General features: G+C 69.3%; 48 protein-coding genes, 2 pseudogenes and 2 riboswitches (1 of these 52 only partly in view). Of the genes and pseudogenes, 22 read left to right on the plus strand and 28 right to left on the minus strand.

Translation table 11 applies throughout. The annotated features are described in order from the left end of the window. The 6 genes and pseudogenes from MQH10_RS08405 to glyA all read left to right on the plus strand — a co-directional run. Nucleotides 1-3,246 (plus strand): cellulose biosynthesis protein BcsC (locus MQH10_RS08405; protein WP_242563618.1); only part of this gene is annotated, 3,246 nt, incomplete at its 5' end. Further along, nucleotides 3,243-3,716 carry a cellulose biosynthesis protein BcsD gene (gene bcsD / locus MQH10_RS08410; RefSeq protein WP_242563619.1) on the plus strand — a complete coding sequence of 158 codons (474 nt, stop codon included), beginning with the start codon at nucleotides 3,243-3,245 and terminating at the stop codon, nucleotides 3,714-3,716. The genes MQH10_RS08405 and bcsD, both read left to right, overlap by 4 nt. Before the next feature lie 81 nt (nucleotides 3,717-3,797). Then, complete coding sequence (locus MQH10_RS08415) at nucleotides 3,798-4,049, plus strand: hypothetical protein (RefSeq protein WP_242563620.1); 252 nt, start codon at nucleotides 3,798-3,800, stop codon at nucleotides 4,047-4,049. 90 nt (nucleotides 4,050-4,139) lie between these two features. After that, a riboswitch (glycine riboswitch) is annotated at nucleotides 4,140-4,227 on the plus strand. Between the two features lie 2 nt (nucleotides 4,228-4,229). After that, nucleotides 4,230-4,294: riboswitch (glycine riboswitch) on the plus strand. A 158-nt stretch (nucleotides 4,295-4,452) separates the two neighbouring features. Further along, nucleotides 4,453-5,526 (plus strand): annotated as a pseudogene (locus tag MQH10_RS08420) (L-serine ammonia-lyase); the annotation flags it as partial. A gap of 118 nt (nucleotides 5,527-5,644) precedes the next feature. After that, entirely contained in the window at nucleotides 5,645-5,728 is an 84-nt protein-coding gene (locus MQH10_RS27245) for a hypothetical protein (protein ID WP_336605066.1), read from the plus strand. A gap of 16 nt (nucleotides 5,729-5,744) precedes the next feature. After that, nucleotides 5,745-7,037, plus strand: coding sequence for a serine hydroxymethyltransferase (glyA, locus tag MQH10_RS08425; RefSeq protein ID WP_242563621.1), 1,293 nt, complete (start codon nucleotides 5,745-5,747; stop codon nucleotides 7,035-7,037). Nucleotides 7,038-7,053: 16 nt separating this feature from the next. On the opposite strand, the gene MQH10_RS08430 is transcribed toward glyA, so the two are convergent. Continuing rightward, on the minus strand, nucleotides 7,054-8,916 hold the full coding sequence (locus MQH10_RS08430) for an FAD-dependent oxidoreductase (protein WP_242563622.1): 1,863 nt from the start codon (nucleotides 8,914-8,916) through the stop codon (nucleotides 7,054-7,056). Between the two features lie 58 nt (nucleotides 8,917-8,974). On the opposite strand from MQH10_RS08430, the gene MQH10_RS08435 reads away from it, so the two are divergent. Continuing rightward, nucleotides 8,975-9,565, plus strand: coding sequence for a winged helix-turn-helix transcriptional regulator (locus MQH10_RS08435; RefSeq protein WP_242563623.1), 591 nt, complete (start codon nucleotides 8,975-8,977; stop codon nucleotides 9,563-9,565). Here MQH10_RS08435 and MQH10_RS08440 read toward each other — a convergent pair. Both MQH10_RS08440 and MQH10_RS08445 read right to left on the minus strand, forming a co-directional pair. Then, nucleotides 9,505-12,087, minus strand: coding sequence for a zinc-dependent metalloprotease (locus MQH10_RS08440; protein ID WP_242563624.1), 2,583 nt, complete (start codon nucleotides 12,085-12,087; stop codon nucleotides 9,505-9,507). The two genes, MQH10_RS08435 and MQH10_RS08440, sit on opposite strands and share 61 nt — an antisense overlap. Before the next feature lie 88 nt (nucleotides 12,088-12,175). Next, nucleotides 12,176-15,010 carry a TonB-dependent receptor plug domain-containing protein gene (locus MQH10_RS08445; protein WP_242563625.1) on the minus strand — a complete coding sequence of 945 codons (2,835 nt, stop codon included), beginning with the start codon at nucleotides 15,008-15,010 and terminating at the stop codon, nucleotides 12,176-12,178. A gap of 456 nt (nucleotides 15,011-15,466) precedes the next feature. Here MQH10_RS08445 and MQH10_RS08450 point away from each other — a divergent pair, with 456 nt between their 5' ends. Continuing rightward, nucleotides 15,467-15,967, plus strand: coding sequence for an Lrp/AsnC family transcriptional regulator (locus MQH10_RS08450; RefSeq protein WP_242563626.1), 501 nt, complete (start codon nucleotides 15,467-15,469; stop codon nucleotides 15,965-15,967). A 106-nt stretch (nucleotides 15,968-16,073) separates the two neighbouring features. Here MQH10_RS08450 and MQH10_RS08455 read toward each other — a convergent pair whose 3' ends face one another. After that, complete coding sequence (locus MQH10_RS08455) at nucleotides 16,074-17,669, minus strand: amidohydrolase (protein ID WP_242563627.1); 1,596 nt, start codon at nucleotides 17,667-17,669, stop codon at nucleotides 16,074-16,076. Between the two features lie 337 nt (nucleotides 17,670-18,006). Here MQH10_RS08455 and MQH10_RS08460 point away from each other — a divergent pair, with 337 nt between their 5' ends. From MQH10_RS08460 to MQH10_RS08475, 4 genes are all read left to right on the plus strand, one after another. Beyond that, nucleotides 18,007-18,792 (plus strand): SDR family oxidoreductase, encoded by a 786-nt coding sequence (locus tag MQH10_RS08460; RefSeq protein ID WP_242563628.1) that lies wholly within the window; start codon nucleotides 18,007-18,009, stop codon nucleotides 18,790-18,792. A 17-nt stretch (nucleotides 18,793-18,809) separates the two neighbouring features. After that, nucleotides 18,810-20,420: a GMC family oxidoreductase gene (locus tag MQH10_RS08465; protein ID WP_242563629.1), complete on the plus strand. Its 1,611-nt coding sequence runs from the start codon at nucleotides 18,810-18,812 to the stop codon at nucleotides 20,418-20,420. 82 nt (nucleotides 20,421-20,502) lie between these two features. Further along, nucleotides 20,503-21,642, plus strand: a complete 1,140-nt coding sequence (locus MQH10_RS08470) for a zinc-binding dehydrogenase (RefSeq protein WP_242563630.1) — start codon at nucleotides 20,503-20,505, stop codon at nucleotides 21,640-21,642. A gap of 7 nt (nucleotides 21,643-21,649) precedes the next feature. Further along, nucleotides 21,650-22,195 carry an NTP transferase domain-containing protein gene (locus MQH10_RS08475; protein WP_242563631.1) on the plus strand — a complete coding sequence of 182 codons (546 nt, stop codon included), beginning with the start codon at nucleotides 21,650-21,652 and terminating at the stop codon, nucleotides 22,193-22,195. Here MQH10_RS08475 and MQH10_RS08480 read toward each other — a convergent pair. From MQH10_RS08480 to MQH10_RS08490, 3 genes are all read right to left on the minus strand, one after another. Further along, nucleotides 22,192-22,890, minus strand: a complete 699-nt coding sequence (locus tag MQH10_RS08480) for a sulfite exporter TauE/SafE family protein (RefSeq protein ID WP_242563632.1) — start codon at nucleotides 22,888-22,890, stop codon at nucleotides 22,192-22,194. The two genes, MQH10_RS08475 and MQH10_RS08480, sit on opposite strands and share 4 nt — an antisense overlap. 78 nt (nucleotides 22,891-22,968) lie before the next feature. After that, nucleotides 22,969-23,412, minus strand: coding sequence for a metallophosphoesterase family protein (locus MQH10_RS08485; RefSeq protein WP_242563633.1), 444 nt, complete (start codon nucleotides 23,410-23,412; stop codon nucleotides 22,969-22,971). After that, on the minus strand, nucleotides 23,385-24,005 hold the full coding sequence (locus MQH10_RS08490; protein ID WP_242563634.1) for a metallophosphoesterase family protein: 621 nt from the start codon (nucleotides 24,003-24,005) through the stop codon (nucleotides 23,385-23,387). The genes MQH10_RS08485 and MQH10_RS08490 overlap by 28 nt, the downstream gene beginning before the upstream one ends. Nucleotides 24,006-24,133: 128 nt before the next feature. Between MQH10_RS08490 and MQH10_RS08495 the strand changes: the two genes are divergently transcribed. Beyond that, a complete protein-coding gene (locus tag MQH10_RS08495) occupies nucleotides 24,134-25,042 on the plus strand; it encodes a ribokinase (RefSeq protein ID WP_242563635.1) in 909 nt (302 codons plus the stop codon). Here MQH10_RS08495 and MQH10_RS08500 read toward each other — a convergent pair. Genes MQH10_RS08500 through MQH10_RS08515 form a run of 4 tightly spaced genes read right to left on the minus strand, consistent with a single transcriptional unit; the run spans nucleotide 25,039 to nucleotide 29,086 of the window. Further along, nucleotides 25,039-25,992, minus strand: coding sequence for a helix-turn-helix domain-containing protein (locus MQH10_RS08500; RefSeq protein WP_242563636.1), 954 nt, complete (start codon nucleotides 25,990-25,992; stop codon nucleotides 25,039-25,041). The two genes, MQH10_RS08495 and MQH10_RS08500, sit on opposite strands and share 4 nt — an antisense overlap. Before the next feature lie 4 nt (nucleotides 25,993-25,996). Further along, on the minus strand, nucleotides 25,997-27,076 hold the full coding sequence (locus MQH10_RS08505) for an acetamidase/formamidase family protein (protein ID WP_242563637.1): 1,080 nt from the start codon (nucleotides 27,074-27,076) through the stop codon (nucleotides 25,997-25,999). A gap of 16 nt (nucleotides 27,077-27,092) precedes the next feature. Then, nucleotides 27,093-27,896 carry a 4,5-DOPA-extradiol-dioxygenase gene (gene ygiD, locus MQH10_RS08510; RefSeq protein ID WP_242563638.1) on the minus strand — a complete coding sequence of 268 codons (804 nt, stop codon included), beginning with the start codon at nucleotides 27,894-27,896 and terminating at the stop codon, nucleotides 27,093-27,095. Continuing rightward, on the minus strand, nucleotides 27,893-29,086 hold the full coding sequence (locus tag MQH10_RS08515) for an aromatic ring-hydroxylating oxygenase subunit alpha (protein ID WP_242563639.1): 1,194 nt from the start codon (nucleotides 29,084-29,086) through the stop codon (nucleotides 27,893-27,895). Before MQH10_RS08515 ends, ygiD begins: the two co-directional genes overlap by 4 nt. A 266-nt stretch (nucleotides 29,087-29,352) precedes the next feature. On the opposite strand from MQH10_RS08515, the gene MQH10_RS08520 reads away from it, so the two are divergent. Together MQH10_RS08520 and MQH10_RS08525 are read left to right on the plus strand one after the other, a co-directional pair. Then, nucleotides 29,353-30,207, plus strand: coding sequence for a TauD/TfdA dioxygenase family protein (locus tag MQH10_RS08520; RefSeq protein ID WP_242563640.1), 855 nt, complete (start codon nucleotides 29,353-29,355; stop codon nucleotides 30,205-30,207). After that, a complete protein-coding gene (locus MQH10_RS08525) occupies nucleotides 30,207-31,040 on the plus strand; it encodes an oxidoreductase (protein ID WP_242563641.1) in 834 nt (277 codons plus the stop codon). Before MQH10_RS08520 ends, MQH10_RS08525 begins: the two co-directional genes overlap by 1 nt. Before the next feature lie 116 nt (nucleotides 31,041-31,156). Here the strand turns inward: MQH10_RS08525 and MQH10_RS08530 are convergent, their stop codons facing one another. The 9 genes from MQH10_RS08530 to MQH10_RS08570 all read right to left on the minus strand — a co-directional run bounded on the left by MQH10_RS08530 (nucleotide 31,157) and on the right by MQH10_RS08570 (nucleotide 41,068). Next, nucleotides 31,157-31,972, minus strand: coding sequence for a TauD/TfdA dioxygenase family protein (locus MQH10_RS08530; RefSeq protein ID WP_242563642.1), 816 nt, complete (start codon nucleotides 31,970-31,972; stop codon nucleotides 31,157-31,159). A 7-nt stretch (nucleotides 31,973-31,979) separates the two neighbouring features. Beyond that, the gene (locus MQH10_RS08535; protein ID WP_242563643.1) at nucleotides 31,980-32,495 is read right to left on the minus strand and encodes a flavin reductase family protein; all 516 of its coding nucleotides are present in this window, start codon (nucleotides 32,493-32,495) and stop codon (nucleotides 31,980-31,982) included. Continuing rightward, complete coding sequence (locus MQH10_RS08540) at nucleotides 32,492-33,877, minus strand: zinc-binding metallopeptidase family protein (RefSeq protein WP_242563644.1); 1,386 nt, start codon at nucleotides 33,875-33,877, stop codon at nucleotides 32,492-32,494. Before MQH10_RS08540 ends, MQH10_RS08535 begins: the two co-directional genes overlap by 4 nt. Further along, complete coding sequence (locus tag MQH10_RS08545; RefSeq protein ID WP_242563645.1) at nucleotides 33,877-34,542, minus strand: cysteine hydrolase family protein; 666 nt, start codon at nucleotides 34,540-34,542, stop codon at nucleotides 33,877-33,879. Before MQH10_RS08545 ends, MQH10_RS08540 begins: the two co-directional genes overlap by 1 nt. Next, the gene (locus MQH10_RS08550) at nucleotides 34,539-35,603 is read right to left on the minus strand and encodes an LLM class flavin-dependent oxidoreductase (RefSeq protein WP_242563646.1); all 1,065 of its coding nucleotides are present in this window, start codon (nucleotides 35,601-35,603) and stop codon (nucleotides 34,539-34,541) included. Before MQH10_RS08550 ends, MQH10_RS08545 begins: the two co-directional genes overlap by 4 nt. An 8-nt stretch (nucleotides 35,604-35,611) precedes the next feature. After that, complete coding sequence (locus tag MQH10_RS08555; protein ID WP_242563647.1) at nucleotides 35,612-36,937, minus strand: MFS transporter; 1,326 nt, start codon at nucleotides 36,935-36,937, stop codon at nucleotides 35,612-35,614. Nucleotides 36,938-36,999: 62 nt separating this feature from the next. Continuing rightward, nucleotides 37,000-39,405, minus strand: coding sequence for a TonB-dependent siderophore receptor (locus MQH10_RS08560; RefSeq protein WP_242563648.1), 2,406 nt, complete (start codon nucleotides 39,403-39,405; stop codon nucleotides 37,000-37,002). A 206-nt stretch (nucleotides 39,406-39,611) separates the two neighbouring features. After that, nucleotides 39,612-40,322 carry a GntR family transcriptional regulator gene (locus MQH10_RS08565; RefSeq protein WP_242563744.1) on the minus strand — a complete coding sequence of 237 codons (711 nt, stop codon included), beginning with the start codon at nucleotides 40,320-40,322 and terminating at the stop codon, nucleotides 39,612-39,614. A 158-nt stretch (nucleotides 40,323-40,480) separates the two neighbouring features. Continuing rightward, nucleotides 40,481-41,068 carry a malonic semialdehyde reductase gene (locus MQH10_RS08570; protein ID WP_336605062.1) on the minus strand — a complete coding sequence of 196 codons (588 nt, stop codon included), beginning with the start codon at nucleotides 41,066-41,068 and terminating at the stop codon, nucleotides 40,481-40,483. A 209-nt stretch (nucleotides 41,069-41,277) separates the two neighbouring features. On the opposite strand from MQH10_RS08570, the gene MQH10_RS08575 reads away from it, so the two are divergent. Further along, nucleotides 41,278-41,781: a VOC family protein gene (locus tag MQH10_RS08575; RefSeq protein ID WP_242563649.1), complete on the plus strand. Its 504-nt coding sequence runs from the start codon at nucleotides 41,278-41,280 to the stop codon at nucleotides 41,779-41,781. On the opposite strand, the gene MQH10_RS08580 is transcribed toward MQH10_RS08575, so the two are convergent. Continuing rightward, on the minus strand, nucleotides 41,766-42,695 hold the full coding sequence (locus tag MQH10_RS08580) for a LysR substrate-binding domain-containing protein (RefSeq protein ID WP_242563650.1): 930 nt from the start codon (nucleotides 42,693-42,695) through the stop codon (nucleotides 41,766-41,768). The two genes, MQH10_RS08575 and MQH10_RS08580, sit on opposite strands and share 16 nt — an antisense overlap. Before the next feature lie 262 nt (nucleotides 42,696-42,957). Between MQH10_RS08580 and MQH10_RS08585 the strand changes: the two genes are divergently transcribed. Continuing rightward, nucleotides 42,958-43,713, plus strand: coding sequence for a phytanoyl-CoA dioxygenase family protein (locus MQH10_RS08585; RefSeq protein WP_242563651.1), 756 nt, complete (start codon nucleotides 42,958-42,960; stop codon nucleotides 43,711-43,713). Here MQH10_RS08585 and MQH10_RS08590 read toward each other — a convergent pair. Next, the gene (locus MQH10_RS08590) at nucleotides 43,710-45,977 is read right to left on the minus strand and encodes an NADP-dependent malic enzyme (RefSeq protein WP_242563652.1); all 2,268 of its coding nucleotides are present in this window, start codon (nucleotides 45,975-45,977) and stop codon (nucleotides 43,710-43,712) included. The genes MQH10_RS08585 and MQH10_RS08590 overlap by 4 nt on opposite strands. Before the next feature lie 173 nt (nucleotides 45,978-46,150). Between MQH10_RS08590 and MQH10_RS08595 the strand changes: the two genes are divergently transcribed. Next, the gene (locus MQH10_RS08595) at nucleotides 46,151-47,065 is read left to right on the plus strand and encodes an SDR family NAD(P)-dependent oxidoreductase (protein WP_242563653.1); all 915 of its coding nucleotides are present in this window, start codon (nucleotides 46,151-46,153) and stop codon (nucleotides 47,063-47,065) included. Between the two features lie 42 nt (nucleotides 47,066-47,107). Here the strand turns inward: MQH10_RS08595 and MQH10_RS08600 are convergent, their stop codons facing one another. Further along, nucleotides 47,108-47,563, minus strand: a complete 456-nt coding sequence (locus MQH10_RS08600; protein WP_242563654.1) for a hypothetical protein — start codon at nucleotides 47,561-47,563, stop codon at nucleotides 47,108-47,110. Nucleotides 47,564-47,636: 73 nt separating this feature from the next. Beyond that, nucleotides 47,637-49,814 carry a penicillin acylase family protein gene (locus tag MQH10_RS08605; protein WP_242563655.1) on the minus strand — a complete coding sequence of 726 codons (2,178 nt, stop codon included), beginning with the start codon at nucleotides 49,812-49,814 and terminating at the stop codon, nucleotides 47,637-47,639. Nucleotides 49,815-50,350: 536 nt separating this feature from the next. Between MQH10_RS08605 and MQH10_RS08610 the strand changes: the two genes are divergently transcribed. Further along, entirely contained in the window at nucleotides 50,351-50,773 is a 423-nt protein-coding gene (locus MQH10_RS08610; protein WP_242563656.1) for a helix-turn-helix domain-containing protein, read from the plus strand. Between the two features lie 86 nt (nucleotides 50,774-50,859). Here MQH10_RS08610 and MQH10_RS08615 read toward each other — a convergent pair whose 3' ends face one another. Continuing rightward, entirely contained in the window at nucleotides 50,860-51,063 is a 204-nt protein-coding gene (locus MQH10_RS08615; protein ID WP_242563657.1) for a cold-shock protein, read from the minus strand. 72 nt (nucleotides 51,064-51,135) lie between these two features. Next, entirely contained in the window at nucleotides 51,136-51,774 is a 639-nt protein-coding gene (locus MQH10_RS08620; protein WP_242563658.1) for a TlpA family protein disulfide reductase, read from the minus strand. Here MQH10_RS08620 and argH point away from each other — a divergent pair. From argH to lysA, 3 genes and pseudogenes are all read left to right on the plus strand, one after another. Next, nucleotides 51,775-53,201, plus strand: a pseudogene (gene argH, locus MQH10_RS08625) (argininosuccinate lyase). Beyond that, nucleotides 53,198-53,590, plus strand: a complete 393-nt coding sequence (locus MQH10_RS08630) for a hypothetical protein (RefSeq protein ID WP_242563659.1) — start codon at nucleotides 53,198-53,200, stop codon at nucleotides 53,588-53,590. Before argH ends, MQH10_RS08630 begins: the two are co-directional and overlap by 4 nt. Next, on the plus strand, nucleotides 53,478-54,761 hold the full coding sequence (gene lysA / locus MQH10_RS08635; RefSeq protein WP_242563660.1) for a diaminopimelate decarboxylase: 1,284 nt from the start codon (nucleotides 53,478-53,480) through the stop codon (nucleotides 54,759-54,761). The genes MQH10_RS08630 and lysA overlap by 113 nt, the downstream gene beginning before the upstream one ends. Before the next feature lie 7 nt (nucleotides 54,762-54,768). Here the strand turns inward: lysA and MQH10_RS08640 are convergent, their stop codons facing one another. Then, on the minus strand, nucleotides 54,769-55,299 hold the full coding sequence (locus tag MQH10_RS08640) for a phosphoribosyltransferase (protein ID WP_242563661.1): 531 nt from the start codon (nucleotides 55,297-55,299) through the stop codon (nucleotides 54,769-54,771). Then, nucleotides 55,292-55,623, minus strand: the 3' end of a protein-coding gene (locus MQH10_RS08645) for a DUF3426 domain-containing protein (protein WP_242563662.1). The gene runs 559 nt beyond the window's last position; only the last 332 of its 891 coding nucleotides appear in the window; the start codon falls outside the window, past its right edge; its stop codon occupies nucleotides 55,292-55,294. The genes MQH10_RS08640 and MQH10_RS08645 overlap by 8 nt, the downstream gene beginning before the upstream one ends.

A 55,623-nucleotide genomic window follows, 5' to 3' on the forward strand; every position in this document is an offset into this window, starting at 1 on the left:
TCCGACGCCCCGCCGCCGGTCCGCGCCGCGCCGCCGGCCCCGGCCAAGGCCGCCGACCGCAATGGCGAGCTGCGCGTGGCGGGTTTCAGCGCCCTGCAGTCGGGCGATCTTGCCCAGGCCGAGAGCCTGTTCCAGCAGGCCCTGAAGACCGTGCCCGGCGACCGGGACGCGGCCGGCGGGCTGGGCGTGGTGCGCCTGAAGCAACAGAGGTTCGCCGCCGCGCGGGGCCTACTGACCCAGGCCTCGCAAGGGTCCGGCGCCGCCAGCTGGAAGGAGGCGCGCGACGCGGCCGACTTCTTCGCCGACCTGCAGCAGGCCTCCGCCGCCCGCGACGCCGGCAAGCTCGCCCAGGCCGAGGCCCAGGCCCGCAAGCTGGCGACCCGGCCCCAGGGCTATCGCATCGAGGCCCAGCTGTTCCTGGGCGACCTGCTGTCGGCCGCGCACCGGTCGGCCGAGGCCGAGGCGCAATATCGCGCGGTGCTGGCGACCGTGCCTGGCCGCGACGAGGCGCGCATGGGCCTCGCCCTGGCCCTGATCGACCAGAACAAGGCCGACCAAGCCGAGGCCCTGATCCACGATGTCCCCGACAGCGCCGCGGCCCGGTCGCTGACCGGCCGGATCGAGCGCGCGCGGGCCGCCCGCCTGACGGAGGCCGGCGACACCTTTGGCGCGGGCTCGGCCCTCGCCTCGGCGCTCAACGCCGACCCGGACGATCCGTGGACCCGCTACGACTACGCCAAGTTCCTGGCCGCCAACGGCGACCGGGCCCAGGCCGCCGCCGTCGCCGCCCCCCTGTCGGCCCAGGACGCCAGCCTCGAGGCGCTGTCGGCCGGGGCGCTCTACGCCGCGTCGCAGAACCGGCTGACCGAGGCCGCCGCCCTGGTGCGGCGAATCCCGGAGGGCCGGCGGTCCAAGGACATCCAGGCGCTCAGCCGCCGGCTGTCGACGGACGGGACGATCCAGGAGGCCAAGCGTCTGGCCGACCAGGGCCTGTCGACCCGCGCGGTCATCCTGCTGCGCGGCCAGCTGGCCGGCGGGGGGCTCGATTTCGGGGCCCAGGCCCGCATCGCCCAGGCCCTGTACGATCTGGGCGACACCTATCAGGCCGGGGGCCTGGCGCTGGCCGCCGCCCAGGCGCCCCTGCCGGCCGGGGTTCGTCCCGGCGACGCGGCGGGCTTTGTCGAGGTGCTGGGCGCCGCCGGCCAGGACGAGGCCGCCGAACAGCTGCTCTCGGCCCTGCAAGCCAAGGCGGTCAACCCGGACGACCGCACGGCCTTCACCGGCCTGATGACCGGCTATGCGATCCGCAAGGCCGACCGCCAGCGCACCGGCGGCGACTATGCCGGCGCCTTCGACACCCTGTCGGCGGCGTTCTCGGCGGCGCCCAACGACATCGGCCTGATGTCGGCGCTCGCCCGGCTGTGCCAGGCGGGCGGGCTGTACGCCCAGGCGACCCAGGTCTATGACGCCCTGGTCGCCCGCCAGCCCAATGACGTGGGCGTGCTGCTGGACGCCGGCCGCGCGGCCATCGACGCCCAGGACTATCCCCGCGCCCAGGCCCGGCTGCAGCACGCCCTGCAGATCGCGCCGCGCAAGGCCGAGCTCTATTTCGAGCTGGGCCGGATGGAGAAGGCGCGCGGCAACGATCGGGCCGCCGAGAAGGCGTTCCGCATCGCCGCCAGCCTGGCCAATGGTCCGGCCGCGGCGCCCCAGGCCCTGCCGGGCGCGCCGTCCCTGTTCCGGGCGGGCGGCGGTCTCGGCCCCAATCCGTTCGGCGGCGCCCGAACCGGCGACAGCTTCGGCGGCTTCGCGCCCGGCCTGGGCCAGGGCTTCGCGCCGGTCGGGATCCCGCAGGCCGCGGCGACGCCGATGGGCCTGGCCTATCCCGCCCCGCTGCAGGGCCAGGCCTTCTCCACGGCCTATGTCCCACAGGGCGCGGCGCCGCCCCTGGCGGGCTTCGGCGCCTCGGCCGCGCCGCACAAGAACGCGTTCTCCACCGCGCTCGCCGCCCTGACCCCGAGCTTCCTGGCCCCGTCGGTTCCCGGGTTCGGCGGGCCGGCCATGGCGCTTCCGACCAGCACCCCGCTGAACCAGCAGATCAACCAGGAGCTCTCGCAGCTCGAGGAGGATCACGCGATCGCCGTCCAGGGCGATGTCGAGGTCCGCGCCCGCAGCGGGGACGCGGGCTCCAGCCGGCTGACCGAGGTGAAGACCGGTGTGACGCTCTCGGCCCCAGCCTTTGGCGGCCGGCTCACCGGATCGATCACCCCCACGGCCCTGCGCGCTGGGACCTCGGCCGGGCTGGTCTCGGCGGAGATCGGCACCGCGCCCCTGGCCGTCGCCGCCGGCAAGGTCCAGACCCCGCCGGTCCCCGTCACCGCCAGGTCGGTGCAGCCCCAGGCCTCGGGCGTCGGCTTCGATGTCGGCTACAGGTCCGAGCACTTCGCCGGCGATGTCGGGGTGACGCCGATCGGCTTTGGCCGGACCCAGGTGATCGGCGGGGCCCAATGGACGCCCAGCCTGGGGGCCACCACCCTGAAGTTTGGGCTGGAGCGGCGGCCGGTGACCGACAGCGTGCTGTCCTATGCCGGCATGAAGGACGCCTATACGGGCAAGACCTGGGGCGGGGTGACCCGCGACCAGGTGACGGTGGGCGCCAGCTATGACCGCGGCCACGGGGTCGGGGCCTATGCCGAGGGCTCGATGAAGCGGCTGACCGGGAACGGGGTGGCCGACAACACCGCCTATGAGATCAATCTGGGCGGCTATGTCACCGCCTATAAGGGCGAGCACAGCGAGCTGAAGCTGGGGGCCAACGTCAACACCCAGGCCTATGACAAGAACCTGCGCCACTTCAGCCTAGGCCAGGGCGGCTATTTCAGCCCGCAGCAGTATGTGAGCCTGACCTTCCCGGTCAGCTATGCGCTCTTGGGCGACAAGTGGCGGTGGGACGTGAAGGTCGCGCCGGGCTTCCAGTCCTATAGCGAGGACCCCTCGCTGGTGTTCCCGACCGACCCTGTGCTGCAGGGCCAGATCGCCGGGGCCACGACCCGCTCGGCCGAGGTGTCGGCCTTCCACCAGGGCAACAGCCGCTCGGGCTTCGGCATCTCGGGCGAAGCCAAGGGCGAATACCAGATCAGTCCCTCGGCCTCGATCGGGGGCAAGGCCTCGCTCGACACCTTCGGCCAGTACAATGAATTCAAACTCGGGGTCTTCCTGCGCAAGACCTTCGGAGGACCCCAATGACCCAGTCGAGCAATCCCGTGATCAGCTATTACGCCGAGCGTCAGGTCTCACCCCAGTGGCGGGGAACGCTGGCGGCCATGGCCGCCGAGCTGTTCGAGAATGTGGGGGTGGAGCCGGCCCGCGGCTTCCTGCGCCAGACGGGGCTCAGGCTGGCGGAGGGCTCGCCGCTCGCCGCGACCGAGACCCTGGAAAGCTTCCAGACCGCCGCCAACCAGGCCCTGGCCGCCATGGACTGGGGGCTGGTGTCTCTGAGCGACGCCGGGGACGCGGTGGTCATCCGCCACGAGGCGGGGCCCTGGCGGATCGCCGAGGACGCGGCCGGCGCCTGGCCCGCCGCCTTCGCCGCCCTGCTCGAGGGGCTCTATACCGGCTGGCTGCGCGCCCAGGGGGCGGGGGAGAGCCTGGCGGCGCGGATCGACCTGTCGGCCTCCGACGAGGCGGTGGTGCTGAGGTTCGCGCAGGCCGCCTGAACGAACTGTCCCGCTCATTAAGGTCCGGGATACCGATTCAGCGCCAACTCGGCCGTTCCACCCACCCGGTTGATTCGAGACATGCGGCGTTCCACCCCCAAGGCCTTCGACCACGGCGCCGCGCTTCGCGTGCCCGGGCCCGAGGACTCGCGCAGCTGGCGGGCCCTGCAGACCTGGCTCGGCGAGTGCGGGGCGATGATCGATCCGAGCGGCCTGGTGCAGGTCGCGACGCCGCTGGGCCAGGAGGTGGCGCGGCCGGGCGACTGGATCGTCTTGTCGGTCAGCGGGGATTTCCACGTGGCCCGGACCCGCGGCCAGACTTACGACGCCTAGGAATTGCGCAACCGGGGCTGAGGGGCCGCGCGAGTCTTTGCGACCGATGATAGGGGTTTGACAGGCCGCGCCGTCTCGCCCAAGTCTCGTCGCGCTGACACGGGAGAGCCTGGCGAAAGCCAGCGCCGAAGGAGCAACCGCCCCGGAATCTCTCAGGCAAAAGGACCGTTCAGCAACGGACTTCTGGAAAGAGGCGCCTCCGCGCCCGCCGACGGGATAACGATCTCAGGCAAGACAGACAGAAGGGGCGCAACCGGCTGAATTCCAGCCCAAGGGTTCGCGCATGCCTTCGACGTCCCTGGACGCGCCTGTCGTCCTGGAAGCCTCCCCCGCCCCGGCGCTCAGCGTCGCGGACCTGTTCACCATCGGGATCGGGCCCTCCAGCTCGCACACCGTCGGGCCGATGCGGGCGGCCAAGCGCTTCGCCGCGCTGGCGCTGACGGAAGGGACGCCGATCGCGCTCTCCTGCGACCTGTTCGGGTCTCTGGCCCTGACCGGCAAAGGCCATGCGACCGATGTCGCCGTGCTGCTCGGCCTGGCGGGCTGGACGCCGGAGGGCGTGGACCCCGACCTGATCGCGGCCCTGGTCGGCGAGATCCGCGACAGCGGCGCCCTGCGGCTCGACGGCGAGACCCTGGTCCCGTTCGGGGCGGCGGACCTGCGCTTCCGGATGGGCGAGTTCCTGCCCGGCCACGCCAACGCCCTGCGGCTGCGGGCCGAATACGGGGCGGGCCGCGCGCTGGAGCGGACCTTCTATTCGGTGGGCGGCGGGGCGATCGAGATGGAAGGGGTGGCGGCGGCGCGCGCCAATATCGCCCTGCCCCACCCCTTCAGCTCCGGGGCGGAGTTGCTGGCGCTCGGCGAGCGGACAGGGATGAGCATCGCCGAGCTGGTGCTGGCCAATGAGAGCGCCTGGCGGCCCAAGGCGGAGACCCTGGCGTTTCTGGACGAGGTGCGCGCGGCCATGCTGGCGGTGATCGCGCGGGGCTGTCGCCAGGAGGGGGTGCTGCCCGGCGGGCTGAACGTGCCGCGCAGGGCCGCCAAGCTGCACGCGACACTGTCGGCGCGGACCTGCGCGCCCGATCCCTCCGCCGTGTTCGAGTGGCTCAGCCTCTATGCCCTGGCGGTCAATGAGGAGAACGCGGCCGGCGGGCGGGTGGTGACGGCGCCGACCAATGGCGCCGCCGGCGTACTGCCCGCAGTGCTGAAATATTACGAGACCTTCGCGCCCGGCGCGACGCGGGCCGGGAGCCGGACCCTGCTGCTGAGCGCCTCGGCGATCGGGGTCCTCTACAAGCTGAACGCCTCGATCTCGGCGGCCGAGATGGGCTGCCAGGGCGAGGTGGGCGTCGCCTGCTCCATGGCCGCCGCCGGCCTCACCGCGGCCCTGGGCGGGACCAACAGCCAGGTCGAGAACGCCGCCGAGATCGGCATGGAGCACAATCTGGGCCTGACCTGCGACCCGATCGGCGGGCTGGTCCAGATCCCCTGCATCGAGCGCAACACCATGGGGGCCGTGAAGGCCGTCAACGCCGCTATCTCGCCTGCAGGGCGACGGCCGCCACGTCGTGTCCCTGGACGCGGTGATCGAGACCATGCGCCAGACCGGGCGCGACATGGGCTCGAAGTACAAGGAGACCAGCCTCGGCGGGCTGGCCGTGAATGTCGTTGAATGTTGAATGACTGGAGAGACCGATGACCGCCTTCTTTGACCGCCGGCTGGACGGCGACCCCGTCATCGCCCAGGCCCTGGCCGCGGAACTGGCCCGCCAGCAAGGCGGGATCGAGCTGATCGCCTCGGAGAACATCGTCTCGCCCGCGGTGATGGCCGCCCAGGGCTCGGTGCTGACGAACAAGTACGCCGAGGGCTATCCGGGCAAGCGCTACTATGGCGGCTGCGAGCAGGCCGATGTGGTGGAGGCGGCGGCCATCGCCCGGGCCACGGCCCTGTTCGGCTGCGGCTTCGCCAATGTGCAGCCGCACTCCGGCGCCCAGGCCAACGGGGCGGTGATGATGGCGCTGGTGAAGCCGGGCGACACGATCCTGGGCATGTCGCTGGACGCCGGCGGCCACCTGACCCACGGGGCCAAGCCGACCCTGTCGGGCAAATGGTTCAAGGCTGTACAATATGGCGTGAAGCCGGAGGACGGCCTGATCGACTATGAGGCGGTCGCCGCCCTGGCGCGCGAGCACCGGCCCAAGCTGATCATCGCTGGCGGCTCGGCCATTCCGCGCCAGATCGACTTCGCGCGCTTCCGCGCCATCGCCGACGAGGTGGGCGCGAAGCTGATGGTCGACATGGCCCATTTCGCCGGACTGGTGGCGGGCGGGGCGCATCCGAGCCCTTTCCCGCACGCCCATGTGGTGACCTCGACCACCCACAAGACCCTGCGCGGGCCGCGCGGCGGGCTGATCCTGACCGACGACGAGGCGCTGGCGAAGAAGTTGAACTCGGCGGTGTTCCCCGGCCTGCAGGGCGGCCCCTTGATGCATGTGATCGCCGCCAAGGCCGTGGCCTTCGGCGAGGCCCTGCAGCCCGACTTCAAGGCCTATGCGGCCCAGGTGGTGGCCAACGCCCAGGCTCTGGGCGAGGCCCTGATGGATCGCGGATTCAACCTGGTCACCGGCGGCACCGACACCCACCTGATCCTGCTCGACCTGCGCGGCCAGGCGATCACCGGCCGCGACGCCGAGGACGCCCTGGGGCGCGTTGGCCTGACCTGCAACAAGAACGGCGTGCCGTTCGACCCCCTGCCCCCGGCGCTCACCAGCGGCGTGCGCTTCGGCAGTCCGGCGGGGACCACGCGCGGGTTCGGGACGGCGGAGTTCCACAAGATCGGCGAGCTGATCGCCGACGTCCTGGACGGCTTCATCGCCAACCCGGCCGACAACAGCGCGGCCGAGGCGAAGGTGCGGACGGAGGTGGCCAAGCTGGCGGCGGCCTTCCCGATCTATGCCGGGGCGGCGGGGCTGGCGCAGGGGGTGTAGCGCACGCCGCCGCGACCTAGCCCGGAACGGCGACGAACTTGCGGGTCGGCGGGTGGCTGGTCATGTCGTGGTCGTGGCCGGTGAGCGCGTCGACCAGGCCGCGGAGCTTGTCCATGTGGTTGTCCAGCAGGCCCCGCGGCGTGGTGTCGTGCTCGTTGCAGAGGAAGGCCGCGGCGGCGACGGCGACGCCATGCTGGGCGCCGTTGCCCATCAGCTTGACCGCCGAGCCGGCCACATGGGTGACGCTGATGTGCTTCCCGGCCATCAGCAGATTGTCGATATTGGCCGAGTACAGACAGCGGAACGGGATGCCGTAGGGCTGCTGGTCGCGGACATCCATGATCCAGTCCTTGAGGCGGAAGTCGTATTTCCCCTCCCCCGGGTTCCAGGCGCAGTGGATGCAGAAGAACCCGTCATTGGCGACCAGCATGTCGTTGTGGCGGGTCTGGTTGCGGACGTCGTTTTCGGTCAGGACATAGTCGCCGCGGTAGCGCCGGAACTCGCCTTGCGCGGCCACGAAGGCCATCCAGTCGAACTCGAGATTGGCGTGGGCCTCGGGCTCCATCGTCTTGACGTTGGAAAAGGTCCCGTAGAGGGCCCGCATCAGATAGTCGCGGACCTGCTCGCCGGAGACATAGGGGTCCAACCATTGGCCGTATTCCCAATAGTGGGTGGCCGGAAACTGCATCATCCAGGCCTGGCTGGGGTCGGCGCTGAACTGGAAGGCCGGCGTGTCAGGATTGGCGCTGGCCGCCGGGCCGGGGCCGTTCTCCAGGCCGGGCTTCATGAGCTGGCCGCTGAGATTGGCGTAGTCCTTGGACACCTCGGTCGCCCAGGGGACCCCCGGGAACGGGACGGGGTGGTCCGCCATCCGGGTCCGGAAGAACAGGGTGTTGCCGTGGTGCATCTCGTCGGCGACCTCCGGCGCATAGGGCTCGTCGAAGTCGGCCCGCGCCTCGCGACCGAACAGGGTCTCCGCGCCGGCCAGCACGCCGAGGATCGCCACGCCGCTGGCATCGATGAAGACGCGGCCGGTGAAGCGACGTTCGAGACCGCCGCGGGCTTCGACCGCATCGATGGAGACGATCCGGTCCCCCTGGCGGTCGGCGGCGATGATGCGGTGCTCAAGGAACACCTCTGCGGTGGGCTCAGCCTGCAGCAGGGACAGGGCGGCGAGATCCCCGTCGGGGGTGCGGGTCGCGAGCTCCGCCAGGATCTTGCCCTGGGCGCCGCGCGGCATCAGGCCGATCTCCTTGCTGGCGTTGCCGCCCAGCACCGGACGGTCGTGGATGAGCGCCACCCGCTGGCCCAGACGCGCCGCGGTCAGGGCCGCCGCGCAGCCGGCGACGCCGCCGCCGACCACGATCACGTCATAGTCCCCCGCCTCGACCGGCTGATCGGGAAGCCCCCGCAGGGCCCGGCGCCAGGCGCGGCTTGACCCATCGACGGCGTTGGGCGGGACCGCGCCGTCGCGGCCAAAATAGATCGCGTCGCAGCGGCCGTCGAAGCCGGTGAGGTCGTGCAGCGCCAGGGTCGCCTCGCCGCGGGCCAGGGTCACCTCGCCGGCCGACACCCAGGACCAGTCCGGGTCATGGACGCCGAATTCGGTGTCCAGGGCTACACCGTCAATGGACAGGGCGAACCGGCCGGGCCCGTGGGGCGCCGCCCAGTCCCGGGTGCGCACCCAGACCTCATATTCGCCTGGCTCGTCGACCGTGATCACCGTGGTCGCATCGGCGACCGGCCGCCCCAGGCCATGGGCCAGCAGATAGGGCGATCCCATCTGGGTCTCGAACTGGGAGTCCAGCACCCAGCCGCCATAGCTGGCGAAGTCCTCGGCCTCGACCAGAATGCCCGAAATCCGTCCCGACCTGGTCATGGCCTGTCCTCCCCCATCGCCCGACGCGCCTTGGCGTCGTGGTCGGGAGATTGATACTATGATTTTCATAGGGTCAAGCGGCTATGATGATCATAGGCCGCAGGCTAAGGTCAGACCCCGCCGCCCGCCGGAGACACCCGCCCTGCCGTCCCAGGATCTTCCAGACACCCTCTGCCCGATCGCCCGCTCCACCAGTCGGGTGGGCGACAAGTGGTCCCTGCTCATCATCCGCGAGCTGTTCATGGGCGTGTCGCGGTTTCAGGATCTGCTGGCCCAGACGGGGGCGACGCCCCAGCTGCTGACGGCGCGGCTGAAGCAGCTGCAGGCGGATGGGCTGATCGAGCGGCGCGCCTATTCCGAGCGGCCCCTGCGGTTCGAATACCGGCTAACCGCCATGGGGCTCGACCTGATGCCGATCATCCTGGCGTTCCGGGCCTGGGGCGAAACCTGGTGCAAGACGCCCGAGGAGGGCGTGGCGGTGCGTATGTTCCACAACAGCTGCCGGACCGAACTGGAGCTGGATGGCCGCTGCCCGACCTGTGGGGTCACGGTCCCCTGGACGGAGACCCACGGTCTGCCCAACCCCGCCTATCTGGAGGAACGGATGCAACGGGCGGCGGCGGCCGCCCGGAGCGTCAGCGAGCCTTGAACGGGTTCGGCCCCGGACGAGCGGTCATCCGGGGCCGAGGTTTCCTGCCGGGAGCTTGGGGCGGGAAGTCTAGAGGTCGTCCATCCAGTCGGTCTCGGCGCCGATCGGCATGCCGGGCGGGACGGAGGGGGCGCGGGGCGCCTTGGCCAGTTCCTTTTCCAAGAGGGCGTCGTCGCCCAGCGTGCGGGCCAGGCTGCGGCTCCAGCCGCCGTCGGGCCGGCCCCGCCCTTGGCGAACTGATCGGCCAGGGCCGCCAGCCTTGAATTGAGCGCGGCGGCCACGTCCGGCGACGTATCGGGGTCGTGGGCGGCCTGGGCGATCGCCATCACCGCACGATAGGCGATGCGGCGCTGGAGGTCAGTCTTGCGGGTCTCGACGGCGGTCGTCAGTACACGGTCGATCAGCTCGTCGAGGCCGAGCGCGCTGGCGTCGCGGCGGTGCTGTTCGAACACCCGCGTCAGACGTGGGGGCGCCAGCAGCGTGTCGAGCGTCACCCGGGCCCCCACGTCAGCCGCCACCAGCGGATCGAACGCCGCGGCCCCGGCGTTGGCGAAGACTTCGATATCGGACTGGCGGTCCGGCGCGCCGTTGATGCCGGCCGACAGCAGGCCGACCAGGGCGTCGGGGACCTCCAGCTGGTCCGCCGCCAGGGTTCCCATCAGGGCGTCGAGCGCCGCGCGCTGGGTGGCGGGCGCGACCGGCTTGGCCGGGGGCGTGCCGTCGCCCTTGACCGCATAGACGTAGTCCACGCCCCCGATCATCTTGGCGGTGGCGTCGACCTGGTAGCGGTGCAGCAGCCAGATCGGCACGAAGCGGCGGCGCAGGGCGGCGACCGGCTCATTGGGCAGCAGAGCGTTCTGGCCGAAGCGGGCGATGGCGGCCTTGCGCACGCCCATCATGCGGGTGAGCTCCATGGCCGGATCGGGACCATTGTCCCACATGCTGCCCCAGGGATTGGGGGTGTCCGGCGCGCGGCCGTCGATGTCGGTGATGTAGCGGACCCCGGCCTTGACCGAGGCCTCGACCTTCTTGCGCGCCTCGGCCTCGGGATCGACGCCGGGCGCAGCCTGGCCGTAGAGCCAGTCGACGGTGAACTTGTCCCAGGCGCCGATGTCGCGGGCATAGGCGTCGGTGAGGTCCGGCGCGCCATCGACCAGGCCGATCTTGGGGCCCGGATAGTCCATGACCGAGATGCGACCCTGGGTGCTGGCGGCGAAGTTGTGCATGAAGCCCAGCGCATGGCCGACCTCGTGGGCGCCCAGCTGGCGCAGGCGGGCGAGGGTCACCTCCACCGGATCATTGGGTCCGCCCTTGCCGAGCTTGTCGGTCCCGACCAGGCCCTCGAAGATGATCATGTCCTGGCGCGAGCGCAGGGAGCCCAGGACGACGTTGCCCTTGAGGATCTCGCCCGTGCGCGGGTCGGTGATCACCTGGCCATAGGACCAGCCGCGGGTGGCGCGGTTGCTCCAGTTGACGAAGTTGTAGCGCACGTCGAGGGGATCGACGCCGGGCGGCAGCAGCTTGGCCTGGAAGCCGTCGATGAAACCGGCGGCGTCAAAGGCCTGGGACCACCAGCCCACGCCCTCGATCAGGGCGGTGCGGATCGGCTCGGGCGCGGCCGGGTCGATATAGAAGATGATCGGCTTCTTGACCTTGGAGCGCGGGGCAGTGGGGTCGACCTTCTCCAGCCGGAAGCGGTTGGCCAGCTGGTAGACGACGTTCTCGCTGAGCGGGGTCCCGAAATCCACGATCTGGGTCGAGAAGCCGCCGGTGCGCGGGTCGAAGCGGCGCGGGACGTAGCCCGGCTCCGGCAGGCGGACCAGGGAGTGGTGGACCACGAAGCTGATCTGGCGGGCGTCGGGCGCCAGGCTGTTCACCTCGCCGGTCGGGGTGTCCGACTGGTAGGTCTGCAGGGCCTCCAACTCGATATTGTCGGGGAAGACCTTGACGGCCGAAAGGTCCGGGGCGCTGAGATTGTCGGCGAGCTTGAAGCCCTTGGCGCCGCTTTCGGCCAGCTCCGGTCCGATGCCGATGACGTCGCGGGTGAGGAACGGGGCGATGTCGATGGTCACCCGGCCGTCAGCCTCGCTGGAGACGATGTCGCCCATCCAGGCCGTGGTGATCGGGAAGCTGTCGCGGGCCGAAGCCTGTTCGGCCGGCGAGCCGCCGGTGGCGCGGAACCGGGGGTTCTCGAACTGGATCGCGACCTTCTTGCCGTAGCGGCGGAAGACCATGAGGCGGCTGGGGCCCTGCATGCCGCGGTCGAGGCGCATGTTGGGCGAGCCGATGCCGGTGCGCAGGCTGGTCGCATAGATGAAGCGGCCCAGGACGCCGTCGGCGCCGGGGGCCGGCAGGGTGACGAGGATCTTGCCCGCGGTCGTGTCGATGCGGACCGGCAGGAGGCCGGTCATCAGAGGGGCGGCCGGGGCGGCGGCGGGCGGGCTGGCGGCGAGGGCCGGGGCGGAGATCAGGGCCGAAGAGGCCAGCAGGGCGCAGAGGGCTGCGCGCAATCCACGTGTCATCGAATCTCCCCGGAAACGCTTATTTCGGTACTGAATACATCCGCCCCGGCGTTCTCACACCGGGGCGGGCCGTCACTCTCCTCAGACTTTAGAATTCCATCCGGACGCCGACCCGGAAGACCCGGCCCATGACGTCGTAGAGACTGCGGTTGGTCTGCAGGTACCCGACCGTGTTTTCCGCCCCGAGATTGGCGGGGTTGGAGGTCAGGACCGGATCCTTGTTCAGGACGTTCTTGATCGAGACATAGGCCTCGCCGCTGACGTCGCGGACCGTGAAGGCGTAGGAGGCCGACAGGTCGAGATAGGCGGCGCCGTCGATGTGGTTGTCGTTGATCGTGTAGTAGGGCGAGACGCTGGCCGGGCAGTTCGAGGTGCACTCGGTATAGGCGTTGGAGACCACACCGGCGCTGACGCCGCGGACCGTCACGTCGAAGGTCCAGGGCTCGATCTTGTACATGGCCGTCAGGCGGTAGATCCAATCGGGCGTCGAGCTGGTGTTGGCGCCGGCCAGATTGATGTGGGTGACGCCGTCGTCGGTGACGTTCTCGATATAGTGGGTGCCCTGGGCGCGCAGGCTCAGATCGCCCTTCAGCGGCTCATAGAGATCCTCGAGGTGCACGCGGTAGGAGGCCTCCACGTCCAGACCGCGGGCGATCATCTTGTTGAGGTTGGCGTAGTACAGGTTGATCGTGCTGAGCGTCGTGCCGGTATAGACGAGCTGATTGCAGTAGCTGTTGATCTTGTTGATGTAGCAGTAGTCGGCGACCTGCTGGGCGGTGACGAAGCTGATCACCCCGTCGACCTGGATGTCGTAATAGTCGACCGAAGCCTGGAAGCCCGGCAGGAAGCGCGGCTTGACCACCACGCCGATCCCGTAGCCGTCGGCCACTTCCGGCTGGGCGTCGGGATTGCCCTGCAGGTTCTGGACGAAGGCGGTGGCGACGCCGTTGATGTTGACCGAGTTCGAGCGGGCCGTGCCGGTGTCGTAGAGCTCGCTCATATTGGCCGCGCGGATGTCGCGCGACTTCGACGCCCGGAAGGTGATGTCGTCGATCGGGGTGTAGGTCAGGCCGGCCTTCCAGGTGGTCACGCCGCCGGAGGTGGAATAGTCGGTGTAGCGGGCCGCGCCGTTGAAATCCAAGCCCTTGAGGATCGGGACCAGGACTTCGACATAGGCTTCCTTGACGTCGTATTCGCCCTTGGTGACCTTGAAGTTGCCGTACTTCCAGCCGCTCGCCTGGTACTCGGTGGGCACGAAGCCGCCCATCTGCTCCTTGCGGTATTCGGCGCCGACGGCCAGCGAGATCGGACCGGCCCAGCCCTGGAGGCTGTTGGTCCGCAGGTTGATCGCCGTGACGTCCTGCTTGAAGTCCTGGTCGCGATAGGGCGTGCCGAGCACATAGGCGAGCGCCGCGGCGCTGGCGACGCCGACCCCGAAGCGGTTCAGCGGCACGCAGCCATTGGTCGGATTGGTCAGGGTCGAGCGGCAGACGATCGCCCCGGTGGTCGGATTGACCACCGCGTCGGTGGCGAGCGCCAGGCGGGCGGTGTTCCAGGTCGCGGTCAGGGACTCGTGGGTCTGGGTCTCGCCGTGCTGGTAGTAGCCGTCCCAGTCAAAGGCCAGGCCGAAGGCGTCGAAGTCGCCCTTGGCGCCGACCACATAGCGCTGAGTCTCACGCTCCATGGCGCTGCCCGAGGCGGGCATGTCGGCGTTGCTGGTCCCCATGGTGAAGGACTTCAGGCCGAGCGCCGTCATCTGGGTCTTGATCGAGGTCGGCAGATAGGCGTTGTCGGCCTGGATGACGATCCCGGTCTGGGTCGGGTTGATGTAGTAGGAGAGACCCTTGTACTTGGCGTAGGACCCTTGGGCGAAGACCTGGACGTGGTCGGTCAGGTCATAGCTGACGCGGCCGAAGACGCTGTCGCGATCCTCGTCGGGCGCCAGGCTGTTGGTGCCGTTCATGCCGGAGGACGAGTACTTCCAGTCGCCGCCGATCATCCACTGGCCGGTCACCTGGCCATAGGCCAGCTGGTTCACCGAGCCGTTGACGCCGAAATAGGTGCCCTTGAGGGCGGTGTTGGTGATCAGGCCGCCGGGCGTATAGGCCGAGATCCCGACATTGTGGGAGACCACGTAATAGGGCAGGCCCGCCGTGGTGGTGTCGGGATTGCGGACGGCGAAATAGCCGGTCTTGTTCCAGTCGCGACTGTAATAGTGGACGCCTTCCTGGCGAACCCGTTCAGCGCTGAACAACACGTGGCCGCGCTTGTCGGCGAAGCCGCCGCCGGCGGTGATGTTGAACTTGGAGTTCGGGTTGTCGCCATAGGTGGTCTCGCCGTATTCGGCGGTGGCCTTCACCCCGGTGTAGTCCTTGTCGAGGATGAAGTTGACCACCCCGCCGACAGCGTCGGAGCCGTAGGCCGAGGAGGCGCCGCCGGTCACCACTTCCACCCGGCTGATCAGGGCCTGGGGGAAGGTGTTGGTGTCGACCTGGCCGGTCGAGGCGGAGACCACCGAGCGCTGGCCGTCGAACAGCACGAGCGTCCGGCCCGTGCCGAGCGCGCGCAGGTTCAGGGCGCTGATCCCGGCGGCGCCGTTCGACAGGCTGCCCGAGGAGTTGGAGGCCGTGGTGCTGCCGGCGATGGACGGCAGGGTGTTGACGAAGTCGGCGATGTTGGCGGCCGCGGCGGCCTTGATCTCGTCGGTGCCCAGCACGTTCACCGGGGTGGGGGCGTCATAGCCGTCGCGCACCACCCGCGAGCCGGTGACCAGCACTTCCTCGACCACCGCTTCGCCCTTGTCGGCGGCGGCGTCGGCCGCGGCGGCGGTGTGGGCCGAGGCGAGCAGGGCGGCCAGGCTCGCGGTCGCAAGCGCGTAGCGGCGAAGGTTCGACTTCGGCCTCAGGTTCGTTGAATGTTGCATGGTTTTCCCCGGCTGCTTGTTCGTCAGTGAAGGCGGATTTCACCCCGCCGATGCTCGCCGCCCGCCCCCCGATACGAAGACAAAGCGACCCCCCGAGCGCCGAAAGACCGGCGCACTGCTTGTTCAATTCAGTCTCGAATTCCCGCCCGACCGATCCTTGCGAGTACGGATCAGTAAAACGCGCCGCCGGTGTTGCTCCCTGAGCGCTGCGACTGCAGCGCGGCGGCTCGCCCCTGTTTGTTCCCACCCCCGTGGACCGCCCGGTCAGAGCGGCGTACACCTGTGCGCACGACGTACGCAGGAAGGCAGGGAGACATCTTTTCGTTGGGTGACGCCCATTTCCTGCCCGCCACATCCACACCTTAATCCGGCGTAAAATTTGGACTTGCGGAAAGCGGGTTTTCAGCGCCGAAAATGCATTTCTGCCGCCGATTTATGCACGGAGTTGGAAGTTCAATGTCGAAATCCGAACAGCTCGACCTGGATGACGTGGATTATCGGATCCTGAAGGAGCTTTGTGCGGATGGACGGGCGTCGGACGTCTGGCTTGGGGAGAAAATCAACCTCTCCTCGACCGCCGTGGCGCGCCGGCGCAAGAGCCTGGAGGAGCGTCAGGCGGTGCTCAGCTATTCGGCGAATCTGAACATGCCGATGCTGGGCTACAGCGTGGTGGTGTTCGTCGCTATCGAGCTGAGCTCCCAGGCGGAGAAGGCGTTGAACGAGTTTGAGCGGGAGGTGGTGAAGTGCCCCTCGGTCTCCTATTGCGGCTTCGTCTCGGGCGACACCGACTTCCTGATCATGCTGAACGTCGAGTCCTTCGAGGACTATGACCGGGTCTATCGCCGCGAGCTGTCGACCCTGCCGCATGTGGCCAAGATCCGCTCCAGCTTCGTGATGCGCGAGGTCGCCCGCCGCTCCACCCCGCCGGTGGTGTTCCAGGACAAGACCAGCGGCTGACGCCGCCGCTTCGCTGGCCCCGGAATCAGTTCGGGGAGGCGCTTGCGCACCTCCCCGAACCCAACCCGCGCCCAAGGGGATGGAAACGCGGGATCTCCGCGACGGCCTATTTCACATTGCCGTTGGGATACTGGATGCCGAGCTGCTCCAGATAGGTCCCGTACTTCTTGGGGTTATAGTAGAAGGGCTCCATCTTCGGGCGCAGCTTGGCCATGATGTCGGTGTTCAGCCAGATCGCCGGCTTGTCGTCCTTGGTCAGGACCGGGTCGTACTTGGTGTCCTTCAGCTGGACGTTCTGGAAGTAGTCCTTGGCGTCGGCGACCAGCTTGGGCGTGGTCATGATGTCCAGCACGGTGAGCGCGACGGCCTTGGCGCCGACCACCACGCCCTTGTGGGCGATGGGCGTGGCCATCGCCATGGCCGAGGTCACGTTGTGGCCGATGGCGCCGGGGATGTTCGACGGATAGCGGATGGTGATGGTGGGCACGGTCCACATCACGTCGCCGATGTCGTCGGAGCCGCCGCCCATGGAGGGCCCGCGACCTTCAGGCGTGGAGAGCGGCGCGACCTCGGTGGCCAGGGGCTCAATCTTGAAGTGCTGGGCCGTCTGGACCCGCTTGGCGAAGATCTTGTCGTCCTCGCTCCACTGCGGCATGCCGACCGCCTTGATGTTGGCGTAGGCGGCCTCGGCGAGCGGCTTGTTGGAATAGTTGGGCGCGGCGTAGCCCAGGACGTGGTGCTCGACCGTGGTGTCGGTGGCCATGGCCGCGGCGTCGGCGGTCTTGTTGCCGAGCTCATAGAGCTTGCGGATCGAGTCGAAGCTGTTCTCGCGGAAATAGTACCAGACCGAGGCGACGCCCGGGACGACGTTGGGCTGGCCGCCGCCATTGGTGATCACATAATGCGAGCGCTGGGTGAGCGGCAGGTGCTCGCGGCGGAAGTTCCAGGCGGTGTCCATGATCTCGACGGCGTCGAGCGCGCTGCGGCCGTCCCAGGGATCGCCGGCGGCATGGGCGGTCTTGCCGTGGAAGGTGTACTCCACCGAGACCATGCCGTTGTTGCCGCCCGGTCCCCAGCCGGTCGAGAAGTCGCGGCCGACGTGGGCGAAGATCGAGGCGTCGACGCCGTTGAACACCCCGTCGCGGGCGTAGAAGGCCTTGGTCGCCAGCAGCTCCTCGGCGACGCCCGGCCACAGCATGATGCGGCCGGGGATATGGTTCTTCTCCATGACGTCCTTGGCCGCCAGGGCCGCGACGATCATCAGGGGCATGCCGGAATTGTGGCCCTCGCCATGGCCGGGCGCGCCCTCGACCATCGGTTTGATGTCCGGAATGCCGGGATATTGCGAGAGGCCGAGCAGGTCGTCGATGTCGCTGCCGAGCGCGACCAGCGGGCCGCCCGAGCCCCAGGTCGCCGTCCAGGCCGTGGGGATGCCGGCGACGCCGCGGGTGATCTTGAAGCCGTTCTTCTCGAGCACGCCGGTCAGATATTCCGAGGTGCGGAATTCCTGGAAGCCGGATTCGGAATAGGAGAACACCTGGTCCACCATTTCCTGGACCATCTTGGTGCGGGCGTCGACATTGGCGATGGCCGCGGCCTTCATGGCCGGGGTCGTCTCCGCGTGGGCGGCCGCGGCCGGCAGGGCCAGGGCCGAGGCCATCAGGAGCGCCGCCAGCGGCCGGGTCTTAGCAGTGGTCTTCATGTTCTTCCCCCACGGGTGTTGCAAAGCCCCGACGCGCGCCGCCGCCCATTGGGCGAAATTGATACGCCGGTTTTCATCCCAAAATCGCCGAATGGCGACGAAAACTCGCTCAATGAAGACAAACCAGCATGACAATCCGCGCGTGTAAACGCGAGGGCGTGCAAAATCGCCGGATGGTGCGAATTGACCGATCTCCAAGCGATTCCGTAGCGGCAGCTGCTTCTTTGCTGGTCGCACCGCTTCGCGGAAGACGAGGGTTGCGCACGAGCGGGCGGGCCCCTAACCCATCGCCAAGCATGGCGCCGAAGGCGGCGACGGCGCGCAGGGAGGCGCGAACATGAACGTCCAGGACAAGGTCATCGTGGTCACCGGCGGGGCCGACGGCATCGGCGCGGCCATGGCGCGGCGATTCGCCCGCGAAGGCGCCCGGCACGTCGCCGTAGTCGACCGCAACGGCGAAGGCGCCCGCGCAGTCGCCGCCGAGATCGGCGGCAAGGCCTATGAGACCGACGTCTCCGACGGCGCCGCGGTCGCCGCCATGGTGGCCGCCGTCGAGGCCGACCAGGGCCATATCGACCTGTTCTGCTCCAACGCCGGCGTCGGCGACGGCGACCCGGACCGCAACAACGCCGTCTCCTCCCCCGACCCGGTCTGGGCGCGGGCCTGGGGCGTCAATGTCATGGCCCACGTCCACGCCGCCCGCGCGGTGCTGCCGGGCATGATCGCCCGCGGCGAGGGCTATCTGCTCAACACCGTCTCCGCGGCGGGCCTGCTGTCGCAGATCGGCGGGGCGGTCTATTCGACCACCAAGCATGCGGCCATCGGCCTGGCCGAGAGCCTAGCCATCACCCACGGCGACCAGGGCATCAAGGTCTCGGTGTTGTGCCCGCAGGGCGTCGACACCGCCATGCTGCGGGCCGGCGGCTCGGGCTCGCCCCAGAGCCTGGACGGGGTGCTGACCCCGGATGAGGCGGCCGAGCATGTGATCCAGGGCCTGGCGGCCGAGAAGTTCCTGATCCTGCCTCACCCCGAGGTGTTGACCTATATGCAGCGCAAGACCGCCGACTATGACCGCTGGCTGGGCGGCATGCGCCGCCTGCGCGCCAAGGTGATGGGCGGCTGACCGGGCCCGCGCCCGCCATGACCGAGCCCCCCCAGATCTATGACGTCATCATCGTGGGCGCCGGATCGGCGGGCTGCGTGCTGGCCAACCGGCTGTCGGCGGATCCGTCGCGCCGGGTGCTGGTGCTGGAGGCGGGCGGCCAGGACGACTGGATCTGGTTCCATATCCCGGTCGGCTATCTGTTCTCGATCGGCAACCCGCGCGCCGACTGGATGTTCAAGACCGAACCCACGGCGGGACTGGCCGGGCGCAGCCTGGCCTATCCGCGCGGCAAGGTGATCGGCGGCTCCTCGGCGATCAACGCCATGATCTATATGCGCGGCCAGGCGGCGGACTATGACGGCTGGCGCCAGCGCGGCCTGGCCGGCTGGGGCTGGGATGACGTCCTGCCGCTGTTCCTCGACCAGGAGGACCACATCGCCCCGCCCGGCCCCTTGCACCGCTCCGGCGGCGAATGGCGGGTGGAGCATCCGCGCATGCGCTGGGACGTGCTCGACGCCTTCGCCGAGGCCGCGGCGCTGGAGGGGATACCCAAGGTCGCCGACTTCAATGGCGGGGACAATTTCGGCTGCGGCTATTTCCAGGTGAACCAGAAGGCCGGGCGGCGCTGGAGCGCGGCGGCGGGCTTCCTGAAGCCTGTGCTGAAGCGACCCAATCTGAAGCTCGAGACCCACGCCCAGGTTAGCCGGGTGATCGTCGAGAACGGCCGCGCCGTGGGCGTGGCCTGGACCAAGGGCGGCCAGAGCTTCGAGGCGCGGACCACCGGCGAGGTGGTGCTGGCCGCCGGCGCGGTGGCGACGCCCAAGCTGCTGGAGCTGTCGGGGATCGGCGACGGCGCGCGGCTGCAGACCTTGGGGATCGAGACCCAGGCGCACCTGCCTGGGGTCGGCGAGAACCTGCAGGACCATCTGCAGATCCGCCCCTATTTCGGCGTGACCGGCGTGCCGACCATGAACGACCTCTACGCCTCCTGGTGGCGCAGGCCGCTCATGGCGCTGGAATATGCGGTCCATCGGCGGGGGCCGATGTCGATGGCGCCGTCGCAGCTGGGCGCCTTCGCCCGCTCCTCGCCGGAGCACGCCACGCCCAATGTGCAGTTCCACGTCCAGCCCCTGTCGCTGGACCGGTTCGGCGAGCCGCTGCACGCCTTTCCGGCGGTGACGATCAGCGTCTGCAATCTGCGCCCGACCAGCCGGGGTTCGATCCATGCTGCGAGCCCGGACGCCGACGCCGCGCCGGTGATCCAGCCCAACTATCTGTCGACGGCCGAGGACGAGCGGGTGGCCATAGATTCCATGCGTCTCGTCCGGCGGATCGTCGCTCAGGCGCCGCTGCAAAAGTTCCAGCCGCGCGAGCATCGCCCCGGCGACCAGGCCCAGTCCGACGCCGAGTTGCTGACCGCGGCCCGTGAACTGGGGACCACCATCTTCCACCCGGCCGGCACAGCGAAGATGGGCCTGGCCTCCGATCCCACCGCGGTCGTTGACGAGCGCTTGCGGGTGCATGGGGTGGCGGGGCTGCGAGTCGCCGACGCCTCGGTCATGCCGACCATCACCTCGGGCAACACCAATTCGCCGACCATGATGATCGCCGAAAAGGCCGCGCGCATGATCATCGCCGACGACTGAGACCGAACTCCCGGCGCCGCACGCCTTGCGGCCGGCGTCCGGTCCGCCCAATTCCACACAACAACCTTCGAGGAGACGCCACATGGACAATCAGGGCACGGGCCTTCAGCTGCGCTCACTGGTCAAATCAAGCGGGGAGCTGGAGCTGTCGCTCGCGCGGATCCCGATCCCGCAGCCCGGCCCCGACGAGGTGCTGGTGCGCATCGAGGCCGCCCCGATCAATCCTTCCGACCTTGGCCTGCTGCTCGGCCCGGCGGACATCTCCGCCGCCAAGGTCTCGGGCACGGACGAGAGCCCGGTGGTCACCGCGCCGATCCCGCCGCAGTTCATGCGGGCCATGGGCGCGCGGGTGGATGAATCCATGCCGGTCGGCAACGAGGGCGCGGGCGTGGTGATCGGCGCGGGCGACAGCCCCGCCGCCCAGGCCCTGCTGGGCAAGACCGTCGCCCTGCTGGGCGGCGCCACCTATGGCCAGTACCGCGCGGTCAAGGCCGCCGACGTCCTGGTGCTGCCCGAGGGCGCGACGCCGCGGGACGGCGCCTCCTGCTTCGTCAATCCGCTGACCGCTCTGGGCATGGTCGAGACCATGCGCCGCGAGGGCCACACCGCGCTGGTCCACACCGCCGCGGCCTCGAACCTCGGCCAGATGCTGAACAAGATCTGCCTCAAGGACGGGGTCCAGCTGGTCAATATCGTCCGCAGCCCGGAACAGGCCGAGCTGCTGCGCGGCATCGGCGCCAAGCATGTGGTCGATTCCACCTCCGCCAACTTCATGGAGGAGCTGACCGACGCCCTGGTGGAGACCGGCGCGACGCTCGCCTTTGACGCCATCGGCGGCGGCAAGCTGGCCGGCCAGATCCTGACCGCCATGGAGATCGCGGCCAACCGCAAGATGACCGAGTACAGCCGCTATGGCTCGACGACCTATAAGCAGGTCTACATCTATGGCGGCCTCGACACCCGGATCACCGAGCTGTCGCGCGGCTTCGGCATGGCCTGGGGCCTGGGCGGCTGGCTCTTGACCCCGTTCCTGATGAAGATCGGCCCGGTCGAGGCCGGCAAGCTGCGCCAGCGGGTGGCCGACGAGCTAAAGACCACCTTCGCCAGCCACTATTCGCACGAGATCTCGCTGGCCGAGGCCCTGAAGCCCGAGGTCATCGCGGCCTATAATCGCCGCGCCACTGGCGAGAAGTACCTGATCAACCCCGCCAAGGGGCTCTGATCGGAACATGGCGGCCGATCGCCTTGGCGTCGTGATCCTCACCGGCGGGGCTTCCCGCCGGATGGGGGCGGACAAGGCCGCCCAGGACTGGGGCGGCCGCCGGGCGGTCGATCGCGTCGCTGACCTGGCGCGGGCGATCGGCGCGGTGCGGATCGTCAGCGCCGGGGACGGCGACTATGGCCTGGAGCGGGCCCCGGACCCCGCACCGCAGAGCGGGCCGGTGGCCGGGGTTCTGGCCGGGGTCGCGGCCCTGGGCGAGGCGGTCGATCGCATCCTCGTGCTGGCCGTCGATGCGCCGACCCTGACGGCGGCCGACCTCGCGCCCCTGCTGGCGGCGCCGGCGCCGGGCGCGACCTATGAGGGCCTGCCCCTGCCCATGGTGGTGGCGCGGGGGGCCCTGCCCGTGGACGCGGAGAACGGCTGGCCGCTGCGACGCCTGGCCGAGCGTGCCGGGCTGAGCGCCCTGCCGGTCAGCCCGGAGGCGGCGGCGCGGATCCGCGGGGCCAATACGCCGGAGGAGCGCGAGGCGCTGTTGCGGACGGCGACCGACTAGGCGCCCAGCACCCTAGCGCAGAGGGCGGCGACGCCCCCCATCGGCCAGACCAGGGTCGCCGCGCCGATGGCGATCATCACCCCGCCGATGGCCCGCCGGGTCCAGGTCCCCTGGGCCAGGCGCGGCAGCCAGCTGACCCCCATGGCGACCGCCACCACCGAGGGGGTCACCCCCAGGCCGAAGCCCAGCATGACGAGCGCGCCGGAGAGCGCCGTACCCGACAGCATGGCGTAGAGCAGGGCCGAATAGACCATGCCGCAGGGCAAGAGGCCCCAGACCAGGCCGGCCACGCCCGCCGCGATGCGGCGATCTCCGCGTCGCGCGTTCCAGGCCCAGCGGCGCAGGGGGGCGAACAGCCGGTCTATGGCTGAGGGCGGCGGGGCGAGCCCCAGCAGGGAGAGCCCCACCCAGGCCAGGCCCGCGGCCCCGACCCGTTGCAGCACGAAGAAGGCGCCTTGCCGGTCGAGCAGGCCATAGACCCCGGCGCCCAGGGCGCCGAGCAGGGCGCCCGCCAGCATGTAGGAGACCGTCTTGCCCGCCTGGGCGGCGGCGAGCGCCTCGGCCCGGTCGCGGGCGCCGCCGGCGCCGGAGAAGGTCAGGGTGAGTGACGAGGCGATGCCGCCGCACATGCCGGCGCAGTGCAGGGAGCTGGCCAGCCCCAGCAGCAATCCGCCCAGAAAAGTGATCGGGTTCATGACGCGTCCTGGCGGGACGTCCCTCCCGCCTGCCCCTCATCGCCGCGGAACCATGCCCCGGCCATGACCTGGGTCAAGCTAGGGCGCCGGGCAGTGCGGCCCGCCATGGTCCAGGCAAAGGGCCTCACCGCCCGCCGGGACGTGGCCGGTCTTGTCGAGCACCCCGTCCAGCTTGAGATTGGCGATGTCCGGGCCGTGGTCGGTCATGGTGATCCACATGACGTGGTCCATGGCGCCCGGCGATCCGTCGAAGTCCCGTTCGCCGCCGGTGGTGCCCAGCATGATGTAGTCGGACCCGTTCCGCTGGGCGTAGCTGTAGCGGTGGAAATGGCCGTTGAGGATCGTATAGGGCCGGCCCTTCAGCGCCGCCTCGATGCGGGCGAGGCCCTTGTCGCCGGGCCGCGCATAGACCGGCTTGTGCATCAGGGCGATGGTCCAGCGCACCTTGGGATGGGCGGCGATCAGCTTTTCGAAATAGGCGCTCTGGGCAGGCCCTATCTCGCCGGTCTTGGATTCCTGCATCGACGTATAGGGCAGCTTGGCGCCGCGGCCGGGTCAGTCTTCCGTAGGCTGAGGAAGTCGGCGCGGGCGCGGTAGATCTCCTGCATCCGCTCGGGCGAATAGTCCTCGGTGTCGAGCACCATGAACAGGACGTCGCGATAGACGAAGCCGTAATAGCGGGCGCCATAGCGGGCCTCCCAGACCTTGCGCTGGGTCAGGTTGGTCATGTCGTGATTGCCGGCGACGTGGAAGAAGGGCGCGGGGGCCTTGGCGGCCAGGCCGTCGAAGGCGTCCCATTCGCGGTTCAGCAGGGCCTCGTCCTCCGTGCCCCCCTCGATCATATCGCCGACGGTCATGATGAAGGCCGGGTGCAGCAGGGCGAGCTCGGCCGCCGCCACGTCGAAGACGCCCGGCCGGTAGCCGGACTCCAGGTCCGAGACCACCGCGAAGCTGAAGGTCTGGGGGGCGTCGTCGAACCGCTCGTGGGTCCAGGGCTTCGGGCCCGCCGGCAGGGCGGCCTCGAAGGGCGCATGCGGCGCGGCCAGCGCCGGGAGCCCGGACAATCCGATCGCCGCCGCCAGCGCGGCCGCCGCCCAATGCCTGATCCTGATCATGGATTTGCTCCCTGCCCTGCTCGCATCCTGAGCCAAGACGGGCCGCAGGGAAGCCCCTTTCTCGCGGGGTCTTCCGCCGGCCCGTGAAATGTTAGATGCAGGTCGCCGGTCAAGGGCGGGAGGTTCCGATGAGCGTGTGCGTGCTGGGCGGGATCAATCTGGACCATGTGGCGACCGTCGAGGCCCTGCCGGCGCCGGGCGAGACGGTGACCAGCAGCCGCCTCGAGCGGTTTCCGGGCGGCAAGGCCGGCAACCAGGCCGTGGCGGCCGCGCGGGCGGGGGCGGCGACGCGGCTGCTCGGCGCGGTGGGCGACGACGAGCCGGGCGCCTATCTGCGCGGCTTCCTGGCGGAGGCCGGGGTCGATCTGAGGGGCGTGATCACGGTGGCGGACGCGCCCACCGGCCAAGCCTTCATCACCCTCGATACGGCCGGCCGCAACAGCATCGTGGTGGCCCCCGGCGCCAACGCCCGCTATGGCGCGGCGGAGGTCGCGGCCGCGAACCTGTCGGGCGCGACGGTGTTCCTGACCCAGTTCGAGGCGACCCTGCCGGCGGTCGAAGCCCTGTTCCTCAGCCCTGAGGCCCTGGGCGGGGTGAAGATCCTCAACGCCGCCCCGGCCCTGGCGGCGGGCGCGCGCCTGCTGGCCCTGGCCGACATCCTGGTGGTGAACGAGACCGAGCTGGCGCGGTTCGCCGGCCTGAGCCAGCCGCCCGCCGACGCCGAGACCGCCGCCGCCGCGGCCCTGACCCTGGCGGGTCCTGGCCAGGCGGTGATCGCCACCCTGGGCGGCGACGGGGCGGTGATCGTGCGCGACGGCGAGGTCATGCGGGTTCCAGGCCGCCGGGCCGAGGTGGTCGACACCACCGGCGCTGGAGACTGCTTCTGCGGCGCCCTGGCCGCGCGGCTGTCCGCCGGCGACGACCTGGAGCGCGCGGTGATCTACGCCAATGCGGCGGCGGCCCTCTCGGTCACCCGCGCCGGCGCAGCGACCTCCTCGCCCAGCCAGGCCGAGGTCGAGGCGCTGCTGGCGGGCTAGCCGCCGCCGGCGTGAGCGCGGCGGTATTCACGCGGCGAGGCGCCGTACTGGTTGCGGAAGGCGCGGCTGAAATGGGCCGAACCGTTGAAGCCCCAGCGGAAACAGATCTCGGAGATCGACAGCTGGCCGCGGGCCGGGCTGGCGAGGTCGGCGCGGCATCGCTCCAGCCGGCGGGCCCGCACATAGCCGGTGAAGCTCTGGCCGTGGGCGGCGAACAGCTTCTGCAGATAGCGCGGCGAGACCCCGTCCTCGTCGGCGACCCGGCGCAGGGTGAGGTCCGGCTCGGCCAGCATCATCTCGATCACCTGGCAGATGCGGTGGAGTTGCACAGCGCGGGCCCCGGCCGCCCCGCCCTGCACCGCCGGCCCGCCGTCCAGCGCCAGGCTGGCGACCAGGAACTCGGTGAGCGCCAGCTCGACCGGCCGCAGCTGGTCCGAGGTGAGGTCGTCCAGCGCCTCGGCCGTGGCCTTCAACAGGCCAGAGAACACGTGATTGATCCCGCCTGCGGCCGGCAGGCAGCCGACCTTCAGCGACACAGGCGCCAGCAGCCTGTGGTCGAGGGCCACGCGCGGGGCGGTGATGAACAGCAGGCGGAAGCGGGTGTCGAAGCGCAGGGCGGCGGCGAGGCCCGTGGGGCCGTAGATGATGTCGCCCGGCCGGACGGCGACCGCCTCCTCCCCGTCCATCAGGATCGCCTCGCCCTCCAGCAGCAGGGCCAGCCAGACGGCGGCGGGCTGGTCCGTATTGCGGCCGGCGATCTCCTGGGCGGTCGCGGAGACGCGGGAGAACTCCACCCCCATGGGCGAGGTCAGGCTGGAGACCTGGGCGTGGAAGGGGTCGGCGGGCGGCAGGTCTCCGATCGGCAGGCGCAGGCGCGCCATGGCGTCGCGCCAGGCGGCGCGGCGCTCGGCCTTGGGATAGGCGTCGGTGGTGAACTGCCAGGCCTTCACGGTCTCATCCCGCGCCCTTGCGCGGGAAGATGGTTCGGGGAATGCGCACATGCACCCCCTGGCGGCCATCGACCACCTGGGTGACGGCGAAATCGGCGGCGACGCTCATCAGCGAATAGGCGTCGTTGCGGCTGAGGCCCTGGTGATCCGAGAGCAGGGTCAGCATGTCGAGCGAGGCGTTCTTCATGGCCTGGTCCAGGTCCTCGTCGAAGCCGTGGACGATCCAGAACTTGGGCGTCTCCAAGAGCGGGCTCGGGAAGGTGAAGTCCTTGCGCAGCACCACCTGGAACAGGACGTCGAGGGAGGCCTCGATGGCGGTGCCGGAGATCTCGCCGTCGCCCTGGCTGACATGGGGGTCGCCGATGGAGAACAGGGCGCCGTCGACCTGGACCGGATAGTACATCACCGCCCCGGCCCCGATCCGCCAGTTGTCGATATTGCCGCCGTGCAGGCCGGGCGGAATGGTCGAGACCCGGCCGTGGACGTCGGGCGCCACGCCCGCGGTGCCCAGGTGGGGCCGCACGGGCACCCGCACCCCGTTCAGCGCCGGCTGGCGGTCGCAAACCGGGCAGTTGGTGATCGTGCCGGGCACGAGATATTTGCCCGGGAAGTCATAGGCGTAGAGGGCGCTGGCCTGGTTCGAGTTGGGGTCGAGCTCATAGATCGTCACCCGCTCCTTCTCGTCGAACTCCTTGTAGAGATGGCCCCAGTTGGCGGCGAGGTTGGAGCCGTAGTTGCAGCGCGGGCTCATGCGCAGATAGCGCACCTCGAGGATGTCGCCGGGCTTGGCGTCCTCGACATAGATCGGGCCGGTCATGATGTGGACGCCGGGATTGCGGTCAGCCTCCGGCACCTCGCGGAAGATCTTCCAGATGGCCTCGTCCATGAGCAGGTCCGGCGCGTCGCCCGCATGGTGGGTGATGGCCTCGGCCTGGATCAGGTCGCCGCTCTTGACCTTCATCACCGGGGCCTTGGCCGGATCGAAATAGCCCCAGTGGATGGTCTCGGGCGTGGCCCTCAGGGTGTGCAGGGCGCCGGGCAGGGTGTCGGGGCGCGTCTCGCCCGCTTCGCAGATAAAGGGCATGGGGTCCTCCGGCGGCCTAAGCCGCAGCTGGGCGGCTGTCGAGCATGACGCTGGTCATGCTGAGCGAGCCGTGTTCGATGTGGTCGGGCGCGAAGACCGCGCGGTCGCCGGGACGCCGGGCGCCCAGGACGTAGAGCAGCGGCCAGTAGTGATCCGGGGTCGGAACCGATTTTGCGGCCGCCTCGCCGAAGGCCTCGAAGTTCACCGCGCGCTCGGGCGCGTCCTCGGCGATGGCGGTCTTGATGAAGCCGTTGAAGGCGGCCGCCCAGTCATAGGCCGGCCGCAGGCGGGCGCCCCAGTCCATGGCCGGCAGATTGTGGACGATGTTGCCGGAGCCCACGATCAGCACGCCCTCGTCCCGCAGGGGCGCGAGGCGGCGGCCCATCTCATAGTGCCAGGCGGGCGGCTGGGTGGCGTCCATGCTGAGCTGGACGACCGGAACGTCGGCGTCCGGATAAGCCTTGCAGAGCACCGACCAGGTCCCGTGGTCGAGGCCCCAGGCCTGGTCCTGGACCACGGGCGTCGGCGCAAGGACCTCGGCCACGCGGGCCGCCAGCGCCGCGCTGCCGGGGGCGGGGTACTGGACCTCAAACAGGGCCCTGGGGAACGAGGCGCCGAAATCATGGATGGTGCGCGGGGCCGGCATGGCGGTGACGCCCACGCCCCGGGTCAGCCAGTGGGCCGAGACGCAGAGGATCGCCTTGGGCTTGCCGATCGACGCGCCCATCGCGGACCAGGTCTCGGTGGTGGCGTTGGTCTCCAGCGCGATCATCGGACTGCCATGCCCGAAGAAGACCACCGGCAGGGGCGCGTCGCTCATGCCGGGACCTTCGCGTCGGACTTGGCGGACCAGGTCTGCTGGTAGCGCGGGGTGAGCCAGCGGTTGAAGGCGATCTGGGCGCCCTCCTGCCAGGAATAGCGGCCGCGGATGGCGAAGCGGGAGCGCAGGCCGACCTGGACCAGGCCGTCGACATGCATGTCCTGGGCGATGATCGACATTGCCGCGGTCATGTTGGCCTCCAGCTTGTAGCCGAAGGCCGGGTCCTGCATGGCGCCTGGCGCGAACAGCAAGCCGGTGTCCATCTCGTGGGTCTCGGGGCCGGTGGCCCGCACGATCAGATAGATCACCATGTCGGCGGTGATCACCAGGGACAGGGTCGGCGGGATGTTAGCGAACACCATCCGGTTGCGGTCGACCTCGGTCAGGCCGGGGAACACCGGCAGCAGGGCCTTCTGGGTGACGTTGAAGCTGGCGTCGGGATGGGTGGTGCCGTTGAAGCGCAGATAGCCGGCCGCGCCGTCGGGCATGGGCGGGAACACCGACTGGGCCGAGGGGACGAAGTCGTGCAGCGGGCCCTGGTGCAGACGGCTGGCGTGGTAGCCGTCGTTGTTGTTCTCGAACATCACCTTCCAGTTCCAGGGGAACTTGCCGGCGGGGTCGGGGCGCGGGCCTTCGGCGCTGGCGAGGTCGTACCCCGCCAGCGCCGTCTCGACCTGGGTGAGGCGGGGCGCGAGCGGCGCGGCCTCCAGGTCGAAATTGACGAAGATGAAGCCCAGCCAGACCTCGACCTTGAACCTGGGCAGGGCGATCTCGCCCTTGTCGAAGCCGCAGGTCTGCTCCATGGCCGGCGCGTTCACCAGCGCCCCGTCCAGGCCATAGGTCCAGTGGTGATAGGGGCAGACGAAGCCGCGGGTGTTGCCGTGGCCCTCCGCCACCAGCATGGCCCGGTGCTGGCAGACCGAGGACATGGCCACCAGCTCGCCCTTGCGGGTGCGGGCCACCAGGATCGGCTCGCCGATGATGTGGGTGGTGAAATAGTCGCCCGGCTCCATCACCCAGGCCTCGCGGCCGACGCAGAGCCATTCGTGATTGAACACCGCCTCCTTCTCGAAGGCGTAGAAATCCCCGTCCACATAGCAGGCGGGCGGCAGGGTCTCAGCGGTCTCGAACCCCTCCATGGAGGTCGAGAGACCGGCGAAGAAGGCGTCGTTCAGAAGGTCGGCTGGCATGCGCTTCCCCGGGGCAAGGGCGTCGATCGGGAGCCTTGAGCCTAGGCTCGCGCGGCCGCCGCGGTCTTGCACGTGCGCGCACGACAACTTGGCCGGCGCGAAGGCGAACCGGCGCATTCGCCGCCTTTCCGGGCGGGTCTGATCAGGGGCTGGGCAGGCGGGGCCCTCGGGTCCCCTCGCCGAACAAAGGATCGGGCGCGCTCGTGCAAGACCGGGGGCGGCGGGGCCTCCTAGTCTAGGCTTGCGCCTTGCGGAGGATGCTTCCCATGACCACGACCGTTCAGCTCAAGACCCGCCCGCTCAAGCCCGGCTTCGGGGCCGAGCTCATCGATGTCGATCTCGCCCACGCGGACGCCGAGACCGTCTCAGGTGTGGTCGAAGCCTTCCACAAGCACGGCGCCATCCTGCTGCGCGGCCAGACCATGGACCCGACCCAGCTGGTCCAGTTCATCTCGGCCTTCGGCGAGCCCGAGGATCACACCCAGACCCAGTTCACCCTGCCCGGCCATCCCAAGGTGTTCATCCTGTCCAACCGCGTGGTCGACGGCAAACCGATCGGCGCCCACAATGACGGAGTTGGTTGGCATACGGACTATTCCTACAAGGCCGAGCCGGTGATGTGCACCATGCTCTATGCGGCGGAGGTCCCGGACGAGGGTTCCGACACCCTGCTGGCCGACCAGTGCGCCGCCTGGAACGCGTTGTCGCCGGAGCGCCAGGCCGAGCTCGACGGCCTGATGCTGCACCACTCCTACCAGTACTTCATGTCGACCCGGGAGTTCGGCCGCCAGGAGCTGTCGGACGAGCTGAAGGCCGCCAATCCCGACGTCATCCACCCCCTGATCCGCACCCATCCGTCCGACGGCCGCAAGGCCCTGTGGGTCTCGACCGGGACGGTGAAGGAGGTCGTGGGCATGCCCAACCCGCAGGGGCTGGAGCTGATCGACGAACTGGTCGACTGGGTGACGCAGGACCAGTTCGTGTTCCGCCACAAGTGGCAGGTCGGCGACATCCTGATGTGGGACAACCGCTGCACCCTGCACACCGGCACCCTCTATGACGACACCAAGTACTTCCGCACCATGCATCGCCTGTGGGTGAAGGGCGACAAGCCGTTCTGATGGCGAAGACCTGGCTCATCACCGGCGTGTCCAGCGGCCTAGGCCGCGCGCTCGCCGAAGCGGCCCTGGCCGCGGGGGACCGCGTCGCCGGCACGGCCCGGCGCGAGGCCGATGTCGCCGCCTTCGCGGACCTGGCGCCCGGCCGGGCGTTCGGGGTGCGGATGGATGTCACGGACGAGGCGGCGGTCGCGAACGGCGTCGCCGAGGCGGAGGCCGCCCTGGCCGGGATCGACGTCCTGGTCAACAATGCCGGCTACGGCTTGGTGGGCGCCATTGAGGAGACCAGCCTCGCCGAGGCGCGCGCGCAGTTCGAGGCCAATGTCTTCGGGCCCCTGGCCCTGATCCGCGCCGTCCTGCCGTCGATGCGGGCGCGGGGCGCGGGCCACGTGATCAACATCACCTCGGTCTCAGGCCTGGCCGCCTGGTCGGGCACCGGGGTCTATTGCGCCAGCAAGTTCGCGCTGGAGGCCCTCGGCGAGACCCTGGCCCAGGAGGTCGCGCCCCTGGGGATCAAGGTCACCAATGTCGCGCCGGGCGGCCTGCGCACCGACTATGCCGGCCGCTCCATGCTCCGCGCGGCGACCCTGATCGAAGACTATGCCGGCACGGCCCATGAGGCCCCGCGTCTGCTCGGCGAATATGCGGGCCACGAGTCCGGCGATCCGGCCCGGGCCGCCCAGGCGATCCTGACGCTCGCGGCGATGAGCGCCCCGCCCCTGCACCTGCTGCTGGGGGCCGACGCCATCCACTATGCGACCCGCAAGATCGGCCAGCTGACCGCCGAGATCGGCGACCATGTGGCGCTCTCGACCGGGATCGCGTTTCCGGACTGAGGCGGAGGCCTCGGCGCTCGCCCCTCACCCTACCCTCTCCCCGCAACGGGGAGAGGGATAAGATCCCCGGCCGCCGAGTTGCGCACCCGCGTCACAGGGGCCGCAACCCCTCGCCTTCAGAACGGCTTGTCGCCGGCGATGGTGACGCGGAAGCCGGAGCGGGTGTCGGGGAAATAGTCCCAGATCGCCTGGTGCCAGGTGCCGCGGTTGTCCCAGAAGGCCACCGAGTTCGGCCGCCAGCGGAAGCGGACCTGGAAGTTCGGGTTCATGCAGTGGCGGTAGAGGAAATTGAGGATCGCATCGCTCTCCTCCTTCTCCACCCCGACGATCTTGGTCGTGTAGGAGGGATTGACGAAGATCGACTTGCGCCCCGTCACCGGATGGGTGCGCACGATCGGATGGGTCGAGCAGGGGTACTTCTTGTCCACGTCCGGGAACAGCGGCCGGTAGACATGGTCGGCGTCATGGACGGCGCTCATGCCCTCCAGATAGGCCTTCATCTTCGGCGACAGGGTCTCATAGGCCGCGGCCATGCTGGCGAAGACCGTGTCGCCGCCCGACTCCGGCACGATCGGCATGTAGAGGATGCTGCCCAATGGCGGCTCGGCGTCGCAGGTCAGGTCGGAGTGGAAGTTCTCCCCGGCCACGAACTTGGAGTTCTCGTCGGCGTGGATGGCCACGATCTCCGGGTGGTCGGGCAGGCCCGGCACGCCGGAATGGATGGCGAGTTCGCCGAACAGCCGGCCGAAGGCCTTGTGGGCGTCATGGCTCAGCTCCTGGTCGCGGAAGAACAGCACCTGGTGCTCGGCGAGCGCGTCGCGCAGCTCCGAGGCCTGGTGGTTGCTCAGGGGGCGCGACAGGTCGATGCCGAGGATCTCGGCGCCGATGCGCCGGGTCACCGGCCGCACGTCGATCGCTTCATAGGTGGTCATGTACGCCTCACTCCGCCGCGTCGTGAAAACGGCCCTGGCTGTAGATCAGGGGGCGGCCGGCGCGGGTCTCGAGCTCGAGCCCGCGGCCGACCAGGATGTCATGGTCGCCGGCGGCGTGGACCGCGTGCAGCCGGCATTCGATATTGGCGAGCGCCCCGCCGATCAGCGGCATGCCGAGCGCGCCGCGGGCGATCTCGACGTCCTTGAAGCGGTCGGCCGCCGACATGCCGGCGAACAGCTTGGCGAGCGCCGACTGGCCCTCGGACAGGACATTGATCCCGAAGGCGCCGGTCTTCAGCACCGCCTGGCGGGTGCGGCTCTTGTGGTCCAGGCAGACCAGCAGCAGGGGTGGAAACAGCGAGACGGAGGAGAAGGCGCTGACCGTCGTGCCCACCGGCCGGTCGCCGTCGAGAGAGGAGACGATCACCACCCCGCTGGCGAAGGCGCCCATGGCCATGCGCCAAGCCGCCGGGTCGATGACCTCCGGCTCGCGATCCCCGACCAGGACGGGCTCGAAGCTCATGGCTCGGTCCCGAAGGGATTGTCGCCATAGACCGGGGCGCGATGCTCCACGGTCTCGACGCTCTCGGCCCGGCCGCAGACGGCCAGGGCGGTGAGCGCATAGACGAGGGCGCTGTCCGTCAGGTCCTTGGGCGTCGGCCGCCAGCGCCGAAAGCCTGTGGTGATGGCCGGAATCCTGTGCATGTTGAAGACGTTGTGGTCGCGCCACATGCTGGAATAGACCGGCGCGGCGCGCTCTACCGGATGGCCCAGCGTCAGCTGGGTGGCGATGTCGACCGCGCCCACCAGGGGGCTGACCTCGGCGCCGTCGGCCTCGAAGCCGTGGCGGACCACCACCGGCTCGACATCGACCTCGCCGAGCCCGGCGGCGCGCACCGCCTTCTCGAGCGAATGCTGCAGGTCGGCGATCCGCTGCTTGGGGTTCAGGCCCACCTCCAGATAGAGCGAGACGAGCTCGGTCCCGGCTCCGAAGGCGTAGGGGATGCCGCCGCGCACCGAGGCGATCTGGGACTTGGGCTGAGCGATGCCGCCCGGGCTCTCATAGAGGCTAGCCGCCTCGAATTCGCGGCTCCAGGCGTGCAGGCAGTCGGTCAGCTTGCCCAGTCGGTAGATCGGGTTGGGATGGTCGGACGCCTTCTCGGGGTGGGTCAGCAGGGGGGTGAACACCCCCTCCCCCCACAGCCGGATGCGGAACACCGCGTAGCCGCAGCCGACCCAGGTCAGGCCGAAGTCGCAGCCCTCGGCGGCGATGGCGTAGTCGGGGGCGACCCCGCCGTGGTGGAACAGGTAGTGGGCGCCGATGTCCTTGCCCATATAGGCGATGCCGCGGTGCTCCTCGATCGGCTCGGGGCCGATCTCGCCAGGGCAGGCGGTCAGGTACATCTTGCCCGACAGGTCGTAGCCCGCCGTCTTCAGCGCCTTGGCGGCGATGAGGAAGCAGCTCATCGGTCCACGGTCATTGGCGATCGGATAGCCGTAGAGCTTGCCGTCCTCCAGCCAGCACTTTTCCCATTCGGGATTTTCCAGGGTCTCGGGCCGGTACTTGAAGGCGTCGAGGTCGGGGTTCCAGGTGGGGGCCTCGGTGTCGAGGTGGGCGGTGAAGAGGAGGTTCTTGCCCTCGCCCTTGCCGCCCCAGGTTCCGATGATGTTGTTGCGTTCCGGGGTCGCGCCGACCTTGCGCGGCGAGAAGCCTTCCTTGGCCATCCAGTCATAGACGAAGTCGCCGGCAGCCTTCTCGTGGCCGGCCGGACTGGGGATGTTGCCGAGCGTGAGCGCGAGTTCGACGATCTCGGGCTCGCTGATCGCCGCTGCGATGGCGGCGCGGTCGGCCTCGGTGACCGTATAGGGCGCGGTGGCGCCGGCGAAGGGAAATCCGTCGGCCATCACGCGGCCTCCGTCCAGGCGGCGACCACATCGTCCGTGGACGTCAGGATCGCGCAGTTGAGTTCGAGGATCTTCAGGGTCGCGTCGTGGATGTCGGCCTCATAGGCCGCGCAGGCGTCCGCCGGAATGAACACGTGATAGTCCAGGTGGAAGGCGTCGCGGACCGTGGAGTCCACGCAGCACTCGGTGGTCAGGCCGCAGGCGACGATGGTGTCGACGCCCAGGGCCTTCAGCCGGGCATCCAGATCGGTGCCGTAGAAGCCGCTGTAGCGGGCCTTGCCGACCACCAGGTCGCCGGGCTGGGGCGTCGGACCATAGAAGTCGGCCCCGACCTCGCCGGTGCGGCACAGGCCGCTGTCCGTATCGGGATCCCCACCGCGGCGGCGCATGCGCTCGCGCCAAGCCGGGGAGTCGGTCTGGGGCGAGGTCTGCAGGCCCACGAACACCACCGGCGTCCCAGCCTTCCGCGCAGCTGCGGCCAGGCGCTGGGCGGCCTCCAGGGCCGGGACCACGACGGACATGTCGACGCCGTATCCGCCCAGCACGCCCTCCGGCGCGGCGAAATCGACCTGCATGTCGATGATCACCAGGGCCGTGCGCCCTGGCGCGATCCAGGCGGCGAGACCGTCGCCCGCCGTCCCCGCGACGCTCACCTTGCCGTTCATGCGAAGGCCGCGCGCAGGCCGGGCAGGATGTCGGCGCCGAACATCTCCAGCCCCTCGACATAGTCGGGGAAGATCAGCATCAGCCCGTCCAGCTCGGCGAACTCGACGAACTCATGGACCTGCTGGCCGCAGCTCTCCGGCGTGCCGATCGCGGTCTGGGTCATGAAGGCGCCCTGGGCCTGGGCGGCCTTGTCGAGGTGCTCGGCCGGCACGCCCCAGTTCTTGAGCATCTCCAGGATCGCGCCGATGTCGGCGCCGTCCTTGTAGCGCTCGACCAGGCCTTGCGCCTTCGCCTCGGTTTCGCCGTGGACGATGGTGCACATGGCGTAGGTCTTGATGGTCTTGCCCAGCTGATCGGCGACCTGCTTGGCGCGGCGGCTGTTGTCGCGCCGCTCCTCCGGGGTGCGACCGCCGATGAAGCAGGCGTCGGCCTCGCGCACCGAGAACTGGAAGCCGCGGTCGGACTGGCCGGCGCAGATCAGCTCGGGCCGCGGCCGCGACAGGGGCTTGGGGTTCGACTGGCAGTCGTTCATGTGGAAGTACTTGCCGTCGTGGGTGACGCTGTCTTCCGCCCACAGACGTTTCACCACCGCCGTCCATTCCTCGGTGAGGACGTAGCGATCCTCGTGGGTCATGGACTCGTCCCAGGCGCCCATCTGGTCGAACTCGGCCTTGTAGGCGCCGGCCACGATGTTGAGCCCCGCCCGACCGCCTGAGATGTGGTCGAGGGTCGAGATCATCTTGGCGGTGACCGCCGGGTTCTGCAGCAGGGGGTGGACGGTCGCCCAGATGCGGACGTTCTTGGTGGCCTCGGCGATGGCCGCCATCATGGTCACCGACTCCAGGGACGCGCCCCAGTGGTTGGTCTCGCCGCCGAAGCCGCGCCACTTGCCCATGGACATGACGAAGTCCATGCCGACCTCGTCGGCCGTGACCGCCGCGGCGCGGTTCTGGGCCCAGAGATCATTCAGCGGCGGGGAGGTCTTGGAGATGATCCAGCCGCCGTTGGCGACCGGCAGGAAGACCCCGAAATCTTTCTTGCGGATGGGTTGGTGCAGCATGGGGGGCCTCAAGCGGGATCGTTGACGAGGGTGGGGGCGACGGCCAGCGGGTCGCGCTGACGGCGGACCGTCGGCGGGCGCTGGGTTTCGAGATGCGGCGGGCGCATGAACAGCGCGGCGACGAAGATCACCGTGGCCACCACGCCGAACAGCTGGAAGGTGGGCGTGAAGCTGCCGGTGAGGTCGCGCAGCGAACCGCCGATCCAGGGACCGAGCGCCGACAGGGCGCCGACCAGGCAGACCGAGGAGAAGATCTCCAGGTTATGGCGGCGGCCGAAATAGTTGAGCAGCAGGACCGTGACGCTGAGCGCGGTCAGGCCGAAGCCGATGCCGGTGCCGGCGGCGTAGAGGATCATCATCGGCAGGGTGTCGGCGATGCTGAGCGCCACCGAGCCTATGCCGAGCGCGCCGACCGCGAAGACCAGCAGCCACTTGGGATCGAAGCGGTCGCCGATGGCCCCGCCGCCCAGCCGACCGAAGGTCGACATCAGCCCCTCCAGGCTGAGCATGCCGGCGGCCAGCGCCGGGCCGACGCCCTTCTGGGTGAGGTGCGCCACCGACAGGCTGGAGACGGTCACCCCGCTCAGGAGGTGGACGAAATAGGCGGCGACGAGGATGTAGAACTGCACCGTCCCCATGGCCTGTTTCAGGGTCCAGTCGCGGGTGGTGCGATAGACGGCGACGGGGGTCTTGGACTTGGCGGCCGTCTCTGCCTCGGTCTTGACCTCCTCGTCGATCTGCTCGGACGAGGCGGCCAGCCATTGCGGGCTGGGGATCAGCAGCGAGCAGAGCACGCCGATGACCAGGGCCGCGGCGATCTGGGCCAGCCAGAAGGGCCGCCAGGCGCCGCCGGTCGCCCCCATGATCGCCACCGCTGCCCAGGGGCCGGCGACGCTGCCCAGGCCGCCCAGGGTGAAATAGAGGCCGAACGCCATGGCCCGGCGCTTGAACACCGCCGCCAGCACATGGGTGCCGGGGATGAGCGCCATCAGCTGATAGGCGACGCCGCAGAGCGCCGTGCCCAGCAGATAGAGCCAGATGGAATGGGTGAGGTAGAGGCAGAGGAAGCCCGCCGCCATGACGCCGGTGCCGAGCAGCAGGGCGGCGCGGACGCCGAACCGGCGGATGACGATCGGCGGGAACCAGGCCGAGCCGCCGCAGCAGGCGCCCAACAGGGTGAAGCCCAGGCCCGCCTGGGCCCAGCTCCACTTCTCGTCGGCCACCATGGAGGGCAGCACCACCCCGAGCGACGAGAAGGTCGCCCCGGTGATCAGGAACAGCAGCAGGCTGAAGACCCCAAGCAACAGCCAGGGACGCCATTCCAGTTTCGACATCTTACGCGCCTCCACGGAGGGGGCGCGGCCGACGACCCGCGGGCCGGCGGCCGCGCGGATCATCAGAACTTACGCTTCAGGGTCAGCCGCCATTCGCGACCATGGCCCGGCAGGGCGGCGAGGTTCGCGTAGGAGTCGGCGGCGGGCGTGAAGTAGAGCTTGTCGAACAGGTTATCGACGTTGAGCGTGGCCGCGAAAGGCCCCTTCTCATAGAACAGCGACAGGCTGGCGACGGTGTATTCCGGATAGGTGATCGGGTTCTGCACCGTCTGGGCGGTCTTGCTGACGCTGGTCGCGCCGAAGGTCCCGCCCACCTTGCCCCAGCTGTAGTCGCTGGAGGTGTAGGTGCCGTACAGGCTGGCCACCGCATGCGGGATCAGGGTGTAGGCGTAGTCGCCGCTCCGGCCCGGCAGGCTGTTGAAGTTCCAGACGACATAGGTGCCGCCGAAGGCGTTCACCGGCGAGACGCCCGCCACATAGTAGGGGATGTAGGCGAAGCTGGTGTCCGGCCCCTTGACCTCGGTGTGCTGCAGGTCGCCGGCGAAGGTGAAGCTGAGGTGCTCGGAGGCCAGGTAGCGGACCTCGAGTTCAACCCCCTTGGCGCGGGTTCCCTGGATGGTCGGGGACGGGCCGCTGGTCAGCTGGGTGCGGTTCTGGCGATAGCCGGCGACCGAGCCGACCAGGGTGCCCTGCAGCAGCTGGAACTTCACCCCGGCCTCGGCCAGGTCGGAGTCCGACAGCCAGGAGCCGTTGGCCACCAGGGAGGGCGCGATGTCGCCGGCCTGGCTCATCTCCAGCGCCGAGGATTGGGCGTAGGTGATGTAGGGCATCAGGCCCAGGTCGGTCTTGTAGCTGAGCGAGGCGGTGTAGGTGCCCTTGCTCTTGCCGTCCTTCTGCAGACCCGACGGCTGGTAGGACAGGAAGCCTGAGTCCTTCGACTTGACGTCGTAGTTGTCGTAGCGCCCGCCGACCATCAGGTTCAGGCGCTCGCCGAAATAGATGTCGGAGGTGAAGAAAATCCCCGCCTGGCCCCACTTGCTGCGGTTGTCGTTCTCCCACAGCAGGCCGTAGGACTCGGTGGAGAAGGGATCGTCGATGATGTCGGTGGCCGTGGCCCCGTAGGAGATGTCGCGACGGTCCAGCGCGATCAGGCCGGAATTGTAGCTCTCCCGACGCCGGCCATCGAACCGGCGGTAGGACGCGCCGACGAAGGACTTGGTCTTGATGAAATCGTTCGAGAAGTTCAGGTCGAAATTATAGGTGAGCCGGGCTTCGCCGACATTGGAGTCGAACCAGGCCGGATAGCCGTAGGAGACGAAGCGCTTGTTGACCAGGCTGTCATAGAACAGCTGCAGCTTGAGCGCCGAGCCGTTGTCGAAGGACTTGGCCAGGTCCCAATAGGCGGTCTTGGTCCAGGTGTGGGAGAAGTCCGACTTGGAGATATAGACCGTACGCGGATCAAGCTTGGTCGTGCCGACGCCCACGTCCAGGGTGTGGTGCGCGTCCGTCGACGGGAAGCCGTAATAGGCCTGATAGAGGGCGGTCCCGTAGGGGTAGAAGCCGATCTCGTTGGGGGTGATCTTGCCGTTGTTGTCGGCGTCGACCAGGCTGGTGTCGCGGCCGGTGATGTAGGTCTGATTGTTGATCAGGTCCTGGGTCAGGCGGTTCCAGCCCGGGGTCTGAACGTCGCCATCGGAGTGATAGAACATGGCGCCGAGCGCCGTGGTCCAGCCGTCGTTCAGGTCGAAGTCGGTGGACAGTTCCAGGATCTGCCGCTTGGGCGTGATGCCGCGGTAGTAGCTGCCGGAATCCTCGCCCTCGCCATAGATGTGCAGGCCGCCGTCGACCTGGCCCAGCTTGAGCGGAATGCCGATCTGGCCGGAGAACTGCTTCTTGTCATAGGAGCCGATGGTCGCCTCGACCTCGCCGCCGACCTCCGAGATGTAGCTGTCGCCCGCCTTGCCGGTTTTCGGCACGAAGTTGAGCATGCCGCCCACCTTGCCCGAGCCGTAGATGGGGGTGGGCGGACCGCGGACGATCTCGATCTGGGCGGCGTCGCCGATCGGCGTCGAATAGGTGCCGCGGTTCTCGATGCGCTTGAAGCCGCGGAAATAGTTCTCGGCGAGCGTGCCGCGAATATTGAGCGCGCCCGGCACGCCGTAGAAGCTGGCGGTGTAGGTGCCCGGCGAGATGGCCGTCAGGTCGTCGATCGACTGGACGCCATAGCGCTGCAGCGTCAGGTCGCTGGCGAAGCTGGCCGAACGCGGCGTCTCGATCAGCGCCTTGTCCAGGCCGAACACCGAGTCGCTCGGCGCCTTTTCCAACAGGCCGGCCTTGTCGCGGGCGACCACCACCACCTCGTCGACGGTGCCGATGCCGGAGTCCGCGGCCGCGGCCTGCGCCTGGCCCACGCTCATGATCAGCGCGGACAAGGACACGCCCGCGACGAATAGAAGTCGTTTTGACATATCGTCCTCATTCGAGGTCGCGGACCCACCGCCGGAGGGCGGTTATCCCCGCGCCCGCACGCCTCTTGAGGACAGGTTCCGCGTCGGGTGACGCCCCGTCAAAATGTCACGTGAAATTTCACGTCGAATTTCTAGGTTGCGCGTCCGCCGCCCTGAATTGCGTCTCCGGCGCCTAGATCGCCGTCACCGATATCTACCTCAGGCTGTCAGGCCCGGGCCAAACGCGCGGCGGGAGGCGCCTCCTCGCCCCAGCCGCTAAGCGAGCGGTGGACGGTCTTGGGCATGTTGCCGAGCACCAGCATCATGGCCTCGCGGGCGCCTTCCGGATCGCGGGCGGCGATGCGGCCGGCGACGGCGCGGTGCTGGCAGATGTCGGCCTGGCGCTCCTCGTCGCTGGTCACCACCATGGCGTAAACCCAGAAGCGGGCGGCCTTGTGCTGCAGCGGGATCAGGATGCGGGCCAGCGCGGCGTTGCGGCTGGCCCGGGCGATGGCGGCGTGGAACCTCTGGTCCATGGCCACCAGGGCGCGGCGGTCGCCCTCGCGCATGGCGCGCTCGGCGTCGTTGAAGGCGCCGGCGATCTGGGAGATCTCCGCCTCGGTCGCATTGGTGGCCGCCATGGCCGCGCAGTGGGGCTCGATGAGCGCGCGGGCCTCATAGCCTTCGCGCAGGTCCACCAGGTCGAGGGCGGACACCGTGGTGCCGGCCCGCGAGCGGCGCACCACCATGCCCTCAAGCGCCAGGCGACCCAGGGCGTCGCGCACCCCGGCCAGGCCCGAGTCGTAGCGCCGGGTCAGGACCTGCTCGTCCAGGCGGGCGCCGGGGGCCAGCTCGCCCAGGACGATGTCGAGCAGGATCTGTTCGTAGACGCGCGCCTTCTGGAGCTCCGGCGACCATTCGTCGAGGCCGGCCAGCAGGCGCTCATCCGGCCCGCCGTCCCGAAGCCGCTCGGCCGCTTTCTTCCCCGGATCCCGTGACACTCTTGGCGCTCCCGTGACTCGCCGGCCGTTCCCCGCGGCCGATCTTGCACATGTCTCTAGGCTGAAATGTCAGTTGCGACCAGCCCGACGGGCGGTCAGACGATGCGGCAGGCCTCCTCGAAGGCCAGGCGCGGATTGCGGGGGAAGACGCCTTCGGCCTGGCCATGGCCGATATTGATCAGGAAGTTGGCGCGCCAGGCGGTTCCGGCGAAGAACTCGGCGTCCACCCCCGCCCGGTCGAAGCCTGACATGGGCCCGCAGTCCAGGCCCATGGCGCGCGCCGCCATCAGGAAATAGCCGCCCTGCAGGCTGGAATTGCGCATGGCCGTCTCGGCGGCGACGGCCGGGTCGGCGAACCAGTGGCGGGCGCTGAGATCGTGGGGGAACAGCTGCGGCAGCTTGTCGGCGAAATCCATGTCCTGGGCGACGATCACGCAGATCGGCGCGGCCAGCACCTTGACCCGGTTGCTGGCCGACAGGTGCGGGGCGAGCCGCGACTTGCCCTCCCCGCTCTGGACGAAGACGAACCGGGCCGGCGAGCAGTTGGCCGAGGTCGGTCCCCACTTGGCCAGATCATAGAGCGCCTCGACCGTGCCGGCCGGCAGGGGCTCGGGCGACCAGGCGTTATGGGTCCGGGCGGCGCGGAACATCTGGTCCAGGGCGGGATCGGCGAGTACGGGCACTGAGGCGTCCTTCAAAGCGGGAATCGAGACGGATCCGATAGGTGACGCCGGCGGCCGCGTCTGCCCAGGGCGATTGCACATGTTCAGTAAAATTTCAGAAGATCGCCCAGAACTTGATCGCGTGCGCCCTGGCGCAAGGGGGCGGGCGCGGGGCGGCAAGAAGCCCGGACCCGGCGCGGCTAGCGTCGCGCTCCCTTTCGGACCGCAGCATGAGGCGCCCCTTGGCCTATCCCAACACCCTGATCTTCTTCGACCTCGGCGCCGACGACCCGGCCGCCGCCGGACGCTTCTACGCCGAGGTGTTCGGCTGGCAGGACGATCCCCGCCCTCTGGGCGACTATCACCGCATGGTCCCGGGCGGCCAGTTCCGCAATCCGGACGGTTCCGACAGCGAGATCGGCAATCTGCACATGGGGATCTTCAAGGCCGCCAACGCCCGGCCGCATCCGGACCCAGAGGGCGTGGCCCCCAGGGCCATGAGCGTCGAGGGCCGCAAGCCGCGCATCTGGGTGCTGGTCAGCGACGACGACACGCCCGAGCGCATCCTGGAGACCGCCGAGCGCCTGGGCGCCGAGATCCTGTGGCGCAATCACTATTGGAAGGAGTTCAACGGCTACAACCACGCCTTCCGAGACCCCTGGGGCAATGAGATCCTGTTGTGGGGCAAGGCGGGTCCGAACCCGGTCATTCCCGACGACTACACCCGCGAATAGGCGTCCGCGAGCGCCAGGGCCTCGGCGACCCGCGCCGAGGCCGCCGCCCGCACCTCGTCGCGGAACTCGGCGATCACGGGCGGGGTCGGGCCGATCTCCGGCTCCAGCAGGGCGAAATTGACCGCCAGCCGGGGGCGGAAGCGGCGCACCGCCACCCCCAGCCGGTGGAACAGGGGCGCGGAGAACGGCTCGGCCACGGTGACGCCCAGGCCCGCATCCACGAAGGCGTAGGCGGGAAAGGCGTGCTGGGTCTCCAGCCGGCGGACGACCTCGACCCCATGGGCCTCCAGCACCTTGTCGATGCCGAACCACAGGGCGTCGGCCTCGTGCATCGGGCCGATGAAGGTCTCGCCCGCCAGGTCGCGGGCCTCCACGGCCGGCCGCTCGGCCAGGCGATGGCCGAAGGGCAGGATGCAGACATATTCCGCCTCCACCAGGCGGGCGCTGCGCACCCCCTCGCGCACCGGCGCCTCGACGGCGAGGCCCAAGTCGGCCTGGCCCAGGAACAGCCGGTCCTCGATCCCGCGCTGGCCCAGGGATTCCACAGTGACGGTGATGTCCGGATAGCGGGCCGCAAAACGGGCGATGGCGCGGGGCAGGACGCCGCCGGCCAGGGCCGAAAGCGCCGCCACCCGGATCGTGCCCACCGGGTGGGCGCGGATACGGCGCGCCGCCTGGTCCAGCAGCTCCAGCCCCGCGAAGCTGCGCTGAACCGCCTCGTACAGGGCCTCGGCCTGGGCGGTCGCGATCACCCGCCCGCCGCGGCGTTCGAACAGGGAGAAGCCCACCTCGCGCTCCAGGTCGGCGATCAGCCGGCTGACCGAGGGCTGGCTGACATGCAGCAGGTTCGCCGCGGCGGTGACCCCGCCGCTGACCATCACCGCCCGGAACGCCTCGACCTGCCGCATGCGCATGGCGACATCATAGCATCCTCAAATGACTCCTCGAATGAATTCGATTTGATCCTATGGTCTTGCCGACCGACCCTGTGCCCATGGAGACGCCACTCATAGCCCCTCCCCCTTGCGGGGAGGGGTTGGGGTGGGGGTGTCGGCTCGGCGTTCAAATCGATCGGCGCGGCGCTGACACCCCCTCACCCTACCCTCTCCCCGCAAGGGGGAGAGGAACGCCAATCTTGGCCACGCAGAGTGACGGATCCTCCGACGGGAGACGCTAATGTATGAGCAACAACGCCAGCAGTTCGCCACCGAAGGCTATGCCGTGTTCGACCGGGTGCTGGTCGGGCCGCTGCTCGACCTGCTGCGGGCGGAATGCGAGGGCTTCATCGCCCGCGAGGATGCGCGGATGGACGCCGCCGGCGTCGATTCCATCGGGATCACCCATCGCGGCCGCCGCTATTTCGCCAATGAGTGCCAGCGCACCCATCCCCAGCTGCGCACCTTCCTGTTCAGCCAGATCATGGCCGACATCTGCCGCGCCACGCTCGGGCCCGACGCCTATTTCTTCCTGGACCAGTACGTGGTGAAGGGGCCCGACGGCGGCCTGCCCTTCGCCTGGCACCAGGACAGCGGCTATGTGGTCGGCAATGGCGGGCCGGACCATCCGCCCTATCTGACCTGCTGGTGCCCGCTGGACGACGCGACGGTCGACAACGGCACGGTGCGGCTGCTGCCCTTCACCCAGGTCCCGCAGTCGCGGGAGATCCTGCCCCATGTGCGCCAGCCGGGAACCAATGACCTGGTCGGCTGGGACGGACCGGAAGAGGGCCGGGTGGTCGAGGCTGCGGCCGGCAGCGTGGTGGTGTTCTCCAGCCGGCTGCTGCACGCCACAGGGTCGAACCGGACGGACCGCATGCGCCGGGTCTATCTGGCCCAGTACACTCCCGAGGTGATGCTGAACCCCGGAACCCAGCATCTGCGCCGCAACGCCATCCCGCTGCTGCGGAATGGCGAGCAGGTCACGACGGCCTAAGCCTCCGCCGCCTGGGCGACGGCGACCGCCGTCAGGTTGACGATCCCCCGCGCGGTGGCCGCGGGGGTCAGGACATGCAGCGGCTTGGACATGCCGAGCAGGATGGGCCCGACCAGCAGGCCCTCGGTGGCGGCGGCCAGCAGGGTCAGGCTGATATTGGCCGCATCCAGATTGGGCATCAGCAGCAGATTGGCCGAGCCCTTCAGCTGGCCGTCCGGCACCAGCCGGTCGCGCAGAGCCTGGCTGAGGGCCGCGTCGCCATGCATTTCGCCGTCCACCTCAAGCTCCGGATGGCGGGCGCGGATCAGGGCCAGCGCATCGCGCATCTTCCGCGCGGTCGGCGAATTGCTGGCCCCGAAGTTGGAATGGGACAGCAGCGCGATCTTCGGCGTCACCCCGAAGCGGCGGACCTCGGCGGCGGCCAGTCCCGCCAGTTCCGCCACCTGCTCGGCGGTGGGATCCACATTGACGTGGGTGTCGCCGAAGAACAGGGCGCCGCGCGGCAGGATCAGGGCCGACATGGCGTAGATCCGCCCGACATCGGCCCGGCGCGGGACCACCGGCATGGAATAGGACATGTGCTTCCACCAGTCGCCGCCGCCGCCGACCAGGGCGGCGTCGACGCGGCCGGCCTCCAGGAGCATGGCGGCCGCCACGGTGGGGCGGGTGCGGAAGCGCAAGCTCGCGGCCTGGGGCGAGACGCCCCGGCGACCGACCAGGGCGCTGTAGCGGCCCGACAGCTCGGCCGCCCATTCATCCGTCGACGGATCGAACACCTCGACCGCGCCGCCAAGATCCAGGCGCAGGCCGATCTCGGCGACCTTGCGGGCGATGACCTCGCGACGGCCGATCAGGATCGGCTGGGCCAGGCCCTCATCGACCACGGTCTGGACGGCGCGCAGCACCCGGTCGTCCTCGCCCTCGGCATAGGCCACGCGGGCCGGGGCCTTGCGGGCCCGCTCGAACACCGGGCGCATCAGCTGGCCGGAACGATAGACGAAGCGCTCCAGCTGGCGGAGATAGGCGTCGAAGTCGGCGATGGGCCTGCGGGCGACGCCAGAGTCCATCGCCGCCTTGGCGACGGCCGGGGCCACGGTCAGGATCAGCCGGGGATCGAAGGGCGCGGGGATGATGTAGCCCGCGCCGAAGGACGGCGCCGCGCCGCCATAGGCCTGGGCGACCTCCTCGCTGGTCTCGGCGCGGGCGAGCTGGGCGATGGCCTCGACCGCGGCGACCTTCATCGCCTCGTTGATCTCACTGGCGCCCACGTCCAGCGCGCCGCGGAAGATGAAGGGGAAGCACAGGACGTTGTTGACCTGGTTCGGATAGTCGCTGCGCCCGGTGGCCATGATGGCGTCGGGCCGGTCGCGGGCGACGAGCTCGGGCAGGATCTCCGGCTCCGGATTGGCCATGGCCAGGATCAGGGGCTTCTCGCCCAGCAGGGGCAGCCATTCCGGCTTGAACACCCGAGGCGCCGAGAGCCCCAGGAAGATGTCCGCGCCCGGCAAGACGTCGGGCAGGGTTCGGGCGTCGGTCGGCCGCGCATAGCGGGCCATGTTCTCCGCCATGTCGGGATCGCGGCCGGCATAGACCACGCCCTTGATGTCGGTGAGCGTCACGTTCTCGATCGGCAGGCCCATGGAGACCAGGAGGTCGACGCAGGCCATGGCCGCGGCGCCCGCGCCCGAGGTCACCAGCTTGACGTCCTTCAGGTCCTTGCCCTGCAGCACCATGGCGTTGCGCACGGCCGCGGCGCAGACGATGGCGGTGCCGTGCTGGTCGTCGTGGAAGACCGGGATCTTCATCCGCGCCCGCAGGGCGCGCTCGATCTCGAAGCATTCCGGGGCCTTGATGTCCTCCAGATTGATCCCGCCGAAGGTGGGCTCGAGCGAGGCGACGATCTCGACGAACTTGTCGGGGTCGAGCTGGTCGATCTCGATATCGAAGACGTCGATGCCGGCGAACTTCTTGAACAGGGCGGCCTTGCCCTCCATCACCGGCTTGCCGGCGAGCGGGCCGATGGCGCCCAGGCCCAGCACGGCGGTGCCGTTGGTGATCACCGCCACCAGATTGCCGCGGCTGGTCAGGTCGCGGGCGGCCTCGGGATCCTCGACAATGGCCTCGCAGGCCGCGGCCACCCCGGGGGAATAGGCGAGCGACAGGTCCCGGGCGGTCGCCATGCGCTTGGTCGGCTCGACGCTCAGCTTCCCGGGCTGCGGAAAGCGGTGATAGTCCAGCGCCGCGCGCCGGAAATCGTCGTCCATGAGAGTCTCCTGAGGCCGACCCCCGACATGCCGCCCGGGCGACGGAATCAAGACGAAGCGGCCTGACGCGGCGGCAAGAGTTCCAAGATCGGCCCAGCCCGCGTAATGCAGGCGCCGAAGCCGCCGGGCGCGGGCGTCCGGCGGAGGTCAGTCACAGCGAGAGGGAGACGGTCGTGGGCGTACTGGATGGCAAGGTGGTGCTGGTCACCGGCGGGGCCGGCGGCATCGGCAAGGAATGCGCGCTGCTGGCCGCGCGCGAAGGCGCGAAGGTCGTGGTCAATGACCTGGGCGGCTCGGTCGCCGGCGGCGACGTGGGCGATGCGGGTCCGGCCGAGATGACGGCCCAGGAGATCCGCGCGGCCGGCGGCGAGGCGGTGTCCAATTCCGACAGCGTCTCGGACATGAACGGCGTCAAGCGCATGATCGAGCAGGCGATGGACTCGTTCGGCGGCCTGCACGCCGTGGTGAACCCGGCCGGCATCCTGCGCGACAAGATGTTCCACAAGATGGACGACGGCGACTGGGACGCGGTAATCGCCGTCCACCTGCGCGGCGCCTATAACGTCACCCGCGCCACCATCGAGCACTTCCGCAACCAGGAAGACGGCTCCTACATCCACTTCACCTCGACCTCGGGCCTGATCGGCAATATCGGCCAGGCCAACTATGCAGCCGCCAAGCTGGGCGTGATGGGCCTGTCGCGGATCGTGGCCATGGAGGGCGCGGCCAAGAACGTCCGCTCCAACATCATCGCCCCCTTCGCCTGGACCCGGATGATCGCCACCATCCCGGTGAAGGACGAGGCCTCGGCCCAACGCGTGGCGCGGATGCAGAACGCCATGCGCGCCGACCAGGTGGCCCAGCTGGCCGTGGCTCTGGCCAGCCCCGCCTCGCCGGTCTCCGGCCAGATCTTCGCGGTCCGCGGCAACGAGGTCGTGCTGTTCGACCAGCCGCGTCCGGTGAAGTCGCTGGCCCGCATGGAAGGCTGGACGCCGCAGTCGATCCTGGACCACGCCTTCCCGGCCATGAGCCCGGACTTCACCGACCTCGGCGCCAGCGCCACGGTGTTCCCCTACGATCCGGTCTGATCGCATAGGCTCCGCGCCGGGAATCCCTCCGGCGCGGACCGATCAGGCGAACTGGGCGTGCCAGCGGATGAGGCCGCCTTCCTTCTCCAGGAACTTGGTCAGGCCCGGCAGGGTGCGGATATAGGCCTTGATCGCCTTGCCCTTCTCGCCGGGGACCGGCTGGACGTCGAAGGCCTCGCCGCTGAAGTGCTTTGAGACCTTGCCCTTCTGGGCGTCGCTCCAGGTGACCATGACCCCGGCCAGGCCCTGGGCAATCTTGTCCTGACTGACCGCGGCCGGATGGGTGTCGACCCATTTCTGCAGCGCCTGGCTCTCAGCCGTGGCCATGTAGGTCTCGGCGATCCAATGCCGGTTGGCGACAATGTTGGAGGCCATGGCGCGGGCCTGATCGCCCACGCCCCGCCGCCCCGAGGTGAACAGCACATCGGGAAACTGCGCATAGAGCTGCGCCGCCGCCGAACGGGCCGGCTCGGCCAGACCCAGATCCTCAGGCTTCATCGTCCTCTCCCCTCGCCGTCGTCATATGCGAGGGCGAGGCTATCGCAACCTGAACGGGATCAGCAAGGCGGCGTCACTCCCCCGGATGATAGGTCCGCTCGGTGTGGCCCTTCAGCTGGTCCGGATAGAAATAGACCTCGCGCAGGTCGCCGGTGGCGTAGCGGGCGGCCTGGTCGTTGAAGTGCTTGGAGGCGGGATCGCCGCTCTCGCCGCCGGCGGTCACGGCGCGGGCCCGGACCCGGTCACCGAACTCCACCACCGCCACGAAGCTGTTGCCATAGGTCCCGTAGCGCTTCTTCGTCCCCTCGTCGGCGCGAATGCCGAAGGAGGCGAGCGAGCCCCACTGGGCCGAGGCGAAGGCCACCGGGATGGAGGGCTTGGCGTCGTCGAAGGGATGGACGATGTCGTCGGTCAGGCGCTGGAAGCGGTTCACCTGGCCCCAGGGGGTCTTCCAGGTCCCGAAGTCGGCGGTGAGTTTGGTCGTAGCGTCGGCCAGGGCCTGGAGCTTCTGGTCGGCGGTGGAGCGGCCGTCCATCCAGTCATAGATGGTCACCTCGTCGGCCTTGGCTTCGGCCGCGCCGGTGTTCCACAGGGCCTCGCCCCAATAGACGGCCAGGGTCTGGGCGACGGAGTCGGGGCTCCAGCGGTCGTCCCAACCCCGCAGGGCGGCGACCTGATCGGCCAGGGCGAGCTTGCGCGGATCGCTCCAGGCGAGCTTGTCCCAGGCCGTGACCAGGGTGGGGATCAGGCGGGCGAAGGCCGGCTGGTAGGGGTCATAGGCGACCGTCACCAGGCCATCGAGGGTGAGGTCCTTCCGGTCCTTGAGCAGGGCGATGTAGTGCAGACCACGCGGGTTCTCGCCCACCTGGTCCATGTAGCGCGGATAGTCGCCGATCTTGGGGCTGTACTGGGCCGCGGCCGAATAGGGCCAGTTGTTGGAGTTGGCGACCCAGCCATTGGGCGGGGCGATCACGCTGGGCGCCTCGTTCAGCGCATGCAGGCCCTGCCAGTCGGTGGCGGGATCGGCGCCGTCCACGGGCTTGGTGTAGTCGAAGCGGTTGTCCCGCTTGGGCACGAACTGCGGCATGAGCAGGGCAATCTCGCCGCTGGAATCGGCGAACAGGGTATTGTTCGAGGAATTGGCGCGGAACTCGGCGACCTTCTGGAAGGCCTTCAGGTCGGTGGCCTTGGTGCGCAGGAACGATTGCTGCAGGGCCGCGACCGGGGTGTTCATCAGCGAGAAGGCGATCCACTTGCCGTCCGCCGCCCGCACGATCGGGCCGTGGTGGGTGCGATAGACGGTGAAGTCGCGGCGCGCCATCGCCCCGTCCGCCGCCTTGTAGGGCACCGTGATCTTGGAGACCGTGACCGGGCGCAGGTCCTTGCCATAGCGGTAGAACAGCTTGCCGCCCTGATCGACGATGGTCTCGGCGAACTCGTCGACGGAATCCAGCGTGCTGGTGGTGTGCATCCAGCCGGCGTGGGCGTTGAAGCCCTGATAGACGAAGAACTGCCCCCAGGTGCTGGCCCCGTAGACGTTCAGGCCCTGGTCGGAGGTCACTTGCGCCTCGGAGCGGAAGTAGAACGAGGTGTGCGGGTTGATCAGCAGGAGGGCGTGACCGTCCTTGGTGTTGGCGGGCGCGATGGCCATGCCGTTGGAGCCGGACGGCTCCCAGGGCTTCAGGCCCAGCTCGGTCTCGGTCATGGCGACCTGGCGCTTGCCGTAGAAGGACTCCAGGCCGCTCAGCGACACCTTCTCGATGTCGCCGCCGATGCTGCCTTCGGAGAAGCTCAGCGCCATCCAGGGTTCGAAGTGGGTGATGACCTGCGGCTTGGTCTGGGGGTGGGTGGCCAGATAGTAGTTCAGGCCGTCGGCCCAGCTGGTCATCAGCGCCTTCAGCCAGGCGGGGCTCTTGGCGTACTGGGCCTTGAGGTCCGCAGGATCGATGAACAGTTTCTGGCGCAGGTCCGCATAGATCTGGCTCTCGCCCTGGGCCTCGGCCTGGCGGCCCAGCGCGGTCAGGTAGTTGCTTTCGATCCGATGGAAGTCGTCCTCGGCCTGGGCGTAGATCATGCCGAACACCGCGTCGGCGTCGGTATGGCCCTTGATGTGGGCGACGCCCCAGTCGTCGCGGAGGATGGAGACCCGCGCCGCCTCCGCCTTGAGGCGTCCGGCGTCCGGCGCCGCCTGGGCCAGGGCGGGGGCGCCGGCGATCGCCGCGGCCAGCACGGCCAAACCAAGTCTACGCACGGGAACCTCCAGCTCGCGGCCTGGCCGCCAGGGTGATGTTGAAACGCGGCCGACCATAGCCATGACCGCCAGCGCCGGCCAAGCCGGGCGCGCGCTGGTCCAGACGATTCGTCTTCAGTGACTGAGACTCCGTCGCATTCTCGGTTATCGCGGTTCATATACTCACGTTGAGGGCATGAATTCGCTGAACCTATTCTACTCAAAACGAGTAGGGCGTGAATTGATCCTGCGCCTTCATTGTCAGTGACACCGGGGGCGCCCAAGGATCGCGACCTTAAGAATCCCTAGTGGAGCCGGACACTTGGCGCCTCCCCAACCCCAGGGCTTTTGCTTGGTTTTACGGGAAAAAACTCAAAAACTGTCGTTTTGCATATCACCACTTTGAGGGGTCCTGAGAGCAAGAACCCACCCTGGGCGCCTCTCCTGCATGAGACAGCTTTGCAAAATTGAAATATGTGCAATTACTCAGGACATCTTGGAAGATCGATGTCGGACGACGGGAGGTCGGCCCGATATCTAATGAGGAGATGACGACCATGGCCGAGGTATCCAACAAGACCCCAGATCCCATGGATGTCGCCCTCGGGGCCGCGGTCCGGATTCGCCGCCGCACCATCGGCATGTCGCAGGAAGCCCTGGCCGAGCAGTGCGGGGTGAGCTTCCAGCAGATCCAGAAATACGAAAACGGCGCGAACCGGATCTCGTTCTCGCGCCTGGTCCAGATCGCCCGGGCGCTGCGCTGCCGCGTGGTCGACCTCATGGATGTTCTGGACACACCCGGCCACGATGCGACGGGCGACCTGGACTTGCTCAGCCGCATGCGGACGCCGGGCGCGCTCGAGCTGCTGGCCGGCTTCGAGCGCCTGCCGCAGGAGGCCCGCGCCTCGCTGGTCAATTTCATGCGCGCCCTGACCGGGCCGGAAACCGCCGTCTATGCGCGCCACAAAGAAAGCGCCTGACGCACGACACTAGGGTCTGGAAACGCCGAAGGGCGCGGTCTCCTTGCCGAGACCGCGCCCTTCTTCATTTGGGCGTCAGGCGGGGATCACAAGGCCTGAAGATCGACGGCGGCGATCTTGCCGCGCTCTTCCTTCAGCTGGAAGCTGACCTTCTGGCCGTCATTCAGGCCGCGAAGGCCCGCCCGCTCGACCGCCGTGATGTGGACGAAGACGTCCTTGCCGCCGTCATCCGGCTGGATGAAGCCGTACCCCTTGGTGGTGTTGAACCATTTGACCGTACCCGTGGCCATAGCGCGCCGTCTCCCTGAGGACCTACCTCAGGTGGCCAGGGCCGGAAGTTCAGGTCAACCGCAAATCGGCCCTCAGCCTGAGGCCAGCACCTTGTCGATCACCGCCTTGGCGTCGGCGCCGGACCAGTCGGCGCCGCCCATCAGCCGGCCCTTCTCGACGCCGTCCTTGTCGAAGATCACCGTGGTCGGCATGCCCACCGAGGCGGGCTTGAGGTCGTAGGGCAGCTTCATCTTGGGATCGCGATAGAAGGTGAGCGGCGCGTGGGTCGCGATGAAGGCCTTGGCCTTGTCGGCCTCGCGGTCGCCGTCGACGCTGACCGGCACGACCATCACCTTGTCGGTCGGATATTCCGCCGCGAGCTTGGCGAGCGTCGGCATTTCCAGCACGCAGGGCCCGCACCAGGTGGCCCAGATGTTGAGCACCACGACCTTGCCCTTGAAGTCGGCGATGCGGAGCGGCTTGCCCTCGCCGTCATAGAAGGTGGTGGCCGGCGCGGCGGTGGCGTCCGGGGAAATGGTCAGCTTGGCCATCTCGCCCTTGGCGACCGACTTGAGGTCGCCATGCGCTGCGGGATTGGAGCTTGCCTGAACGATGATGTAGACAACGGCCGCGACGCCCACCGCGGCGACGCCCCAGATGGCCCGTTTCAGCAGGCCGGACCTGGGTTCGCCCCCGTTTCCGCCCTCACCGCTCTTATCGATTTCGCTCATATGTCAGACGACTCCTCGCAACGCCCCGACAAGTCCGCCGCCGACGGCCAGGGCCAGGCCATGTGGGGCGGGCGTTTTACGTCCAAACCGGCGGAATTGATGCAGGCGATCAACGTCTCCATCGGGTTCGACCGCCGTCTGGCGTCGCAGGACCTGGCGGGGTCGCGCGCGCACGCCGCGATGTTGCGCAAGCAGGGGGTCATTTCAAGCGCCGACGAAGAGGCCATCCAGGGCGGGCTGCAGGCCATCGCCGCCGAGATGGAGGCCGGGACCTTCCCGTTCCGCGAGGAATACGAAGACATCCACATGAATGTGGAGGCCCGCCTGCGCGAGCTGATCGGCCCGACGGCCGGCCGGCTGCACACGGCGCGCTCGCGCAATGACCAGGTGGCGCTGGACTTCCGCCTGTGGGTCCGCGAGGCCTGCGAGCGCACGATCGCCCAGCTGCGCGACCTGCAGTCGGCCCTGCTGGCCAAGGCCGAGGCCCATGCCGAGACTCTGATGCCGGGCTTCACCCATCTGCAGCCCGCCCAGCCGGTGACCTTCGGCCACCACCTGATGGCCTATGTGGAGATGTTCGGCCGCGACGCCGGCCGCTTCGCCGATGCGCGCCGGCGGATGAACGAGTGCCCCCTGGGCGCCGCGGCGCTCGCCGGCTCGCCCTTCCCCATCGACCGCGAGCAGACCGCCAAGCGCTCGGCTTCGACCGGCCGACCGCCAATTCCCTGGACAGCGTCTCCGACCGCGACTTCGCACTTGAGGCCCTGGCCGCCGCCACCCTGTGCGGGACCCACCTGTCGCGCCTGGCCGAGGAGATCGTGATCTGGATGACGCCGCAGTTCGGCTTCATCAAGCTGACCGACGCCTTCACCACCGGCTCGTCGATCATGCCGCAGAAGAAGAACCCCGACGCCGCCGAGCTGGTGCGCGCCAAGGTCGGCCGGCTGCTCGGCTCCTTCACCCAGCTGACCGTGGTGATGAAGGGCCTGCCGCTCGCCTATTCCAAGGACATGCAGGAGGACAAGGTCCCGACCTTCGAGGCCTTCGACGCCCTGGAGCTGTCGCTCGCCGCCATGGCCGGGATGATCGCGGACCTGGAGCCGGTGGCCGCGCGCATGGCCCAGGCGGCCGGCGCGGGCTTCTCCACCGCCACCGATCTCGCCGACTGGCTGGTGCGCACCCTGGACATGCCGTTCCGCGACGCCCACCACGTGACCGGCGCGGCGGTGAAGCGGGCCGAGATCCTCGGCTGCGACCTGGCCGACCTGCCCCTGTCGGAGCTGCAGGCCCTGTCCCAGGGAATCACCGCAGAGGTCTATGACGTGCTGACCCCGCGGGCCTCGGCCGGCAGTCGCAAGAGCTACGGCGGCACCTCGCCGGAGCAGGTTCGCGCCCAGATCGCGCGCTGGAAGGAGATGCTGAAATGACCCTTCGCTCCCTCGCCCTGATCGGCGCCCTCACGCTCGCGGCCGGCGGCCTGTCGGCCTGCGGCAAGCTCGGCGCCCTGGAACGTCCCGGCCCGATCTTCGGCAAGGGCGGCGGCGCCGACGCCGGCGCCCAGCCGACCCGCTCGATCCGCACCGTCGATCCCCGCGACCGCAACTCCGACCCCGCGCCCTCGCGCAGCGAGCCGATCGAGAGCACCAACAACCCGACGGCCAGCGGTCCGCAAACGCCATGCCGGACCCGTACAACAACCCGCAATGAACCACTTCGATCTGCGGGACGGCGAGCTGTGGTGCGAGGACGTCTCGCTGACCGCTCTGGCCGAGGCGGTGGGCGCGCCGGTCTATGTCTATTCCTCGGCCACCCTTGAGCGGCACTACACCGTGCTGCGCGACGCCCTGGTCGGGGCGGGCCTGAAGGGCGAGCACGGCGGTCCGCCGCTGATCGCCTTCGCCGTGAAGGCCAATTCCAATGTCGCGGTGCTGAAGACCCTGGCCCGGCTGGGCGCCGGCGCCGACACGGTCTCCGAAGGCGAGATCCGCCGCGCGCTCGCGGCCGGCATTCCCGGCGAGCGGATCGTGTTCTCCGGCGTCGGCAAGACCGCCGAGGAGTTGGCCTTCGCGCTCAAGAACGGCGTCTCCGAGATCAATGTGGAGTCCGAGCCCGAGATGCATCTGGCCTCCCAGGTCGCCCAGTCCCTGGGAACCCGGGCCACCATCGCCATCCGCGTGAACCCCGACGTCTCGGCCGGGGGCCACGCCAAGATCTCCACCGGCAAGGCCGACAACAAGTTCGGCGTCTCGTTCTCGGAGGCCGAGCGGCTCTATGCCCAGGCCGCCAACAACGCCGGCCTGAAGCCGGTCGGCGTCACCTGCCACATCGGCAGCCAGATCACCGACCTCGCCCCCATGGCCGAGGCCTTCGCCAAGATGCGCGGCCTGGTCGAGCGCCTGCGCGCCGAGGGGTTGGGCGTGGAGCGCCTCGACCTCGGCGGCGGCCTGGGCGTGCCCTATTTCAACCAGCCGACCCCGCCCTCGCCCGAGGACTACGCCCGGATGATCGCCAAGACGATGGGCGGGCTGGACGTGGCCTATTCCTTCGAGCCGGGCCGGATGATCTGCGCCAACGCGGGCGTTCTGCTGGCCCGGGTGCTGCACATCCATGAACGGCCCGAGGGCCGCAAGTTCGCGGTGCTGGACGCCGGCATGAACGACCTGATCCGGCCGGCCATGTACGACGCCTATCACGACATCCGCCCGGTCAAGCCGCGGGCCGGCGAGCCGGTGGTCTATGACGTGGTGGGGCCGATCTGCGAGACCGGCGACACCTTCACACGCGACCGCGCCCTGCCGCCGCTCGCGGCCGGCGACTTGGTGGCCTTCATGAGCGCCGGCGCCTATGGGGCGGTGATGTCCAGCGAGTACAACAGCCGCCTGCTGGTCCCGGAAGTGCTGGTCAAGGGCGCCCACTGGGCCGTGGTCCGACCGCGACCGACCTATGAGGACATGCTGGCCAAGGAAGCGCCCGCCCCCTGGCTCTGACGCGGCCCTAGTCCATCGCCCCGATGAAGGGCAGGCCGCGCATCGCGCCGGCCGAGTCCATGCCGTAGCCGACCAGGAACCGCGCGGGCGCGTCCCAGGCCGAGAAGTCGGGCTGGATGGCGCGGGGCTTGGGCCAGGGCTTGGTGGCGAAGACCGCGGTCAGCACCTCGGCGGCGCCGGCGTCGCGCACCAGGCGGTGGGCTTCCGACAGGGAAAGGCCGGTGTCGAACACGTCGTCGATGACCAGGGCCCGGCGTCCGGCCAGGGGCCGCTGCAGGTCGGCCCGCACCTCGCACCGCCCGAGACTGGCGCGCTCGTCGCCATAGGAGGCGAGCCACAGGGCGTCGAAGCGCACATGGCGGCCTTCGCGGGACAGGGCGCGGGTCAGGTCGGCCGCGAACCACAGGCCGCCGGTCAGCAGGCAGACCGCCACGGTCTCGTCATCGATGCGCGGCGCGATCTGGCGGGCGAGGTCGGCGACCTTGGCGGCGATCTCGGCCTCGGTCAGCAGGACCACGGGAACGGGGGCGTCACTCATGCGGCGGGGCGCTCGGCAGGGCGTAGGGGGAATTGGACGGCAGGGGCGCGGCCTCCACCGGGGCGGGGCCGGACATCGCCGCCTCGGATCCCTCGTCGGGACCGCGCAGCAGGGGGCCGGTCTCGGCCGGCGGCGCCGGCGCGTGTTTGGCCTGGGGAATCACCACGCCCTTGCGCGCGGCCTCCGGCGCGAAGGCGACCTCCAGCTCGTTGGCCGAGGTGGGCGGGTCGAGAATGGCGAGCGCGAAATGGCGGGTCTCGCCCGGCGGCACCACCGCGTCGGCGGGCTGGGCGATCTTGGTCGAGACCCGGCGGCCGGCCTTGT

It is taken from the genome of Phenylobacterium aquaticum (assembly GCF_022695515.1).
GTDB lineage: Bacteria > Pseudomonadota > Alphaproteobacteria > Caulobacterales > Caulobacteraceae > Phenylobacterium > Phenylobacterium aquaticum.

Coding starts and splice junctions, on each gene's coding strand:
- bcsD (WP_242563619.1), top strand. CDS start 3,243: ATGACCCAGTCGAGCAATCCCGTGATCAGCTATTACGCCGAGCGTCAG.
- MQH10_RS08415 (WP_242563620.1), top strand. CDS start 3,798: ATGCGGCGTTCCACCCCCAAGGCCTTCGACCACGGCGCCGCGCTTCGC.
- MQH10_RS27245 (WP_336605066.1), top strand. CDS start 5,645: ATGCGCCAGACCGGGCGCGACATGGGCTCGAAGTACAAGGAGACCAGC.
- glyA (WP_242563621.1), top strand. CDS start 5,745: ATGACCGCCTTCTTTGACCGCCGGCTGGACGGCGACCCCGTCATCGCC.
- MQH10_RS08430 (WP_242563622.1), bottom strand. CDS start 8,916: ATGACCAGGTCGGGACGGATTTCGGGCATTCTGGTCGAGGCCGAGGAC.
- MQH10_RS08435 (WP_242563623.1), top strand. CDS start 8,975: ATGATTTTCATAGGGTCAAGCGGCTATGATGATCATAGGCCGCAGGCT.
- MQH10_RS08440 (WP_242563624.1), bottom strand. CDS start 12,087: ATGACACGTGGATTGCGCGCAGCCCTCTGCGCCCTGCTGGCCTCTTCG.
- MQH10_RS08445 (WP_242563625.1), bottom strand. CDS start 15,010: ATGCAACATTCAACGAACCTGAGGCCGAAGTCGAACCTTCGCCGCTAC.
- MQH10_RS08450 (WP_242563626.1), top strand. CDS start 15,467: ATGTCGAAATCCGAACAGCTCGACCTGGATGACGTGGATTATCGGATC.
- MQH10_RS08455 (WP_242563627.1), bottom strand. CDS start 17,669: ATGAAGACCACTGCTAAGACCCGGCCGCTGGCGGCGCTCCTGATGGCC.
- MQH10_RS08460 (WP_242563628.1), top strand. CDS start 18,007: ATGAACGTCCAGGACAAGGTCATCGTGGTCACCGGCGGGGCCGACGGC.
- MQH10_RS08465 (WP_242563629.1), top strand. CDS start 18,810: ATGACCGAGCCCCCCCAGATCTATGACGTCATCATCGTGGGCGCCGGA.
- MQH10_RS08470 (WP_242563630.1), top strand. CDS start 20,503: ATGGACAATCAGGGCACGGGCCTTCAGCTGCGCTCACTGGTCAAATCA.
- MQH10_RS08475 (WP_242563631.1), top strand. CDS start 21,650: ATGGCGGCCGATCGCCTTGGCGTCGTGATCCTCACCGGCGGGGCTTCC.
- MQH10_RS08480 (WP_242563632.1), bottom strand. CDS start 22,890: ATGAACCCGATCACTTTTCTGGGCGGATTGCTGCTGGGGCTGGCCAGC.
- MQH10_RS08485 (WP_242563633.1), bottom strand. CDS start 23,412: ATGCAGGAATCCAAGACCGGCGAGATAGGGCCTGCCCAGAGCGCCTAT.
- MQH10_RS08490 (WP_242563634.1), bottom strand. CDS start 24,005: ATGATCAGGATCAGGCATTGGGCGGCGGCCGCGCTGGCGGCGGCGATC.
- MQH10_RS08495 (WP_242563635.1), top strand. CDS start 24,134: ATGAGCGTGTGCGTGCTGGGCGGGATCAATCTGGACCATGTGGCGACC.
- MQH10_RS08505 (WP_242563637.1), bottom strand. CDS start 27,076: ATGCCCTTTATCTGCGAAGCGGGCGAGACGCGCCCCGACACCCTGCCC.
- ygiD (WP_242563638.1), bottom strand. CDS start 27,896: ATGAGCGACGCGCCCCTGCCGGTGGTCTTCTTCGGGCATGGCAGTCCG.
- MQH10_RS08515 (WP_242563639.1), bottom strand. CDS start 29,086: ATGCCAGCCGACCTTCTGAACGACGCCTTCTTCGCCGGTCTCTCGACC.
- MQH10_RS08520 (WP_242563640.1), top strand. CDS start 29,353: ATGACCACGACCGTTCAGCTCAAGACCCGCCCGCTCAAGCCCGGCTTC.
- MQH10_RS08525 (WP_242563641.1), top strand. CDS start 30,207: ATGGCGAAGACCTGGCTCATCACCGGCGTGTCCAGCGGCCTAGGCCGC.
- MQH10_RS08530 (WP_242563642.1), bottom strand. CDS start 31,972: ATGACCACCTATGAAGCGATCGACGTGCGGCCGGTGACCCGGCGCATC.
- MQH10_RS08535 (WP_242563643.1), bottom strand. CDS start 32,495: ATGAGCTTCGAGCCCGTCCTGGTCGGGGATCGCGAGCCGGAGGTCATC.
- MQH10_RS08540 (WP_242563644.1), bottom strand. CDS start 33,877: ATGGCCGACGGATTTCCCTTCGCCGGCGCCACCGCGCCCTATACGGTC.
- MQH10_RS08545 (WP_242563645.1), bottom strand. CDS start 34,542: ATGAACGGCAAGGTGAGCGTCGCGGGGACGGCGGGCGACGGTCTCGCC.
- MQH10_RS08550 (WP_242563646.1), bottom strand. CDS start 35,603: ATGCTGCACCAACCCATCCGCAAGAAAGATTTCGGGGTCTTCCTGCCG.
- MQH10_RS08555 (WP_242563647.1), bottom strand. CDS start 36,937: ATGTCGAAACTGGAATGGCGTCCCTGGCTGTTGCTTGGGGTCTTCAGC.
- MQH10_RS08560 (WP_242563648.1), bottom strand. CDS start 39,405: ATGTCAAAACGACTTCTATTCGTCGCGGGCGTGTCCTTGTCCGCGCTG.
- MQH10_RS08575 (WP_242563649.1), top strand. CDS start 41,278: ATGAGGCGCCCCTTGGCCTATCCCAACACCCTGATCTTCTTCGACCTC.
- MQH10_RS08580 (WP_242563650.1), bottom strand. CDS start 42,695: ATGCGCATGCGGCAGGTCGAGGCGTTCCGGGCGGTGATGGTCAGCGGC.
- MQH10_RS08585 (WP_242563651.1), top strand. CDS start 42,958: ATGTATGAGCAACAACGCCAGCAGTTCGCCACCGAAGGCTATGCCGTG.
- MQH10_RS08590 (WP_242563652.1), bottom strand. CDS start 45,977: ATGGACGACGATTTCCGGCGCGCGGCGCTGGACTATCACCGCTTTCCG.
- MQH10_RS08600 (WP_242563654.1), bottom strand. CDS start 47,563: ATGAAGCCTGAGGATCTGGGTCTGGCCGAGCCGGCCCGTTCGGCGGCG.
- MQH10_RS08610 (WP_242563656.1), top strand. CDS start 50,351: ATGGCCGAGGTATCCAACAAGACCCCAGATCCCATGGATGTCGCCCTC.
- MQH10_RS08615 (WP_242563657.1), bottom strand. CDS start 51,063: ATGGCCACGGGTACGGTCAAATGGTTCAACACCACCAAGGGGTACGGC.
- MQH10_RS08620 (WP_242563658.1), bottom strand. CDS start 51,774: ATGAGCGAAATCGATAAGAGCGGTGAGGGCGGAAACGGGGGCGAACCC.
- MQH10_RS08630 (WP_242563659.1), top strand. CDS start 53,198: ATGACCCTTCGCTCCCTCGCCCTGATCGGCGCCCTCACGCTCGCGGCC.
- lysA (WP_242563660.1), top strand. CDS start 53,478: ATGAACCACTTCGATCTGCGGGACGGCGAGCTGTGGTGCGAGGACGTC.
- MQH10_RS08640 (WP_242563661.1), bottom strand. CDS start 55,299: ATGAGTGACGCCCCCGTTCCCGTGGTCCTGCTGACCGAGGCCGAGATC.